The following is a 56181-nucleotide window of genomic DNA, read 5'->3' on the forward strand; positions in this document are numbered from 1 at the left end:
GCCGGTTAGGGGATTGAACGTTTTGCGGCACGCCCGACACCGGTAGCGTGGAAGCCCGTGAGCCTGGCCATGTCGGTATAGCTCGGCCCCTCCACAATGAGGACAGCTCGTGCACGTGGTGGCGAGCATATCCCGGATCTCCCCAGCTTCAGCTCCCTTGCTCCATTCATTCAGCATTTCACGAATGACGCCCCGCTGCTCCGGTGACAGCTCAATTAATTGTGCCGCTAGCGCACTGAACTCACTCTTCTTCATCGCCGCCTCCCATGTCTGCAAGTACTTGTCAGACCTGAGTTTGGGCGGGCAGTTCCACACCTAGCCGCGACATAGCCTTTTTTTTCGCCGAAAGCCCCGAAAATAGCCCAGGGCTATTTATATGATTCGTATACGTTTCGTATAAATAGCCCTGGGCGCTTTTTTTGCTATCGCGGGCGGGCGCACGATTGGGATCGCCGTGAAACGCGGCGCGGGCGGGGTGCAAGAATATCAATTCGATAACGCGATGGGAGGATTGGCGATGCGCACCACTACAGTTGTTCGGGCCGCCGCGGGCGCGCTAGGCGCGCTCTGCCTGCTGGCCCCTCATGCGGCGCGGGCCGGCATGTTCGACGCCGGCCTGCCGCCCGGCTGGTCCTGCGCCGGGGACTGCGGCACGCTCGGCCCGGACGGCGCCGTCACCGCCGCCCCGCTCGGCGGCGAGCGCTACGCGTATATCACCACGCTGGACGGCGTCGCCGGCAACGTCCTGGCCGGCGTGGAGGACCAGGAACCGGGCTATTCGGGGACCACGCTGAGGTCGCCGTCATTCAGCACCACCGCCACCGGCGGCCTGCTGGAATTCCACGTCAACTACGTCACCAGCGACGGCAGCAATTTCATGGACTACGCCTGGGTGCGGCTGCTGGACGCCAGCGGCGCCCCTCCCGGGATGCTGTTCTCGGCCCGCACCCGCGGCGACGGCCCGACGGTTCCCGGCCTCGGCATGCCCGCGCCGCAGGCCGACATCGTCCCCTTCCCCACCCCGTTCTTCGGCGGCGCGCCGGTCTGGAGTCCGCTGGCCCTGTCGTCCGGCACTTGCTACGAGGCGGGCTGCGGCTACACCGGCTGGCTGCACGTGGTCTACGCGATTCCCGGGGCGGGCGACTTCCGGCTGGAGTTCGGCGCCGTCAACTGGGTGGACAACGAGCACCACTCCGGCCTGGCCGTGGACAACGTGACGCTGGACGGCGTGACCCTGGCCGTGCCCGAGCCGTCGTCCTGGGCCATGCTGCTGGCCGGCTTGGGCGTCGTCGCCTCCGCGCTACGGCGCCGGGTCTAAAAAAGCGCGCACCCTCGCCGCGCGCCGTGATATAGTTGCTCACTCAAGTATATTTCAAGGATTAGTCATGGATGAATTAAACAACCGGCACGGCGAGGCGGCGCTGGACTTTTGCCTGCGGCTGGCGCGGGCCCAGGCGGCGATGGTGCGGCGGCTGGACGCGGCGCTGGGCGGCCACTTCGGCGTGAGCTTCGGCGACTTCATGCTGCTGCTGCACCTGGCGCGGGCGCCTGGCGGGCGGCTGCGGCGCGTGGACCTGGCCGAGCGCCAGGGGCTGACCGCGTCCGGCGTCACGCGCACCCTGCTGCCGCTGGAGAAGACGGGCCTGGTGGGCCGCCAGCCGGACCCGCGCGACGCGCGCGTCGGCTACGCCGTCATCACGCCGGCCGGCCACACGCTGCTGGACAACGCGATGGTGACGGCGCGCGAGGTGAGCGCCGAGCTGCTGCAGCACGCGGCGCCCGGGCAGCTGGACGGGCTTGCCGCCGTGCTGGGCGCCGTGGCCGGGATGAATTTGACGAATTCGTAGGGCGGACTCGCAGTCCGCCGGATGCATGCCGGCCCGCTCGCATCCGGCGGCCTATGAGGCCGCCCTACGCAAATCCCCTCAATCCGCCCTGAAGCTCTGCCCCAGCGACAGCGGCTTGTTGAGCAGGATGGTCTTGGGGTCGCGGCAGATGTAGACCAGCACCGCGATGGTGGCCAGGTAGGGCAGCATGGACAGGAACTCGGACGGCACCGCCAGCCCGAAACCCTGTCCATGGAACTGCAGCACCGTCACGCCGCCGAACAGGTAGGAGCCCAGCACCACGCCGCGCGGCTTCCACGTGGCGAACACCACCAGCGCCAGCGCGATCCAGCCGCGCCCCGCCGTCATGCCTTCGACCCACATCGGCGTCAGCGCCATCGACATGTAGGCGCCGGCCAGGCCGGCCATGGCGCCGCCGAACATCACCGCGCCGTAGCGCAGCGCGATCACGTGGAAGCCGATCGCGTGCGCGCTGTGCGGCGACTCGCCCACCGCCCGCACCAGCAGGCCCAGACGGGTGCGCGCCAGCATCCAGCCCACCGCCACCGTCAGCAGCAGCGAGGCGTAGACCATGGCGTCGAAGCGGAACAGCAGCGGCCCCACGAACGGCAGGTCCGACAGCACCGGAAAGGCCAGCTTTCGCAGCGGCGCCACGGTCTGCCCCACCAGGCCGCGCCCGATGAAGGCGGACAGGCCGACGCCGAACAGCGTCAGCGCCAGGCCGGTGGCCACCTGGTTGGTCTGCAGGGTCAGCACCAGGAAGGCGAACAGCAGCGCCATCAAGGCGCCGGCGCCCATGGCGGCGAGCAGGCCCAGGCCGCCGTTGCCGCTGGCCAGCGTGACGGAAAAGCCCATCACGGCGCCCACCAGCATCATGCCCTCCAGGCCCAGATTGAGCACGCCGGCGCGCTCGGCCACCAGTTCGCCGGTGGCGGCCAGCACCAGCGGCGTGGCCGCGCCGGCGGTGCTGGCGAGGAAGGCGATCAACAGTTCGGGATTCATGACGCGGCTCCTTGTGGCGGCACCGGCGTGGCGCGCACGCGCGGCTTGAAGCGGTAGTGGATGAACAGGTCCGCCGCCAGCAGGTAGAACAGCAGCAGGCCCTGGAACAGGCCGGTGATGGCGTTGGGCAGCTGCAGCTCGATCTGCGCGGTCTCGCCGCCGATGTAGAGCAGCGACATCAGCAGGGACGCCAGCAGCACGCCCAGCGGATGCAGCCGCCCCACGTAGGCGACGATGATGGCGGCGAAGCCGTAGCCGGGCGACACCGACGGCTGCAGCTGGCCGATCGGCCCCGCCACCTCGCCCAGGCCCGCCAGGCCGGCCAGCGCGCCGCTGATCAGGAAGGCAGCCCACACGTTGCGCCGCTCGCTGAAGCCGGCGTAGGCGGCCGCCATCGGCGCCATGCCGCTGACCCGCATGCGGTAGCCGGCGAAGGTGCGGCTGCAGAAGAACCACGCGCCCGCCACCACCGCCAACGACAGGATGAAGGCGGCGTTCACGCGCAGGCCCTCCCACAGCAGCGGCAGCAGCGCCGCGTCGTGGAACATCTTCGATTGCGGGAAGTTGAAGCCGGCCGGGTCGCGCAGCGGGCCGTGCACCAGGTAGCTCAGGAACAGGTAGGCCACGTACACCAGCATCAGGCTGACCAGGATCTCGCTGGTGTTGAAGCGGGTGCGCAACAGCGCGGGGATCGCGGCCCAGGCCATGCCGCCCAGCGCGCCGGCCAGCATCATCAGCGGCAGCAGCCAGGCCGCCTCCACGCCGTCGAAGCGCAGCGCCACCCAGCCCGCCGCGATGGCGCCCATGGTGAGCTGGCCGTCGGCGCCGATGTTGGCGACGTTGGCGCGGAAACCCAGCGCCAGCCCCACGCCGCACAGGATCAGCGGCGTGGCCTTGAGCAGCAGTTCGCCCACGCCGTACAGCGTGGTGGCCGGGCTGATGAAGTAAACGTAAAACGCGTGCAGCGGCTTCTGCCCCAGGAACCAGAACAGCAGGGAACCGGTGAGCAGCATGGCCGCCGCCGCGATCAGGGGCGAGGCGAGCATCATCGCCCGCGACGGTTCGGGACGCGCTTCAAGCCGGAACATGTTCAGCTCCTTGATGGTGGTTGGCGGCAGCGCCGGCGGCATGCTCGAAGTCTCCGCTCATCCACACGCCGATCTGGTTGACGCTGGTGTCGGCCACGCGCACCGCGCGCGACAGGCGGCCTTTGGCCAGCACGGCGATCCGGTCGCACATCATGAACAGTTCCTCGATCTCCTCGGACAGCACCAGCACCGCCACGCCCTGGTCGCGCATGTCGATGATGGCCTGGCGTATCAGCATGGCGGCGCCGATGTCGACGCCCCAGGTGGGCTGGGCCAGCACCAGCACCTTCGGCGCCAGCGCGATCTCGCGGCCGACGATGAACTTTTGCAGGTTGCCGCCCGAGAGGCTGCTGGCGGCCGACTTCTCGCCGCCGCACTTGACGTTGAAGCGCGCGATGACGCCGCGCGCGAAGTCGCGTATCGGCCCGCGCTGGATCAGGCCCCGCTTCACCATGCCGGTGGCGCCGGCCGGCATGTAGCCGGTCAGCAGCGCGTTGTCGGCCAGCGACAGCTCGGGCACGGCGCCCCGCCCCAGGCGCTCCTCGGGCACGAAGCACATGCCCAGCTCGCGCCGCTGCGCGGGATTGAGCGTGCCGGCCGCCTGGCCCAGCAACTGCAAGGCCTGCGGCGTGGACAACGGCAGTTCGCCCGATATGGCCTTCAGCAGCTCCTGCTGGCCGTTGCCGGACACGCCGGCGATGCCGACGATCTCGCCGGCGCGCAGCTGCAGGCTGACGTCCTTGAGCACCGTGCCGAAGGGGTCGATGGTGGCCAGGTTCAGCTTGTCCACCGCCATGCGCACCTCGCCCGGCTCGCGCGGCGCCAGGCGGCACACCGGCAGGTCGCGCCCTATCATCAACTCCGCCAGCGAGTGCGCGGTCTCCTCGCGCGGCACGGCGGTGCCGGACACGCGGCCGCCGCGCAGCACGGTGGCCTTGTCGCACAGGGCCTGGATCTCGTCGAGCTTGTGGCTGATGTACAGGATGCTGCAACCCTCGGCCGCCAGCCGGCGCAGCGACTCGAACAGCTTGAGCACCGCGTCCGGCGTCAGCACCGAGGTCGGCTCGTCCATGATCAGCAGGCGCGGCGACTGCAGCAGGCAGCGCACGATCTCCACGCGCTGCCGCTCGCCCACCGACATGCTGTGCACCAGCCGCTCAGGGTCCAGCGGCAGCCCGTATTCCTCGGACACCTTGCGGATGCGCGGCGCCAGTTGCGCCGGCGAGGCCTTGTCGTCCAGCGCCAGCGCGATGTTCTCGGCCACGGTGAGCGTGTCGAACAGCGCGAAGTGCTGGAACACCATGCCGATGCCCAGCTTGCGCGCGGCCGACGGCGACGCGATGCGCACCGGATCGCCCTCCCACAGGATCTCGCCGGCGTCGGGATGGGTGACGCCGTAGATGATCTTCATCAGCGTGCTCTTGCCGGCGCCGTTCTCGCCCAGCACCGCGTGTATCTCGCCCGGCATCACGGTGAGGTCCACGCCGTCGTTGGCGACCACGGAGGGGTAGATTTTGGAAATGCCCTTGAGTTTCAGGCGCGGTTCGACGTTCATTTGGATGCGACTCCTTGCCACGGTTGTATACAAACACCATCACGCAATTTGTGTGCCCGGGTTTCCAGCCCGGCGCGCGCCGGCCGCCGGAACAAGGCCTTCCCGCCTGCCCTTGTTTGGAGCGTCCCGCACCAGGAAGCGTCGCGCTTTCACCACGATTGAACATAACTGTATACAAAATTGCGTTCAGTTGCGCATTATTTCGTACACAATGTGAGCACGGTTTTTGCAAGTGTCTGTTTTCACCACAGGAGAACCAGCAGCATGAGCAAGCAGCGTCCCGACCATCCCGCACCCGCCAGGCGCAAGCCCGCCGTCCGCCCATCTTCCGCCCCGGCGGCGGTGGCCGGCGCGCCCGCGAAGCGCGGCACCACGGCGGTCGACCTGCGCATCTACCGCGCCGTGTTCAATGCCGTCATGAGCCACCGCCTGCCGCCCGGCACCCACCTGGGCGAGGCGGACTTCTGCGAGCTGTACCAGGTCAGCCGCACCACCGTGCGCAAGGCCCTGCAGCGGCTCGCGCACGACCACATCATCGAACTGCGCCCCAACCGCGGCGCGGTGATCGCCTCCCCCACGCCGGACGAGGCGCGTGAAATCTTCGCCGCGCGCCGCGCCATCGAACGCGAGATCGTGCCGCTGGCCATCGCCAACGCCACGCCCGCGTCGCTGCAGCGCATCCACGCGGCGATGGCCGAGGAAAACGCGGCGCGCCAGAGCGGCGACCGCGCCAACTGGATACGCCTGGGCGGCGAGTTCCACCTGCTGCTGGCCGAGCTGGCCGGCAACCGCGTGCTGCAGCGCTTCATGGCCGAACTGGTGTCGCGCTGCTCGCTCATCATCGCCCTGTACGAAAGCCCCGGCGCCCACATGTGCGGCAACGACGAACACGCGCGCCTGGTCACGCTGATCGAGGAAGGCGAGACCGTGGAGGCGGTCGCCCTGATCGAACACCATTTGCTGGAAATCGAATCGCGCCTGCGCCTGCGCGAGACAAGAAGAAAAGTGAAACTGGCCGAGGTGCTGGACGTGGCCTGAGTGCGGGTGCGAAGAACCTGGCACTGTCCTTGCTAAAGCCGTCTTGCAGTAAGCGCGATTGAAGTAAGCGCGATCAAACCACCACCCATCCAACCTGGAGTTGAAAAACATGTTCAAGCAGACCCTCGCCCGCGGCGCAGCCCTCGCCCTACTCGCCACCGCCGCCTGCGGCGCGCAAGCCGCCGACTGGAGCGACACGTCGATCGGCTACCGCTACGGCACCAAGTTCGCCGAGCCATTCAACCCCGTGGACATCAAGAAGAACATCTTCAACCTCACCCATGCCAGCGGCTACAAGTACGGCAGCAACTTCTTCAACGCGGACATGCTCTTCTCCGACAAGAACGATCCCTCCAGCGCTGGCGCCAGCAGCGGCGCGCACGAGGTCTATGTGCTGTACCGCCACACGCTGGACCTGGGCAAGGTGAGCGGCAAGGACATCAAGTTCGCCGGCGTGCGCGGCGTGGGCCTGACCGCCGGCTTCGACATGAACACCAAGACCGACGCCGGCTACAACTCCAAGAAGCGCATGCTGGTCGTCGGTCCCACGCTGATGGTGGACGTGCCGGGCTTCCTGAACGTGAGCCTGCTGGCCCTGTGGGAAAGCAACGCGCCGTACAACACCTTCTCCAACACCCGCACGCCGCGCTACGACTACGACGTGCATCCGATGCTGAACGCGGCGTGGGCCATTCCGTTCAACGCCGGCATCCCGCTGTCGTTCGAGGGTTTCGCCAACTTCATCGCCAGCAAGGGCAAGAACGAATTCGGCGGCGACACCGCCCGCGAGACCAATATCGACATGCAGATCATGTACGACATGAGCGGCATGGTGGGGGCCGGCAAGAACACCTTCAAGGTCGGCGTCGAGTACCAGTACTGGAAGAACAAATTCGGCAACAGCGACAAGGGCAACCCGGGCGCCACCGCGAAGACGCCGATGATACGCGCCGAATACCATTTCTAAGCATATCCGCTGACCACACCTGAGAGGACGAACACAATGAACCGCCGCAAACTGCTGACCCTTGCCACCCTGGCCGCCGTCGTCGCTGTCTCCGCCTTCAGCCCCGCCTACGCGCAGGAGCCATTGAAAGTGGGCTTCGTGTACGTGGGACCGGTGGGCGACGCCGGCTGGACCTACGCGCACGACCAGGGCCGGCTGGAGATGGAGAAGAACCTGGGCGCCAAGGTCAAGACCACCTTCGTGGAAAGCGTGCCCGAGGGCGCGGACTCCGAGCGCGTGATCCGCAAGCTGGCGGCCGACGGCAACAAGCTCATTTTCACCACCTCGTTCGGCTACATGAACCCGACCGAGAAGGTGGCGAAGGCCTTCCCCAACGTGGTGTTCCAGCACGCCACCGGCTTCAAGACCGCCAAGAACCTGGGCAATTACGAGACGCGCATATATGAAGGCGCCTACCTGCTGGGCATCATCGCGGGCAAGATGACCAAGACCAAGACGCTGGGCGTGGTGGCCTCCTTCCCCATCCCCGAGGTGATCCGCAACATCAACGCCTTCACCATGGGCGCGCAGAGCCAGAACCCCGGCATCAAGACCAAGGTGATCTGGGTGAACTCCTGGTACGACCCGGCCAAGGAACGCCAGGCCGCCGAGACCTTGATCGCGCAGGGCGCCGATGTGCTGAACCAGAACACCGATTCGCCGGCCACGCTGCAGGCGGCGCAGGAAAAAGGCGTCTACGCCTTCGGCTGGGATTCGGACATGAGCAAGTTCGCGCCCAAGGCCCACCTGACGGCGGCCACCAACAACTGGGGCGGCTACTACACCGAGACCGCCAAGGCCGTCATGGCCGGCACCTGGAAGCCGGGCGAGGTGCACGGCGGCCTGAAGGAGGACATGGTCCGCATGTCGCCGCTGAACAGCGCGGTGCCGGCGGACGCCGCCAAGGCCTTCGAGGAGAAGAAGAAAGCCATCGCGGCGGGCACCTTCCATCCCTTCCAGGGCCCGGTCAAGGACCAGTCGGGCGCGGTCAAGGTGGCGGCGGGTTCGGTCATGCCGATGAAGGACCTGCTGTCGCTGAACTACTACGTGCAGGGCGTGGAAGGCTCGATTCCGAAGTAAGCGTCGCGTCGTTCCCGCAACCGCGGGAACGACTCGGCCTTACAATGTCGCATCGACACTGCAAGGCTGGACGCGCATGGAAACCAAATGGCTGGAAGACTTCATCTCCCTGGTTGAGACCAACAACTTCAGCCGCTCCGCGGCGCTGCGCCATGTGACGCAGCCGGCGTTCTCGCGCCGCATCCAGTCGCTGGAAAACTGGCTGGGCACGGACCTGATCGACCGCACCTCCTACCCCACGCGGCTGACGCCCGCCGGCGTGGTGTTCTACGAGCAGGCGCTGGAGATGCTGGGCCAGATCAACGGGGTGCGCGAACTGCTGCGCAACAAGCGCGCCGCCGCGCAGAACAGCATCGACCTGGCGGTGCCGCATACGCTGTCGCTGACCTTCATCCCGAAATGGATCACGCGGCTGGAGACCGATTTCGCCCCCATCAACAGCCGCCTGATGGCGCTCAACGTGCACGACGCGGTGCTGCAACTGGTGGACGGCGGCTGCGACCTGCTGCTGTGCTACCACCATCCGCGCCAGCCGGTGCAGCTGGACCCGGGCCGCTACGACATGCTGGTGCTGGGCCGCGAGGCGCTGCGCGCCTACGCCCGCTGCGACAAGACCAGGACGCCCGAATTCACGCTGCCCGGCACCCGCCAGCACCCCCTGCCCTTCCTCTCCTACACCAACAACGCCTACCTGGGTCGCATGGTGGACCTGATACTGGCCGATACCAAAACTCCACTCCACCTGGAAAACCACTACGAGACCGACATGGCCGAGGGCCTGAAAATGATGGCGCTGGAGGGGCGCGGCATCGCCTTCCTCCCGGAGTCCGCCGTGACCCGCGAGCTGAAGCAAAAACAGCTGGCGCCGGCCGACGGCGGCCGCCCCGACTGGGAAATCGAGATGGAGATACGCTTGTACCGCGAACGCCCGTCGCCCTCAAAACCGGGCAAGGCCATCGTCGGCAGGCTGTGGGACTACCTGGAGTCGCTGCACAAATCGTCGGCCCGCAAGCGCCGCGTGCCGGACTCCGAGCGCTAGCATTTTCGCCAAACATCGGATACCAACTCTCAAACTATACATTTTTTGCATAATCGGATGCGCATACAGCATTGGCCCGGTTGAGCCACACGCCCCTATGATTCGCTACACCAACACAGCACCACAAGTGCAGTGTCAACGAAGAACTCAGCGAAAAAACCGGAGCGAAACCATGACCATCCAGCACGCATTGCCGTCCTACCTGAACCCAGAAGACCTCGGCCCTTGGGGCCAGTACCTGCAGCAGATCGACCGCGTCACCCCGCACCTCGGCAGCCTGTCGCGCTGGGTGGAAACCCTGAAGCGCCCGAAGCGCATCCTGACCGTGGACGTGCCCATCGAGCGCGATGACGGCTCGATCGCCCACTACGAGGGCTACCGCGTGCAGCACAATATGTCGCGCGGCCCGGGCAAGGGCGGCGTGCGCTTCCACCAGGACGTGACCCTGTCCGAAGTGATGGCCCTGTCGGCCTGGATGACGGTGAAGAACGCGGCGGTGAACGTGCCTTACGGCGGCGCCAAGGGCGGCATCCGCGTCGATCCCAAGACCCTGTCCAAGAACGAGCTGCAGCGCCTGACCCGCCGCTACACCAGCGAGATCAGCCTGATTATCGGCCCCACCAAGGACATCCCGGCGCCGGACGTGAACACCAACGAACAGGTGATGGCGTGGATGATGGACTCCTACGCCATGATCGAGGGTAACCTCTCCACCGGCGTGGTGACCGGCAAACCGATCTCGCTGGGCGGCTCGCTGGGCCGCCGCGAAGCCACCGGCCGCGGCGTGTTCGTGGTGGGCCGCGAGGCGGCCGCCAAGCGCGGCGTGGCGATCCAGGGCGCGCGGGTCGCGATCCAGGGCTTCGGCAACGTCGGCGGCGTGGCCGCCACCATGTTCGCCGAGGCGGGCGCCAAGGTCATCGCGGTGCAGGACCACACCGGCACCGTGGTGCACGCCGGCGGCCTGGATGTGGCCCAGTTGCACAAGCACGTGGCCGAAACCGGCGGCGTGAAGGGCTTCCCCGGCATCGAGCAGTTCATGGACCGCGACGCTTTCTGGGGCATCGAATCGGACATCCTGATCCCGGCCGCGCTGGAACAGCAGATCACCGCCGCCAACGCGCCGCTGATCCGCACCAAGATCATCCTGGAGGGCGCCAACGGCCCGACCACGCCGGAGGCGGACGACATCCTGACCGGGCGCGACATCCTGATCGTGCCGGACGTGCTGGCCAACGCCGGCGGCGTGACCGTGTCCTACTTCGAGTGGGTGCAGGACTTCTCCAGCTTCTTCTGGAGCGAGGACGAGATCAACGCCCGCCTGACCCGCATCATGCAGGAAGCGTTCAACGCCGTGTGGAATGTAAGCATTGACAAGAAAGTAACGCTGCGCACCGCCACCTTCATCCTGGCCTGCACGCGCGTGCTGCAAGCCCGCGAAGTGCGCGGCCTGTACCCTTGATGCAAGCGCGATCAACGCGCTGAGTAAGTGAAATCCACAGGCCGCAAGGGCCCCGCGCACGCCGATATTGTTGGTAATATAAGATATAAGCCATAACCAGTCATCACCACGCCTGCCCTGGCTTATGCTCGGGCAGGCGTTTTTCGCATCCGGAAAAGGAACTCCAGCATGAGCACTTTGGAACAGAAAGCCCTCGAATACCACAGAGCCGGCGGCGCCGGCAAGATCGCCACCGCTGTCACCAAGAGCGTGGCCACCCAGGACGACCTGGCGCTGGCCTACTCGCCCGGCGTGGCCGTGCCATGCGTGGAAATACAACGCGACCCGGCGCTGGCCTACGAATACACGGCCAAGGGCAACCTGGTGGCCGTGATCACCAACGGCACCGCCGTGCTCGGACTGGGCAACATCGGCGCGCTGGCGGGCAAGCCCGTCATGGAGGGCAAGGTGGTGCTGTTCAAGAAGTTCGCCGGCATCGACTCCTTCGACATCGAGATCGACGAGACCGATCCGGACAAGCTGGTCGAGATCATCGCCTCGCTGCACCCGACCTTCGGCGGCATCAACCTGGAAGACATCAAGGCGCCGGAATGCTTCTATATCGAGCGAAAGCTGCGCGAACGCCTGTCGATCCCGGTGTTCCATGACGACCAGCACGGCACCGCCATCGTGGTCGGCTCGGGCCTGCTGAACGCGGTGGAAATGACGGGCCGCGACATCGCCGAGATCAAGATCGTCTGCTCCGGCGCCGGCGCGGCGGCCATCGCCTGCCTGGAACTGATCCTGTCACTGGGCGCGCGCCGCGAGAACATCTTCGTCTGCGACAGCAAGGGCGTGCTGACCACCGCGCGCGAGCTGGATGGCGAGAAGAAGGCATGGGCGCGCGACACCGTCGCCACCAGGCTGTCCGAAGTGATCGAAGGCGCGGACGTGTTCCTGGGCCTGTCCGGTCCCGGCCTGCTGTCGCAGGCGGACGTTAAGAAGATGGGCAAGCAGCCCATCATCTTCGCGCTGGCCAATCCCGAGCCCGAACTGCGTCCCGAACTGGTGCGCGAAGTGGCGCCGGACGCCATCATCGCCACCGGCCGTTCGGACTACCCGAACCAGATCAACAACGCGCTGTGCTTCCCCTACCTGTTCCGCGCCGCGCTGGACTCGGGCGCCACGACCATCAACCAGGAAATGAAGATCGCCTGCGTGACGGCGCTGGCCGGCATGGCGCGCAGCGACGCGCGCTTCGGCAAGGATTACGTGGTGCCGGGCCTGCTGGACCCACGCCTGCTGAGCGGCGTGACGCCGAAGATCGCGCAAGCGGCCTTCCGCAGCGGTGTGGCGCGCAAAGACCTCGACGTCGAGGAATACGCCGCGCGCCTGGTCAAGCTGGCCGAGACGCTGATCTAGTCAAAACCGGGGACAGACCACGTTTTCGGAGAAATATTTCCCGAAAAACGTGGTCTGTCCCCGGTTTTTTGGCATGGGACGCCGAACGCGGGTCTGTCCCCACAGGCCACCTACGCGCGCTTGCGCTGCGCCACCCACTCGTTCACCACCCGCTCCAGCACCGTCAACGGCAAGGCGCCGTGCATCAGCACCTCGTTGTGGAACTGCTTGAGATCGAATTTCCCGCCCAGTTCCTCGCGCGCCTGCTCGCGCAGCGCCAGTATCTTCAGCATCCCCACCTTGTACGCCAGCGCCTGCCCCGGCGCCACGAAATAGCGCTCCACCTCCGCCGTCACATCGCCCTCGCTCATGCCGGTGTTGTCCATCATGTAGGCGATGGCCTGCTCGCGGGTCCAGTGCTTGTAGTGGATGCCCGAATCGACCACCAGCCGCGTGGCCCGCATCATCTCGTCGCGCAGGCGGCCCAGGTTGTCCAGCGGCGTCTTCTCGAATCCCAGCTCGCTGGCCAGGCGCTCGGCATACAGCGCCCAGCCCTCCTGGTAGGCCGTGAACGGAATCACCTTGCGGAAGAACGGCACGCCCTGCAACTCCTGCGCGATCTGGATCTGGAAATGGTGGCCCGGTATGCCCTCGTGGTAGGCCAGCGTGCGCATGGCGAACTTCGGCGTCTCGCCCGGCGCGCGCATATTGGCGTAGAAGATGCCGGGACGCGAGCCGTCGAACGCGCCTGGCATGTAGTAGGCGCCCGGCGCCGATTCCTGCGACGCGGCGGGCACGGCCTGCACCTGCACGCCCAGCTTGGGCCGCACTTCGAACGCCGCCCCCAGCCCCTGGTTGACCTCGTCCAGTATCGACTGGTAGTGCGCCAGCATGGCCTTCCTGCCCTCTTCCGTGTTGGCGTACTGCTGCTCCGGCCGCGCCGCCAGTTGCTGCACGCGCTTGCCTATGCTGCCCTCGGCGAGGCCTTGCTCCTTCAGGATCGCGTCCATCTCGGCGCCCACGCGGGCCACCTCGGCCAGGCCCAGCCTGTGCACCTGTTGCGGCGTCATATTGGTGGTGGTGTGCATGCGCACCGCCCAGGCGTAGTACTCGTCGCCGTCCGGAAGGCTCCAGGCGCCGTTGTTTTCGGTGGCCCGCGATTGCAGCGCCGTGAAGTGGGCGATCATGTTGCGGTAGGCCGGATAGACCCTGTCGTTGAGGGCAGCGTCGGTTTTCTCCAGCAGTTTCGCGCGTGCCGCGTCGTCCAGGTCGGCCACTTTGAGCAACTTGTCGCGCATGCTGGTGTACAACGGATTGAGTTGCGTCGGCGTGGCGACGAACTCGTTCATCTGCTTCAGCACCTTCTCCACGGTGAAGCGCGGCGGCACGATGCCCTTGCTTTCGCTGACCCGCAGCGTGGCCAGCACCTGGTCGAACTTTTGCGGGAAGCGCTGCAGGCGGGTGATGTAGTTTTCCGCCTCGCCCCTGCTTTCCACCTGGTGCACCTGCACCATGAAGTCCGGCAGCGTGCTCTGGATGCCGGCCATCTGATTCACGGGGAAGGCATGGTACTGGTATGGCTCGCCGTCCGCCTGGATCTTCATGAAGTAGCGCAGCGTGTCGTAGGACAGCTTGCCGTCGCGATCCAGGCCGGAGCGGTCGTAACTGTCCAGCGTGGCCAGGTCCTCCTTCAGGCGCGCCATCTGCCTGCTGGCGTTTTCGGGCGAGGCGTCGTCCAGCTCGCCGCTGTAGAAGTCCAGCCAGCCGGGCAGGATGCGCATGGACGACAGCATTTCCGGGCTGTCCAGCGCGAACACGGCGAACACGCGGGTGTAGAACCAGTCCAGCCGCATCGGCTTGAAGTGGGAGGTGTGGGTGATCAGCGCCACCGCCACCAGCAACAACGCCATCAGCGCCGTCAACAGCCATATCGCCACGCGTTTCATGTATGCCGCTCCAGAATACTCAAAGTGGAGAGCATTATAATTTAGACATGCAGCCTTGCGTGTCGGGTGATTACCACGCGCAGGTGCGCAGCCCGGCGAAGGCGTCGTCCCTGGCCGGCAAATGGAATTGACGGAACTTGGCCGACCCGAGCCGCGACGGCGTGGCGAACGAGGCGCCGCGCAGCACCTGGTTCGTGGCGAAATGCGGCGCTGAGTATTCCCGGTATGGCCCCGGCTCGAAGCCAGGATACGGCTCGAACGGCGTCGCCGTCCATTCCCACAAATTCCCCCAGCGGAACGCGGCGTGCCCGGAAAGCGCCGCGTACTCCCATTCGGCCTCGGTCGGCAAGCGGCGCTGCGCCCAGGCGCAATAGGCCTGCGCCTCGTACAGGCTGACATGGCGCACCGGCTCGTGCGCGGCCAGCGTGCACAGGCGCCCGAAGCGCATCGCACGCCACTGCCCCGCGTCGCGCTGCCAGTAGCGCGGCGCCACCCGCTCCTGCCGCATCAGCCAGTCGCGCCCGGAAGGGCTCCAGAACTGCGCGCGCTGATAGCCGCCGTCGGCCACGAAGTCGCCGAACTGCGCGTTGCTCACCAGCGCCGCGTCCATGCGGAACGGCGGCACGTGGCAGGGGAAGGCCTCCAGCTCGTTGTCGAACACGAAACCGCCCTCGCGCGCGCTGCCCAGCTGCAGCGTGCCGCCCGGGAAGGCGATCTCGGACGGCTGCAACCATGCCGGCTCGTCGTGCGTCAGCGCCGCCGGCGCGGACAGGCCCAGCGACTGCAGCGCCGACAGCATGGCCTCGCCCCGCATGTCCTCGTGCGCCAGCGCCAGCCGGTAGGGGTAGAGCGACGCGTCGTCCGCGTCCGCGCGGGACAGCTTGTCCAGCACGCGGTCCAGCACCTCGTGGCAATAGGTTTTCAGCGCGCCGGGGCTGGGCAGGTCCAGGTTCCAGCGCATCTGGTGCGGCACGGTGTTGGCGTCGAACCAGTCGTCGCCCTTGCTCAGCATGGAGGTGCGCAGGGCGTCGGCCGGATGGCTGGACTCGGCCTCGCGCAGCACGAACCACTCCGCGAACCAGGCGATGCGTCCCAGTTCCCACAAGGGCGGGTTCAGCGTGCGCAACTGCGGCACGCGCTGCGCCGCGTCCAGTCCCTCGGCGGCGTAGCGGTCGAACAGCGCAAGCGTATAATCCCGCGCATGCCGCAAGCCGTCAGCCAGCTGGTCCGGCCGGGCGTTGCGGAACGACGCGACCATCGCCCCCTTGTTTGAACCCGTACTTGAACTCGTATTTGAACTCATAACCCGATTGTAACCGGAACAAAATCCCATGAGCACCAACGAACCGATCAAACTCACCTCCTTCTCGCACGGCGGCGGTTGCGGCTGCAAGATAGCGCCCGGCGTGCTGTCCGAGATCCTGAAGAACTCGCACGGCTTCCCGGTGCCGAAGGAACTGCTGGTCGGCATCGAGACCGCCGACGACGCCGCCGTCTACCAGCTCAACGACGAGCAGGCGCTGATCGCCACCACAGACTTCTTCATGCCCATCGTCGACGACCCGTACGACTTCGGCCGCATCGCCGCCACCAACGCGATTTCGGACGTGTACGCGATGGGCGGCACACCCATCATGGCACTGGCCCTGGTCGGCATGCCGATCAACAAGCTGCCGCTGGAGACCATCGGCCAGATCATCAAGGGCGGCGAGGCGATCTGCGCCGAGGCCGGCATCCCGATCGCGGGCGGGCACACCATCGATTCCGTGGAGCCCATCTACGGCCTGGTGGTCATGGGCCTGGTGCACCCGTCCAAGGTGAAGCGCAACTCGGCCGCCCGGCCGGGCGACGTGCTGGTGCTGGGCAAGCCGCTGGGCGTGGGCGTGCTATCGGCCGCGCTGAAGAAGGGCGCGCTGGACGCGGACGGCTACGCCGCCATGATCGCCAACACCACCAAGTTGAACAAGCCGGGCAAGGCGCTGGCCGACATGGCCGGCGTGCACGCGATGACCGACGTGACGGGCTTCGGCCTGCTGGGCCACCTGCTGGAACTGGCGCGCGGCGCCGGGCTGGCGGCGAAACTGGAGATGGCGAAAATCCCCCTGTTGCCCGGCGTTGAAAAGCTGGCGGCGGACGGCTATTTCACCGGCGCCTCCGGCCGCAACTGGGACGCCTACGGCAAGGACGTGGACCTGGACGCGGGCATCCAGCCCGCGCAGCACGCGCTGCTGACGGACCCGCAAACCTCCGGCGGCCTGCTGGTGGCCTGCGATCCCGCCAGCGTGGACGAGGTGCTGGCGCTGTTCGCGCGCGAAGGCTTCGAGTCGGCCGCCGTCATCGGCGCCATGGCAGCCGGCGCGCCGCGCGTCGGCGTCGCGCTCTGAACGGAGGCTTGCCCATGATGACACGCACGCTCCTCGCCGCGGGCGCCGCCCTGCTCTGCTCCACTGTGGCGCAAGCCAGCCAGGACGCGTACGCGCGCGCGCAGGTCATGGTCGATGTGGGAGGACGCAAGCTCAATATGTACTGCATGGGCAGCGGCTCGCCCACCGTGATTTTCGAGGCCGGCGGCGGACGCGCGGGCTGGGACTGGGCCGCCGTGCAGCCCGAGGTGGCCAAGCGCACCCGCGCCTGCGTCTACGACCGCGCCGGCATGGGCTTCAGCGAGCCGCTCACCCGCCCCGCCACCTCCGGCAACGCGGCCAAGGACCTGAACTTCCTGCTCAAGAACGCGCGCCTGCAGCCTCCCTACGTCCTGGTCGGCAATTCCTACGGCGGCATGGTGGCGCAGCAGTACGCCTACCGCAACCGCGCCAACGTGGCGGGCCTGGTGCTGCTGGACGCGCAGCACGAGGACGCGCAGAGGCGCCTGGACGCGCTGACCGGCGGCCGCATGTCGCAGATGGACGCCGCCAATGCGGACATGGTCCGCAACTGCCTGGCGGGCGCCGAAAAAGGCTTCGAAGCCGGTTCGGAACTGGAAAAAACGTGCGCGCTGGGCGGCCGGGAGAACGCGGAGCCGAAGGTGGCCTCGGCGCAAGCGGCCATGCAGCGCAAGCCATCCTACTGGCGCGCCCACGCCTCGGAAATCGAGAATGTATACAGCGCCAGCTCCGACCAGCTGCGCGCCGCCCGCAAGCCCTTCGGCGACCTGCCGCTGGTGTCGCTGACGCGCGGCGTCAGCCCCTACCTGATCCCCGGCCAGCCGCAAAGCGACACCAACAAGGCCGTCGAGGCCGAGAACAAGGCGATGCAGGACGAGGTGACCGCCCTGTCCACGCGCGGCGTGAACCGCGTGGTGCCCGACGCGCCCCACGCCATCCACCTCGGCAAACCGGAAGCGGTGGTCGCGGCGGTGATGGAGGTGCTGGACATGCTGAAGTAACAACACAACGCCGGCGCGCCTTCGAGCGCGGTGACGGATCTCACGCGCAGCGCCGGCAAATCTTCCGCGCCGCACAAATGAGCTTGACAAGGCTCAAGCTCATCCCGTACATTTAAGCCATGTTCCCGCATCCGCACCTATCCACCTTCCTGTCGCCGGCTCCTAGCGCCCTATCGCTAGCGTCGCGCCTACTAGCACGCGCCTAAGAAGTACCTTCTTAGCACCGCGTCTCAGTCGTACCCTCGCGCCGGCCACAAGCCGCGCCAGTCTCCCAAACCAGGAAAGTTTGCACCGATGTCCACCACGGCTATTTTCACGCACCGCAGCGCCTCCGCACACGTCGTCCCCGTGCGCCCGCTGCCGCTATCGCTACCGACCGGTTGCCGGGTCTAGCGTCTCGTGGCCCACCCGGCAGCCCGCGCCACATCGAATGCGCCTACCAGGCTTTCCAAATTCAGAAGACTCAGGAGTACCCCATGATGTTGCAAAACCCAGCAGCGAAATACCGCGCCTTCCCGCCCGTCCAGTTGAAGGACCGCACCTGGCCGGACGCCGTCATCAGCCATCCGCCGATCTGGATGAGCACCGACCTGCGCGACGGCAACCAGGCGCTGATCGAGCCGATGAGCCCAGAGAAGAAGCTGCGCTTCTTCCAGAAGCTGGTTGAAATCGGCGTCAAGGAAATCGAGGTGGGCTTCCCCTCCGCTTCCCAGACCGACTTCGACTTCGTGCGCCAGCTGATCGAAGAGAAGCACATTCCGGACGACGTCACCATCATCGTGCTGACCCAGGCCCGCGAGGAACTGATACGCCGCACCGTGGCCGCCGCCGCCGGCGCCAAGCGCGCCATCGTCCACATGTACAACTCGGTGGCGCCGGTGTTCCGCAAGGTCGTGTTCAACATGTCGCGCGAGGAGATCGTCAACATCGCCACCTCCGGCACCCGCCTGGTGAAGGAACTGGTGGCCCAGCATCCGGAAACCGACTGGGGCTACGAGTACTCGCCGGAGTCCTTCTCCACCACCGAACTCGATTTCTCCAAGCAGATCTGCGACGCCGTGTCGGCCGTGTGGCAGCCCACGCCCGAGAAGCGCATGATCTTCAACCTGCCTTCGACCGTCGAGTGCAGCACCCCCAACGTCTACGCCGACCAGATCGAATGGATGTCGCGCCACCTCGAGCGCCGCGATTCGCTGATCATCAGCGTGCACCCGCACAATGACCGCGGCACCGCCGTGGCCTCCGCCGAACTGGCCGTGATGGCCGGCGCCGACCGCGTCGAGGGCTGCCTGTTCGGCAACGGCGAACGCACCGGCAACGTGGACCTGGTGACGCTCGCGCTCAACCTGTACACCCAGGGCGTGCACCCCGGCCTGGACTTCTCGGACATCGACTCCGTGCGCAAGCTGGTGGAGGAATGCAACCAGTTGCCGGTGCACCCGCGCCACCCCTACGTGGGCGACCTGGTGTTCACCGCCTTCTCCGGTTCGCACCAGGACGCGATCAAGAAGGGCTTCGCCCAGCAGCAGCCGGACGCGCAGTGGGAAATCCCCTACTTGCCGATCGACCCGCAGGACCTGGGCCGCAGCTACGACGCCGTGATCCGCGTGAACAGCCAGTCCGGCAAGGGCGGCATGGCCTACTTGCTGGAGCAGGATTACGGCCTGGTGTTGCCGCGCCGCCTGCAGATCGAGTTCAGCCGCGCGGTGCAGGCGGTGGCCGACCAGACCGGCCTGGAGATCACCTCCGGCGGCATCCACGAGATCTTCAACAGCGAATACCTGGCCCAGACCTCGCCGTACGCCTACAACGCGCACAAGCTGGTGGAAGACACCAGCAGCGACGAGACGGTGCAGATCGACATCGCCCTCACCCACCGCGGCGCCCCGATGGCGCTGCAGGGCGGCGGCAACGGCCCGATCGACGCCTTCGTCGACGCGCTCGGCCTGGACATCAAGCTGATGGACTACCACGAGCACTCGATCGGCTCCGGCGCGAACGCCAAGGCGGCCTGCTACGTCGAGCTGCGCCTGGACAACGGCCCGACGCTGTTCGGCGCCGGCATCGACAGCAACATCGTCACCGCCTCGTTCAAGGCCGTGCTGAGCGCGGTGAACCGCCAGCTCAGGAACAAGGAGACGGCGGCCTCCGGCGCCAGCACCGCGGAGGCTTGATCCTCCCTCCCTCTTTGGAGGGAGATTGATAAAACTCAGCAACATGAGGGCGCCCACGAGGCGCCCTCTTGCTATACTCGATCGTGCACTGCACCAATTGGGAGATGGCAATGAAACTGTCGAACCTGAATATTGGCACCCGTCTGGGCCTGGGTTTTGGCATCGTCCTGCTGCTCATGGCGGCGCTGATAGGCGTGGGCCTGCAGCGGCTCGCCAGCATCGGTTCGTTGAGCGCCACCATGGTGGACAAGGACTGGGCGAAGGCCGACGCCGCCGCCATCATCTCCGCCACCACGCGCGCCAACTCGGCGCTGGTGCTGGAACTGTTCATCACCACCGACAAGGCGGCCGAGGCGGAGATCCACCGCCAGATCGACGCCAACAAGAAAACCATCGGCGACGCGCTGGAGCGGCTGGACAAGCTGGTCTACCTCCCCGAGGGCAAGGCCATGCTGGCCGCGATCCGCGCGCAGCGCGCGCTGTACGTGGCGTCGTTCGGCAAGGTGGGCAAGCTGGTTGCCGAGGGCGGCCGGGAAGAGGCGGCGCGGCTGATGCGCGCCGAAACGCTGCCGACGCTGGCCGGCCTGCAGGCCGCCGTCAAGGAATTGTCGGACCTGCAGCGCGCCATCGTCGGCCAGCACGGAGAGGAAGTGAAAAGCGACATTGCGCTGGCGCGCAACATGATGGCCACGCTGGGCGCGGTCGCGCTGCTGCTAGGCGTGGCCTTCGCGTGGTGGGTCACCAAATCCATCACCTCCCCCATCGCCTATGCGCTGCGCGTGGCGCGCGCCGTCGCAGCGGGCGACCTTACCACCCAGATCAAGTCCGAGACGCGCTGCGAGGCCGGCCAGTTGCTGCATGCCTTGAAGGACATGAACGACAGCCTGGCCCGCATCGTCGGCCAGGTGCGGCACGGCACCGGCGAGATCGCCAGCGCCTCGGGACAGATCGCCAGCGGCAATATGGATTTGTCCTCGCGCACCGAGGCGCAGGCCAGCGCGCTGGAGCAGACCGCGTCGTCGATGACGGAGCTGACCTCCACGGTGCGCAACAACAGCGACAACGCGCGGCAGGCCAACCAGCTGGCGCAGTCCGCGTCGGCGGTGGCGCAGCGCGGGGGCGAGGTGGTGGCGCAGGTGGTCGACACCATGGGCTCCATCAACGATTCCTCGCGCAAGATCGTCGACATCATCGCGGTGATCGACGGCATTGCCTTCCAGACCAACATCCTGGCCCTGAACGCGGCGGTGGAGGCCGCGCGCGCCGGCGAACAGGGGCGCGGCTTCGCGGTGGTGGCATCCGAGGTGCGCAACCTGGCGCAGCGTTCGGCCAGCGCCGCCAGGGAGATCAAGACCCTGATCGCGGATTCGGTGGACAAGGTGGACGCCGGCGCGAAGCTGGTCGAGCAGGCCGGCAGCACGATGGGCGAGGTGGTCGCCAGCGTCAAGCGCGTGAGCGACATCGTGGCCGAGATCACGCTGGCCAACCACGAGCAGTCCGACGGCATAGAGCAGATCAACGTCGCCATCACGCAGATGGACAATGTGACGCAGCAGAACGCCGCCCTGGTGGAGCAGGCCGCGGCGGCCGCGGCGGCGATGCAGGACCAGGCCGGCGCGCTGGAACAGGTGGTGCAACAGTTCAGGATAGGCGGCGAGCACGCGCCGCGCGCCCTGGCGCGCCTGGCCCGCGGCGCCTAAACCGGGGACAGACCTTACGCGCCACAAGTCCCGCCAATGGCATGGGACGCGGAACGCGGGTCTGTCCCCTCGGCACGCGCCGCCGAATCAGCGCGCCAGCCGGATCCCGGTGAACTGCCAGCGCGCGCCGGCCGGGAAGAAGTTGCGGTAGCTGGCCCGCGCGTGCCCGGCCGGCGTCGCGCTCGACGATCCCCGCAGCACATACTGGTTCAACATGAACTTGCCGTTGTACTCGCCCAGCGCGCCGGGCGCGGTGCGGTATCCCGGATACGGGGCGTAGCTGCTGCTGGTCCATTGCCAGCACGCGCCGTGCAGCTCCCGCAAGGCGCCGCCCTCGCGCTGCGCCGCGTACTCCCATTCCGCCTCGGTGGGCAGGCGCGCGCCCAGCCAGTGCGCGTAGGCGTCCGCCTCGAACAGCGACAGGTGCGCGGCCGGCGCGTTCGGGTCCAGCGGCAGCCGCCCGTGCAGCGTGAATTCGGTCCACGCGCCGTCCTCCACGCGCCGCCAGTACATCGGCATCTCCAGGCCCTGGTTGCAGACCCAGTCCCAACCCTCGGCCAGCCACAGCGACGGATCGCGGTAACCGCCGGCCTCGATGAAGGCCAGGTATTCGCCATTGCTCACCAGCCGCGAGGCCAGCGAGAACGGCGCCACGTACTGGCGGTGGCGCGGCAGTTCATTGTCGAAGCAGAAGCCGTCGCCGTCGTAGCCGATGTCGGCCAGGCCGCCGTCGAACGCCACCCATTCCAGCGGCGCGGCCGGCGCGGGCGCCGGGCCGGCGTCCGTCGTGTACTCGGGCTGCAGCAGGTTCTGCGCCAGCAGGTGCTTCACGTCCGTCAGCATCAGTTCCTGGTGCTGCTGCTCGTGCTCCAGCCCCAGCGTGGCCAGCGTCTCGAGCTGCGCGCGCGCGGACGTGTCCAGGCCCGCCGCGAACAGCCGCGCGATGCGCGCGTCCACGTCGGCGCGGTAGGCGCGCACCTGCGCCATCGCGGGGCGCGTCAGCAGGCCCCGCCGCGGGCGCGGATGCTTTTCGCCGATGCCGTTGTAATAGGAATTGAACAGGATGCGGAAGGCCGGATGGAAGGGCTGGAAGCCCTGCTCCATGCGCTCCAGGATGAAGGTCTCGAAGAACCACGTGGTGTGCGCCAGGTGCCATTTGATGGGGCTCGCGTCCGGCATCGACTGCGCGCCGCAGTCCTCGTCCGACAGCGGCGCGGCCAGCGCCAGCGAGCGCTGGCGCACCGCGTGGTAGCGGGCGATCCACCACGCCGGGTCGTTCATGTGCATAAGGCGATCCTCACAGCGTGATCCTCACGGCGCGCTCCTCAAACGCCCATGGCCCGCGCGTGGAACACGGCGAACCATTCGGCGTCGTCGGTCCAGTTGTGGGTGGCGGCGAAGCCGGCCTCCTGCAACAGGTCGATGAAGCCGCGGCGGGTGTACTTGTAGCTGTCCTCGGTGTGGATGCGCTCGCCGCGCGCGAAATGGCGCTCGACCCGGCGCTCGTGGTGGCGCTCGCCCTCCGGCCACGTCACCACCAGCGCCTCGCGCGCCTCCAGGTGCATCTCCACGCGGCTTTCCTCGGCGTTGAAGAAGGCGCGGTGCTGCCACTGGCTGACCTCGAAGTCCGAGCCGATCAGGTGATTGAGGTGGCGCAGCATGTTCAGGTTGAAGGCCGCCGTCACGCCGATGGCGTCGTCGTAGGCGGCGTCGAGCACGGCGCCGTCCTTGATCAGGTCCACGCCGATCAAGAGGCCGCCGTCGCCCTGCTCGTTCGCGCGCAGGCGGCGCAGGAAGGCGATGGCCTCGTGCGGCGCGAAATTGCCGATCGACGAGCCGGGATAGAAGAACACGCGGCGCTCGGCGCGCACGCTGGAGGGCAGCTCGAAGCTGCTGGAAAAGTCCAGGCCCAGCGCCGTCATTTCGATCTCCGGGAAGCGCTGGCGCAGGCGCAGCACGGCCTCGTTGAGGAAGTCGCGCGAGATGTCGACCGGCACGTATTGGCCCGGGCGCAACAGCGGGAACAGGCTGGCGGCCTTGGCGCAGTTGCCCGCGCCCAGGTCGATCAGGGTGGCGCCGGTGCCCACCGCGTGGGCGATGCCGGCGCCGTGGCGTTCGAAGATGGCGGCCTCGGTCCGGGTGGGGTAGTATTCGGGCAATTCGCAGATGGCTTCGAACAGCTTGGAGCCGAGACCGTCGTACAGGTACTTGGGCGAGGTGGCGGCGCGCGGCGCCAGCAATCCCGCGCTGATTTCGGCGATGGCGGCGTGGCTGCCGTGGGGGGTGTTGACGGGCCGGCTGCTAAGCTCTGGCGAAATCACGTGGATCGCCGCGGTACGGGACATAGGCATAGATGTGCTCAGTCTGTGTGCTTGTTGTCGGGCACCGGCAGCTTCGGCCGATGGCGGTTTTGCTATGATAGCGGATTATTAAAACTTCGTTGCCACGGTCGGTTCAGCCGTGTGCGTCCACCTTCGTCGTTTCATCCATGCATTCCTTACAAGAAAAGACCACACCATGAAAATCTCCGCCCCGCTCTCCGTCAAAACCCTGCTGGCCGCCGGCCTGCTGTTCGCCGCCGGCCACGCCGCCGCCCAGCAGGTGCTGCGCGTGTCCGCCATCCCCGACGAGGCGCCGACCGAACTGCAGCGCAAGTTCAAGCCGCTGGGCGAGTACCTGGAGAAGAAGCTGAACATGAAGGTCGAGTTCACGCCGGTGACCGACTACGCCGCCTCCGTCGAGGGCCTGGTGGGCAACAAGCTGGACATGGTCTGGTTCGGCGGCTTCACCTTCGTGCAGGCCAACCACCGCAGCAAGGGCCAGGTGGTGCCGCTGGTGCAGCGCGCCGAGGACGAGAAGTTCCGCTCGGTGTTCATCACCACCAGCAAGGACATCAACAAGCTGGACGACCTGAAGGGCAAGACGCTGAGCTTCGGGTCCGAGTCCTCCACCTCCGGCCATCTGATGCCGCGCTCCTTCCTGCTGGCCGCCAAGATCAATCCGGACACCGACCTGAAACGCATCGCCTTCTCCGGCGCGCACGACGCCACCGTGGCGGCGGTGTCCGGCGGCAAGGTGGACGCGGGCGCGCTGAACATCTCCGTGTGGGAAAAACTGGTGGGCGAGAAGAAGGTCGACACCGGCGCCGTGCGCGTGTTCCACACCACCCCCGGCTACTACGATTACAACTGGACCGTGCGCGCCGACATGCCGGCCGAAACCAAGAAGAAGATCACCGAGGCCTTCCTGGCGCTGGACATCAAGAACCCGCAGGACAAGGTGATCCTGGACCTGCAGCGCGCGTCGAAATTCATCCCCACCAAGGCCGAGAACTACACCTCGATCGAAGCGGCGGCGCGCAACGCGGGCCTGCTGAAGTAAGCGCCCATGCCCGACCTGCTTTATCAGTTGCGCGGCCTGACCGTGCGGCACCTCGCCGCCGGCCGCGCGCCCGCGCTGCAGGACATCAGCCTGGACATCGCCGCCGGCGAGCAGCTGGCCCTGATCGGCCCCTCCGGCGCCGGCAAGACCACGCTGCTGGCCACCCTGGCCTGCGCGCACCGGCCGGCCGAGGGCGGCTTCCAGGCCTTCGGCGCCGATCCCTGGGCGCTGGACAACGGCGCCCGCCACCGCCTGCGCGCGCGCCTGTTCCTGGCGCCACAGACCCCGCCCCTGCCGCCGCGCCAGCGCGTGGTGACGGCGGTGCTGGCCGCGCGCCTGCCGCAATGGAGCTTGTGGCGCGCGCTGGTGTCGCTGGTGAAGCCGGTCGATCCGGAGGCGGCCTACCGCGCGCTGTCCCGCTTCAACCTGGGCGACAAGCTGTATAGCCGCGTGGACCGCCTGTCCGGCGGCGAGCGCCAGCGCTGTGGCCTGGCGCGGCTGATGCTGTCCGGCGCGCAGGCGCTGCTGGTGGACGAGCCGCTGTCCGCGCTCGACCCGGCGCTGTCGCAACTGACGCTGGCCACCCTGCAGCAGGAGGCCTCCGAGCGGGGCGCCGCGCTGGTGTGCAGCCTGCACCAGGTGGACCTGGCGCTGGCCCACTTCAAGCGCATCGTCGCGCTCAAGCACGGCCGCCTGGTGTTCGACCTGCCGCGCGACCAGGTCACGCCGGCCATGATCGCCGAACTCTATATGGGCGAACAGCCGCCCGCCAACGCGCCCCTGGCGGACCAGGAACCGGAGCCCGCGAAGCTGGCGACCGGCGGCTGCCTGTGAGCATGCGCACAGTCCCCGCCGTCCCCTACGATGAACGCCACCCCGATCCCGCCTGGCGCGGCCGGGTGACGACGACCGTGCTCGCCCTCGTCGTGCTGTGGCCGATGGTGGTGGCGAGCGAATTCAAGCCCTTCCAGCTGCTGGACTGGCAAAGCCTGGCGGCCACCGGCCGCTTCCTGGCCGCCTTCGTGCCGCCCGCGCACTCGCCCGAATTCCTCGACATGCTGCTGCGCGAGACGTGGCAGACCGTGGCAATCGCCACCGCCGGCCTCACGCTGGCCCTGCTGGGCGCCATCCCCGCCACGCTGCTGGTGACCGAGCGCCTGTCCATCTCCCGCCTGGGCACGGGCCGCATGGCCCTGCCCTCGCGCCTGCTGCGCCAGGCGGTGCGCTGGCTGCTGGTGCTGCTGCGCAGCGTGCCGGAGCTGGTGTGGGCGCTGCTGTTCGTGCGCATCGTCGGCCTCGGGCCGACGGCCGGCGTGCTGGCCATCGCCCTCACCTACTGCGGCATGCTGGGCAAGGTGTACGCCGAGATCCTGGAATCGTCCGAGTCGCACGCCAGCCAGGCGATATTGAACAACGGCGGCGGCAGGCTGGCCGCGCTGCTGTATGGCGCGCTGCCGGAGGCCGCCTCCGAACTGGTGTCCTACACGGTCTACCGCTGGGAATGCGCGATCCGCGGCTCGGTGGTGATGGGCTTTGTGGGCGCCGGCGGCCTGGGGCAGCGCATGGACGAATCGATGAAGATGATGTCCGGCGGCGAGGTGTCGTCCATGCTGCTGGTGTTCGTGCTGCTGGTGGCGGCCGCCGACGTGGTGTCGAAGTGGCTGCGCGGGAGGCTGGGATGAACCGGGCCGCGACGAAGGCCATGCCCGCCCCGCCGCCGCGCTCCTGGTCCGGCTGGCTGATGGCGCTGGCCCTGGCCGCGCTGGTGGCGGCCAGTTTCGCCACCCTGCCCCTGAAATGGCGCGACTTCGCCAGCGCCGACGCGGTGCGCAGCATGGCCGAATTCCTGGGCGGCTTCGCGCCGCCCGAACTGGGAACGAACTTCCTGCTCAAGACCGCCAACGCCACCCTGGAAACGCTGGCCATGTCCGCCTTGGGCACGCTGCTGGCGGTGGCCGCCGGCCTGGCGCTGGCCCTGCCGGGCGCGGGCCGCTTCGGCCGTCCCGCGCGCGCGCTGGTGCGGGTGGCGCTGAACGTGCTACGCTCCGTGCCGGAACTGGTGTGGGCCTCCATCCTGATGATCGCCGCCGGCCTGGGCCCGTTCGCCGGCACCATGGCGCTGGCGGTGCACACGGCCGGCGTCCTGGGAAGGCTGTTCGCGGACGCGCTGGAAAACGCCGCCCCGCATCCCGAGCAAAGCCTGCGGGCGAACGGCGCGGCGCCGATGGCGGCCTTCTTCTACGCCACGCTGCCGCAAACCCTGCCGCAGATGCTGTCGTACACGCTGTACCGCTGGGAAAACAACATCCGCGCCGCCGCCATCCTCGGCGTGGTGGGCGCGGGCGGCCTGGGACAGATGCTCAAATACCATCTGTCGCTGTTCCAGATGGAGGCCGCGGCCACCGTCATCGTCGCCATGCTGCTGCTGGTGGCGCTGGTGGACGCCGTCAGCTTCGCCACCCGCCGCGCCCTGACCCGATAGACCAACAAGCAAGGCAACCATGCTCGAACTACGCAAGCTGTCCAAAACCTACGGCGGCCAGCAGGTGCTGGCCGGCCTGGACTGGGTGTTCAAGCCCGGCGAATTCGTCGCCATCATGGGCGAATCGGGGGTCGGCAAGTCCACGCTGCTGAACCTGATCGCGGGGCTGGACCGGCCCGATCCCACGCCGCACGCCCCCATCGTGCTCGATGGCGTGGCCATGTCCGCGCTGGACGACGACGCCGCCACCAGGCTGCGGCGCGAGAAAATGGGCTTCGTGTTCCAGGCCTTCCACGTGCTGCCGCACCTGACGCTGGAACAGAACGTGGCGCTGCCGCTGCTCCTGAACCGCATGGCGCTGCACCGCGCGCGGGAGATGCTGGCCGCGGTGGGCCTGGGGGGACGGGGCGGCGACTACCCGCACCAGTTGTCAGGCGGCGAGATGCAGCGCGTGGCCATCGCCCGCGCCCTGGTGCACAAGCCCGCCCTGGTGCTGGCCGACGAACCCACCGGCAATCTCGATCCGGACACCGCGCACGGCATCCTGATGTTGCTGCGCAACGAAATAAAGGCGAGCGGCGCCTGCACAATTATGGTCACGCACTCTCATGCCGCGGCGGAAATGGCCGATAACACCCTTGTACTGACAAGGTCGGGACTACATATTGGCCAGGGCGTCAACCGGTTCGCGCAAGAAAACGCATAATTTTTTTGTCAAAGCCTACCATTTATTTTAAGTTGCAGTATCATACATATAACTTGCTTGGTTATTAATAGATGAGTTGAATCCGCCAATGTTGACGCCTTTGCTTTTGGCGGCGAAACACAAGCCAGGAGACGCCAGCCTATCCACGTTTTTTGACTAAGGAGGAAAACATGAGCGTGCGGCAAAAGAAACTGGAACTGATTGAAGCGATGAATCGAGCCAGAGCTTTAGAGCCTTCCAGCTTCGTACCCAACAAGTTGCTCGATACGCTGATAGAAAAAATGCACTTGAAGAACGACGCGGAACTGTGTCGTGTGCTGGAGGTCCAACCTCCCATTATCAGCAAAATACGCCACCGGAAATTGGCTGTAGGTGCCACCATCCTGTTGCGCATGCACGAAAAATCGGAACTCAGTATCCGGGAACTGAAAGACCTGTCGACTGCCTCCATGCACTGAATGGCATGACCGTTCATGCAATGCCAGGCGCCGGCATCGCAGTCCACCGGCGCCATTAACAGCCCAACCCCCGCTGTTATCCCCTCACGCCCCATCCCCCGTTTTCTTTCCATCCGTCTTCGCCGGCTCGAGCCGCGCGCGCAGGCGTTGCAGCGCATGGACGAATCCGTCCGGACGATCGAACGCGCGCGCCAGCACCAGCGCGCCCTGGATGCCGCCCACCACCTCCTCCGCCAGCGCGGCGGCCGCGTCGCCGTTGTGCCCCAGGCGCACCAGCGCGCCGGCCAGCGCGTCTATCCACGCGCCGAAGTAATCGCGCACGCGCTCGGCGTAGCGGTCGCGCTCATTGCCCAGCGCGAACACGCCCACCAGGCACACCTTGCGGCCGGAAAGGAAGTAGCGCCGCACCTCGTCGAACATGCCGTCCACGCCGGCCACCGGGTCCGCGCCTTCGCGCAGCGGCTCGAACACGTGCACGCGGAACCAGTCGTCGATTTCCGCCAGCACGGCTTCCGCCATCTCCTCCTTCCCTCCGGGGAAGAAGTTGTAGATGCTGCCCTTGCCTAGTTTCGTGCCTTCGCTGATGCGGGCCAGGCTGGCCCCCTCGAAGCCGTACACGCGGAAGACCTCGGCCAGCATGGGCACCACGTCCCTCCGTTCGGCGATGGTGCGCGCCATCCCGGCTCCCCTCAGAAACCCAGCGCGGTCAGGCCGGGGTGGTCGTCCGGACGCGGACCGCTGGCGTCCCAAAGCAGTTTGCGCTCGCTTTCCCGTATCGGCGTCTCATTGATGCTGGCGTGGCGGTGGTGCATCAGGCCGTGTTCGTCGAATTCCCAGTTCTCGTTGCCGTAGGCGCGGTACCACTGGCCGGAATCGTCGTGGTATTCGTAGGCGAAGCGCACGGCGATGCGCGCGCCGTCGAAGGCCCACAACTCCTTGACCAGGCGGTAATCGAGTTCGCGCGTCCACTTGCGTTTCAGCAGCGCGACGATGGCTTCGCGCCCCTGGACGAACTCGCCCCGGTTGCGCCACCAGCTGTCCTCGGTGTAGGCCAGCGAGACCTTCTCGGGGTCGCGGGTGTTCCAGCCGTTTTCGGCCAGGCGTATTTTCTGGATCGCGCTCTCGCGGGTGAACGGCGGCAGCGGCGGGCGGGCGGAGGCTTGCGGCATGATGGACCTTTCAAATGTACCGATCGGAACACAATGTACCGATCAGTACAAATACTATAGTCCCGCCCGGCGCCGGGCGCAAGGATTTTTTCCTACTGGCCGTCGACGCCGTAGTGGCGCGCGTAGCGGGCGTCCAGGTTCGCCAGCGGCATCAGCAGGAACAGGTCGGCGCTTTCGAAATCGGGATCCCAGGCCGGTTCGCCGCAGATCCAGGCGCCGGAGCGCATATAGCCTTTCAGCAGCGGCGGCACTTGCATGGTCTGCGCGGGCTCGAGTTTGGTGTAGGGGAATGGCAGGTGCGGGGTGACGCGGTATTCCACCGGCGCCATGTGCTTGACCGACAGCGCGTTGTAGACCGCCACGGCGTTGTGGCCGCCGTCCGCCAGGCTGATGCTGGCGCAGCCGGCCAGGAAGTCGCAGCGCTCGCGGCGCATGTATTCGGCCAGGCCGGACCATAGCAGCAGGATCACCGCGCCGCCGCGGTAATCCGGGTGGATGCAGGCGCGGCCCGCCTCCACGATACGGTTGCGCACGTTGTTCAGGCGGCTCAGGTCGAATTCGTTCTCGGAGTAGACGCGGCCCAGCTTGTGGGCGCGCGCGGCGCTCAGCAGGCGGTAGGTGCCCACCACTTTCAGGGTGTTGGAATCGCGCACGATCAGGTGATCGCAGTGCTCGTCGAATTCGTCGCTGTCCAGGCCATCGTCGCTGGCCAGCGCCGTCAGTCCCATCGTCTCGATAAACACCTTGTAGCGCAGGCGCTGGACTTCGCGCAACTCCTCCGGGGTGCTGGCCATGCTGAGCACCAGCTTGCCGGAGGATGCGCGGACGTCTGCCTGTATCAGATGCTGTTGCATGCTTTATCCTTGTGAGTTGAGACAAGGCAAGCGTAGCGTCCGATTACTTCAAGAAAATGACACCGGGATGTCAGTTTTATTACATTAGCTTTTCTTCGGGCGGCCCGTTTTCAGTTGCGGCAGCGAGGCCAGCACGCCTTTCAGGGTCGGCATGTCGACCTTGCTGATCAGGGCGACGCCCACGCGCAGCAGTTCGCTTTTCTTGATTTCAAAGCCGGCTTTCAGCGCGGCTTTTTTCACCAGGCCCAGCACCGCGTATTCGGCTTCCGGCATCGTGAAGCTGTCGCGCACCAGTTTTTCCTTGCGCGCCTTGTCCTTCGACAGGGCGTCAGGCTTGGCGGCGCGCGCCTTGGCCGGGGCCTTGGCTTCGGCCTTGGGCGCGGATGGCTTCACGGCCGCCTTGGCGGTGGTCTTTGCGGCGGGTTTTGGCGCGGCGGCTTTAGAGGCGGCTTTAGGGGCGGCGCTCGTGACGGTCTTCGTTACGGCCTTGGCGGCGGCTTTAGGGTTGGCCTTGGCGTCGGATTTGACGGCCTTGGATGCCTTCGGCGCGGCTTTGCCAGCCTTGGCGGCGGCCTTGGTATCGGCCTTGGCGCTGGCTTTGTCCGCGGCCTTGCCGGCGGCTTTGCCCGCGGTTTTGTCAGCCGCGCCGGTGGTGGATTTCGCGGCGGCTTTCGCGGCCGGTTTGGCGGCGGCGCTCACCGGTGCCTTGGCTTCGGCTTTGACGGCGGCTTTGCCCGCGACGGCTTTCGGGGCGGCCTTGGCCGCTGGCTTGGCATCGGCGGCGGCGGGAGCGGCGGCGCTGTCAGCAGCCTTGGCCGCCTTGGCGGCGGGGGCGGCATCCGCGGTCTTCGCGGCGGGCGCCGCCTTCGCCTTCGCCGCCCCCTTGACGGACGAGCGCGAAGCCGGCTTCACCGCGGCGGTCTTCTCCGCTGGCGCTTCGGGCGCGGCCTTGGCGACGGCTGGCTTGGTGTCGGTTTCAGCGGTGCTGGATGGGGCGGTGGCGCCGTTGGCGGATCCTGGTTTGTTCATGTGAACTCCTGATTATTGAATAATATAAACAGTATATACTATTCTTCGCCATCGCCAAACTCGCGTGCGATTTCGGCGAAACGCCCTTCTATCTCCAGGAACGCGTCCAGGATATCGGGATCGAAATGGGTGCCCCGCCCGTCACGCATGACGGCCAGCGCGTCGGCGTGGCTGAAGGGCGGCTTGTAGACGCGCCTGGAGATCAGCGCGTCATACACGTCGGCCACCGCCATCAGGCGCGCCGACAGCGGAATCGCGTCGCCGGCCAGCTGGTCCGGATAGCCGCTGCCGTCCCACTTCTCCTGGTGCGAATGGGCGATCTCGCGCGCGTAGGTGAGGAAGCCGTTGCTGCCGCCTATGTATTCCTCCACCTGCCGTATGGTGTCCCGGCCGTACACGGCGTGGCGCTTCATCACCTCGAATTCGCTCGCGTCCAGCTTGCCCGGCTTGTGCAGGATGCTGTCCGGGATGCCGACCTTGCCGATGTCGTGCAACGGCGCGGACTTGTACAGCAGCGTGATGTTCTCGTCCGTCAGTTCGGCCGCGAAGCGCGGGTGGTTCTGCAACCGCCTGGCCAGCGCCGCCACGTAGTTCTGCGTGCGGCGGATATGGTTGCCCGTCTCGTGGTCGCGCGTCTCGGCCATGGTGGCCATGGCCATGATGGTGGCGTCCTGCATCAGCGACAGCTGGCCGGTGCGCTCCCGCACCAGCGTCTCCAGGCCACGGTTCTCGGCCCTCAGCGCCTGGCGCGCGTCCTTCAGCTGCAAGTGCGTGGCCACGCGCGCGAACAGGATGGGCGGGCTGATGGGCTTGGTCAGGTAATCGACCGCGCCGGCGCGCAAGCCCATGGCCTCGTCCTCCGGCTGGCTCTTGGCGGTCAGGAAGATCACCGGCACCTCGCTGGTGCGCGGGTCGCGCTTGAGCTGGCGGCAGGTTTCGTAGCCGTCCAGGCCGGGCATCATCACGTCCAGCAGGATCAGGTCCACCTCCGAGCTGCCGACGATCTGCAGCGCGGTGGCGCCGTTGGTGGCCACCTTGGTCTGGTACTTCTCCTTCAGGAGGCTGGACAGCAGCGTGATGTTGTCCGGCGTGTCGTCGACGATCAGGATGGTGGGGCGGGCTTGTGTCTTGGCTTTCATACGGGGTCCAGTTCCTGTGCGGCGGCGGCCAGCATGGCGCGGGCCGCCTCGAATTCATATTGCGCCATGTGGGCGGCCAGGCGCTCGAGCGCGGCCGGCGCCAGCAGCGTGGCGAGCGCGGTGCGCGCGCCGTCGAAATAGTCGTTGCTGTCGCCGCTGAAATCGGCGAGCAGCGATTGTAGCCGGGCCAGCGCCTCCGCGGGGGTGGCGTTGGCCGCCGCGTCCGCGCCCGTCTCGGCGGCGTGGCGGCCGGCGCCGGGCACGCGGGCGGTGAGGAAGTAGTCGTCGAGCCCCGCCATGGTCTCGTCCAGCGCCGTCTCCAGCGCCGCCAGCAGCGGCGGCCAGCCGGCGGCCAGCGGGGGCGTCGCGGCGGCCCGCGCCAGCGCCGCCTCCAGTTCGTGGGCGGCCTGCTCGACGGCGGTGGCGCCGATGTTGCCGGCCACGCCGCGCAGCGTGTGGGCGCGCATGCCGGCCGGCCCGGCCGGCGCGCCGCCGTCCATCCGCTCCAGCTCCGCGCGCAGTTCCGCGGCGGCGGCGCGCTGGGTCTGGCGGAAGCGGTCCAGTAACTGCAGGTACAGCGGCGCGTTGCCGGCCACGTGGCGCAGGCCGCGCATGGCGTCCAGGCCCGCCACTTGCGGCAACTCGGGGCCGCGGCGCGCCTCCAGCACCGCCGGCGGCGTGGGCGGCAGCACCGGCGCCGGCGGCAGCCGGGTCTGGCCCAGCCAGCGCGACAGCACGGCGTACAGCCGCTCCGGGTCGATCGGCTTGGTGATGTAGTCCTGCATGCCCTCGGCCAGGCAGCGCTCGCGGATGTCGGCCAGCGCGTGCGCCGTCATGGCGATCACGGGCAGCGCGTCGAAGCGCGGATCCCGGCGCAGCAGGCGGGTGGCCTCGTGGCCGTCCAGCCGCGGCATCTCCAGGTCCATCAGCACCAGGCCGTAGGCGCCCGGCCCCTTCTCCTGCAGGCGGGCCAGCGCCTGCTGCCCGTTGCCGGCGATGTCCACGCAGATGCCCAGCGTGGCCATCAGCTCCGCCGCGATCTCCTGGTTGAGCGGATGGTCCTCGACCAGCAGCACGCTGGCCGCGTAGTGCTGGCCCGGCACGTCCTCGCGCGGCTGCGCGGCAAGCTCCCGCGCTTGCGCGCGCGGCGCCACCAGCGCCACCAGCGTGTCCACCAGCGCCGACTGGGCGATGGGCTTGAACAGGAAGCCGATCACGCCCGCCGCCTCGGCGTCGCGTTGCACCTCCTCGCGGCCGAAGGCGGTCAGCAGCACCGTGCCGGGGCGCGCGCGCAGCGTCTCGCTGGTCCGCAGCCGGCGCGCCAGCGCGATGCCGTCCATGCCCGGCATCTGCCAGTCGCTCAGCACCAGCCGGTAAGGGTCGCCCGCCGCGTCGGCCTCCTCGATGGCCGTCAGCGCCCGCGCGCCGTCGGTGGCGGTGTCGGCCCGCACCGGCAACTGGCCCATGGCCTCGGCCAGGATCGCCAGCGCGGCCGGGCTGTCGTCCACCAGCAGCACGCGCGCGCCGTCCAGCGCGGCCGGCGCCACCGGCACCCGGTCCGGCTGGCCGGAGAGGGCGAATTCCAGGTCGAATTCGAAGGTCGAGCCGCGGTCGGGGACGCTCTCCACCCGTATCAGGCCGCCCATCAGCCGCACCAGCTGCTGCGAGATCGACAGGCCCAGGCCCGTGCCGCCGTACTGGCGCGTGGTGGAGCCGTTGGCCTGGCTGAAGGCGCGGAACAGCTTGGCCATCTGCTCTTGCGTCATGCCGATGCCGGTGTCGCGCACGGCGAAGCGCAGCGCGACCTTGCCGGGGGCGCGGTCCGGCAGGCGCGCGCAGGAAAGCTCCAGCTCGCCGCCGGGCGTGAACTTGACGGCGTTGTTGACCAGGTTGATCAGCACCTGCCCCAGCCGCAGCGGATCGCCCACCAGGTGGCGCGGTATCGCCGGCGGCACGTTGAACAGGTATTCGAGCTGCTTGTCGGCGGCGCGCTGGCCGGTCACGCTGGCCACGTTGGCCAGCACGTCGTCCAGGAAGAACGGCACTTCCTCCACGTCCAGCCGCCCCGCCTCGATCTTCGAGAAATCCAGGATGTCGTTGATGATGCCCAGCAGCGACAGCGCGGCGCGGTGGATCTTGCTCACGTAGTCGTGCTGCTTGGCCGTCAGCTCGGTGCGCAGCGCCAGGTAGGCCATGCCGATGACGGCGCTCATCGGCGTGCGGATCTCGTGGCTCATATTGGCCAGGAACTCGGACTTGGCGACGTTGGCCGCCTCCGCCATCACGTTGGCCTGCACCAGCTTCTGTTCGCGCTCGCGGCGCTCGCTGATGTCGCGGATGAAGCCGCAAAATTCAAAGCTCTCCTCCCCCTCCAGCTTGATGCGGGTGATCGCCAGGTCGATCGGGAACTCGTGGCCGTCGCGGTGCAGCGCGTGCAGCTCCACGCGCCGGTCCAGCACCGAGCCGTGGCCGCTGGCGATGTAGCGCCGCATGCCCTCGCGGTGCGCGTCCCGGTAGCGCGGCGGGATGATGGTGCTCTCCAGCCGCCGCCCCAGCGCCTCCTCGCGGCGCCAGCCGAAGATGGTCTCGGCCTGGCTGTTCCAGCCGACGATGCGGCCGCCGGTGTCCATGCGCACCACCGCGTCCAGCGCCGTGTCGACGATGGCCTGCAGCTTCCGCTGGCTGTCGCGCGCCACCTGCGCGGTCTGCGTCAGTTCGGCGGTGCGCTCGCCGATCCTGCGCTCCAGGTCGCGGTTCAATTCGCGCAGTTCGCTCTCCACCTGGCGCAGCCGCGTCAACGTGTCGCGGAAGCTGGCCACCGCGTCCGACAGCTTGCCGATCTGGTCCGGCCGGCCCCGCCCGGACAGCACGATCTCGGTGCGCTCCGTCTCGCCCCAGGTCAGCAGCTCCAGCGCGTGCTGCACCTCGGAGAACTGGCGCGCCACCTTGCGCCCCACCAGGAAGATGGACACCACGATGGCCAGCGCCAGCAACAGGTTGGCGACGATGGTGTGCGTGATCTGGCGGCGCAGCTCCTGGTCCACCTCGTAGCGCGACAGGGCCATGTCCAGCGCGCCCACGGGGTAGGCGCGCTTGCCGTCCTGGTAGCTGATGTCGCGCCGCACCACGATGGCCGAGGCGGGGTCGATGCGCTCGGCCGCGAAACCGGCCAGCTCCTCGCCGCCCGGCGCCTGCACGCGCAGCATCAGCACCTCGCGCGTGGCCTGCATGGCCTCCACCGCGCTGGTGACGGCGGCGCCGTTGATGTCGAACAGCGGCCGGGCCAGCGCCTGCGCCATCACCGTGGCCAGGCGCTCGGCGCGTTCGTGCAGCTGGGCCTCGGCCTCGGCGCGCAGGGTGCGCGCGGCGTAGGTGGTGTAGACGGCGGTCGACAGCGCCACCGCGAGGAAGATGCCGGCGGCCAGCCGCAGCAGGATGTCCTCCCGCCAGGCCTGGAGCAGGCGCGCGCGCATCAGCGCTCCGCGTCCGCCAGCGCGGCCCGTTCCAGCTTCCTGTACGCCGGGCTGTTGCGGGCCTGCTCCATCGCCGTCCAGATGCGCTGGGCCAGTTGCGGGCGCCTGGCCACCATGTCGTGCGACAGCACCAGGAAGTACGGTTTCTCGATCAGCGGCAGCGGCAGCACCTCCAACTGCGGCGCCATCGGGCTGTTCATCACGCTCTGGGCGTCGCTGCCGCCCAGCGCGGCGGCGGCCAGGCGCCCGGCGATCAGCTTGCGCGCCAGTTCGTCGGCGCGCTGGCTGCCCTCGTCCACTTGCACGCCCAGGCCGCGCAGCACCTCGCCCACCGAATAGCCCAGCTGGAAGCCCACCGGGCCGTCGACGTTGCGCAGCGCCTTGCCGTCCCACTCCACCTTGCTGCCCTTGCGGCGCAACAGCACGTAGCGGTCGATGTGCATGCGCTTGGACGGGTCGGCCTGCTCGCCGCCCGGATACGCGCCCAGCGCGCGCCGGTCCGCCTTGTAGCTGACGGCGAAGGCGCCGTCATAGGCGTTGGCCTGCAACTGCTGCAGGCAGCGCTTCCACGGGATGCTCTGGAAATCGAAATGGATGCCGAGCCGCTGCTCGGTCATTTTCAGCAGCTCGAAATTGAGGCCGCCGCCCTGCTGGGTGCGCCAGGGCGGCACGTCCTGCCGCTCGAAGCACAGGGTCACCGTCTCGGCCGGGGCGGCCGCGGCGCCGAACGAGGCTGCGGCCGCCAGGGCGATTGCTGCGCGCGCGCGGACGCGGTAGCGGCTCATAGGAACACCTTTTTCTGCGAATCTTGACGAATTGCCTATAGTAACTAAATTTACAAGAAAAAAGGTTGTTTCGACAATGAAAATTGCTCAGGCGGTCGCTCAGGCGATCGCCTTGATGCTGAAATCGACCCCCAACTCGTCCCACTGTTCCTGCTCCTTCTCCATCCAGTAGGACACGGTCGGATGGTCGGCCACCCATTCGCGCTTGATCTCCAGCTCGATGCGGTTCTTCATGCGCAGCTTGAGCTCCCGGAAATCGAGCTCGATGCGGGCGTGCATGAACAGCAGGGCCAGGCGCAGCGCCACCACCGCCTTGGCGAAGTCGGGATCGGTCAGCGCCTCGCCCACCTTGCGCAGATTGCCCTTCTGCGCCACGATCAGGCGCCCCATGGCCTTCTGCTCGCGCGCCGTGAAGCCCGGCAGGTCGGCGTTCTCCACCATGTAGCCGGCGTGCTTGTGGTAGCCCGTCTGCGACACCGCCACCCCCACCTCGTGCAGCAGCGCGCTCCAGTACAGCAGGCGCGGATAGGCGTCGGTGGCGGGCTTCATCTGCGCGTACAGCGCGCTGGCGTATTCGGCCACGCGGTCGGCGCGGCCCTCGTCGACGTGGAACTTGCGCAGGAAGGCGCGCACCGATTCCTCGCGCCGATCGCGCTTGGTCGAACGCAGGTACAGGTCCCACATCACGCCCACCCGCAGTCCGGCCTCGATCGGCTGCAGCGCCGCTATGCCCAGTTCGTGCACCAGCGCGATCAGCACCGCCAGGCCGCCGATGATGGTGCCGGCGCGGTCCGGCCGCAGGCCCGTCATCTCGATCTTGTTCACGTGGCCGAAGGCGATGAAGCGCTGCTTGAGCGCCTCCAGGCTGGCCGCCGACATGTCGCCCTTGCCCACCTTGTTCTTCTCGATGATCTCGGCGATGGCCCGTATCGTGCCGGACGAACCGTAGGCCTGGGTCCAGTACTGCGGATGGTAGGGCGGCGCCGCGTCCTCGAAATGGCTGCGCGCCGACAGCACGGCCGCCTCGAACGAGGGCGCGTCGACCCGCCCGCCGATGAAGAAGGCCAGGCTTTGCTTGACGCTGCCGATGCTGAAGGACTCGACCCGCTCGATGTCGGCGCCGCGCCCCAGTATCAGCTCGGTGGAGCCGCCGCCGATGTCGATCACCAGGCGGCGCTCGCCCGGCAGCGCCAGCGCGTTGGACACGCCCATGTAGATCAGGCGCCCCTCCTCCTCGCCGGAAATGACCTCGATGGGATGGCCCAGCGCGCGCTCGGCGGCGGGCAGGAAGGCCGGCGCGTTCTTCGCCAGGCGCAGGGTGGACGTGGCCACCACGCGCACCGCCTCCAGCTCGTAGCCGGCCAGCACCATGCGGAAATTCTTCAGGCAGGACAGCGCGGCCTGCATCGCCGCCTCGGTCAGGTTGCCGGCGGCGTCCAGGCCGGCCGCGAGGCGTATCGGTTCGCGCGCCGACTTCAGCACGCGGATCGCGTCGCCATCGTGCTGGCCGATGGCCAAGCGAAAACTGTTGGAGCCCAGGTCTACTGCTGCGTACATGCTCACCTCTCGGAGTGGGTTCCATCCGACGCTCACCACGCATCGGTTTATACTGTTTATACGGAAAGCCTATCACACTAAGGGGTGATTATGACGCGGTCATGACAGCGCGCCAACGGCGCGCCGCGACGCCGCGCCTATAGCGGTTCCACTTCCGCGAACGTGGCGTCGGGCGCCTCCACCACGCGGTTGGCGCCGGCCAGCATGGCCGCCTGCAGCGCGCCGTCGACGCGCTTGAACAGGGTGACGGTGCTGTCGTCGGCGCGGATCACGGTCACGCCCATGCTGGCGGTCAGGCTGATGATGGCCTTCTCGGCCCGCACCTGCATCGCCTCGATGGCGGCGCGAATGCGCTCGGCCACCATGGCGGCGTCGGCCTGCGAGGTGCGCGGCAGCTGGATGGCGAATTCGGCGCCGCCCAGGCGGCCCATCAGATCGCTGTCGCGCAGTTGTTTTTTGCACACATCGACCATGGCCCGCAGCACCGTGTCGCCCACCTGGTGGCCGTAGCTGTCGTTGACGCGCTTGAACTGGTCCAGGTTGAGGATGATCATCGCGGTCGGCATGCCGGGACGGCGCGCCAGCGCCATCCACGGCGCCAGCGCCTGGTAGAAGCCGCGCCGGTTCGGCACGTCCGTCAGCGCATCGACCACCTCCAGCCGCGCCAGTTCGGACTGCAGCTTCTCGCGCGACAGCAGCAGGAAGCCGAAGGCGTTGGTCAGCATCATCAGGTACAGCGCGCCGAAGCCCACGCCCTGCAGCATGACGGCGCTGACCCAGGACCAGCCCTCGGGCAACAGCGCCGCCAGCAGGCCGCGCCCGGCCACCACCACGCTCAGGGCCACCATGGTCACCACCAGGTAGCGGCGCAGCATGGTGCCGGAGCGCCAGGCCAGCGCCAGCGCGCCGACGCCGGCCAGGAAGAAGCCGCTGACGATGAGGAAGCCGGCGGCGGCGCGCGCGCCCGGCTCCACGTCCAGCACGTGGCAACCCAGGTAGACGAAGGAGGCGCCGGCCAGCGCGGGCAGCAGCAGGCGGCGCCAGCCGGGGCGGCCGGCCGCCTCCCACAGCGCGCCGGCGTCCAGCGCCATGCCGGCGAACAGCAGCACGTTGGCCAGCGGCCCGGTCAGCACGTCCGGCAGAACGCCGCGGAAGTACAGCAGGAACCAGGCCGCGGCCTGCGCCTGCTTGGCCACCGCCCAGGTGGAGATGGTGAGCGACTTCCGGCTCTCGTACTCGAAGAAGAACAGCGCGGCGCACAGGCTCAGGTTGCCCAGCGCCAGCGCCAGTACCAGGGTTTTAATATCCATGTCGGTGGGATGCGAAACGGCCGCCACGGCGGCGCGTGCGCGCCGGCCCGGTGGCGGCCGTCGGGCTTAGACCTCGTGTTCGACGTTGGTGCTGCCGTCGCCGATCTTGCTGGCCCAGGCCTTGGCGAAGAATTCCTTCTCGTCCTCGGTGGGGGCGTCGTGCCAGAACACGATCAGCGTGCCCTTGTGGTCGTGGATCTGCGTGAACTTCTCGATGAAACTCGATTTGCCGGCCAGGTCGGCCAGCGCCGCCACGTAGCCGTACACGCGGCCCAGGCGCTCGATGCGGTCCGGCTCGGTGAAGCTGTTGGTGGCGGTAATCGTCGGGTGATCTAAAAACATGGTGTACTCTCTCCACGGTGGCAGCTGCCCATGTCGGCAATGTACCTATAATTATTGTGCATGTAAACGTCCATGCTCTCGGCTACAATCCCGAGCTTAGCAGATCTTCACTCTTGACAACAAGTTAGCCCGCCGTGGACACCGCCCTGCAGAACCGCCCCGCCACGCCCCTGGTGCGCACCCGGGGCGGCCTGCGCACGCTCGAGTTCGAGCCCGGCATGGTGCAAAGCGAGATGAGCGTGGCCGACCCGCGGCGCCTGGTGCTGGGCTACGCGCGCGCCATGATGTGCTTCACCCTGTTCCATCCCCGCCCCGCGCACATCGTGATGGTGGGCCTGGGCGGCGGCTCGCTGGCCAAGTTCTGCTACCACTACCTGCCCGGCTGCCGGATCACTGTGCTGGAGCTGCGCGCGGACGTGATCGCGCTGCGCGAACAATTCGCCATCCCTGCCGACGACGAGCGCTTCCGCATCGTCCACACCGACGCCGCGCTCCACATGCCACTGCTGAGGAACAGCGCCGACGTCGTGCTGGTGGACGGCTTCGACCACCAGGGCCTGCCGCCGGAACTGGGCACGACGCGCTTTTACGCCGATTGCCGGCGCGCGCTGCGCCCGGGCGGCGTGCTGGCGGCCAACATCTTCAGCTACGATCCGCGCTACGCGGCCATGCTGCGCCGGCTGCGCCAGTGCTACGCGCGGCGGGTGGGCCAGTTCCATGGCATCGCCGGCAACAACCGCATCGTCTTCGCGCTCAAGGAGCCCGGCGAGCCGGGCGCCCTGCGCCGCCTGCAGCGCGCCGCCCGCCGCCGGGGGCCGTTCTGGGGCCTGGTCCACCGCCTGATGGCGCGCTGGGTGGTGTTCCGGCTGCGCTGGGGCCAGCGCGGTTGAGTGTCATTGTCATATTATCAAATGGTAATTATTGTTGTGTTTTAGAATTATTTTTTGCCAAACGTCAACAAAACTCCCCGAACTGTGACACACTACCGGCTGGCCCCGCCCCCGCCAATTCTTTATCGTTTACAGGAAGACCATGACCACTCGCCGCCCATCCAAGCTCGCCCTCGCGGCGGCCTGCACCCTGGGCGCGGGTTTGGCTGTCACCGCGCTGCTGTTCAGCGCCGTCGGCCGGCTGGAGCACAGCGCCGCGCGGCTGGCCTTCGAGCAGCGCGCGGACCAGCGCACCGCCGCCCTGCAGAGCGGCCTGGACGACGCGGTCGAGGTGCTGGCCGTCACCAGCCAGCTGTTCCAGACCGTGGCCCCGGTCACCCGCGGCCAGTTCCATGACTTCACCCGGCCGCTGCTGGCGCGCCATCCCTTCATCCAGGCCTTCAACTACCACCGCATGCTCGCCCACGCCGAACGCGGCCCGTACGAGGCGCGCATGCGGCGCGAATTCCCCGGCTTCCAGATCATGGGCATCGAGGACGGCCGGCTGGCGCCCGCGCCGGACAAGCCCTGGTACAACGTGGTCGACTACCTGGAGCCCCTGGCCGGCAACGAGCGCGCCTTCGGCCTCGATGCCAGCTACCACCCGCAGATCCGCCAGGCCATCGAGTCCATGCTGGCCGACGGCCGCCCCGCCGCCACCGGCCTGATCAAGCTGGCCCAGTCCATCGGCAACGAGTCCGGCATGGTGATGCTGATGCCGGTCTACCGTCCCGGCATGCCGACCGCCACCAGCGCGCAGCGCCACGCCGCCTGGCTGGGCGACGTGGCCACCGTGATCCGCGCCACCACGCTGGTGCGCAAGATCCTGGAGGGCGACGGCCTGCTGCGCGATCCGCAACTGGCGCTGCAGGTGTCGGTGGGCGCGCCCGGCGCCGCCTCCAGCGTGGTGTTCAGCCAGGGCGACATGGCGCAGGGGACGGCATCCGCGTCCGCCACCGCCTTCGCCCGCCTGCCCGGCTGGCTGGAGTGGATGGACTGGACCCACCGCGGCGAATACCGCCGCGGCTTCACGGTGCTGGGCAAAAACTGGGAGGTGCGCCTGGCCGCCCTGCCCCGGCCTTTCGTCGAGCAGCATCTGGGCTCGCTGTCCACGCTGGTGGGCGGCATCCTGTTCAGCGTGCTGATGGCGGCCTTCGTGCACACCCTGGTGCTGCGCTCGCGCCGGGTGCAGATGCTGGTCGACGCGCGCACCGCCGACCTGCAGCGCAGCAACGAGCGCCTGAACGCGGACGTCGCCTCGCGCAAGCGCACCGAGCGCGCGCTGCAGGAAAGCGAGCAGCGCTTCCGCCGCCTGCTGGCCCTGTCCTCGGACTGGTACTGGGAGCAGGACGTGCACTACTGCTTCACCAGCATCACCGGCGGCTTCTTCGACAAGGGCCACATCAGCCCGGAGCGCTTCATCGGCAAGACGCGCTGGGACAACGCGCCCGAGATGCTGACCACGCGCTGGGGCCGCGAGCACATCGCCAAGCTGGAGGCGCGCCTGCCCTTCTCCCACCTGGAATACGCGATCACCGGCGACGACGGCGTGCTGCGCTGGTTCAGCACCAGCGGCGAACCGGTGTACGACGCCACCGGCGACTTCCGCGGCTACCGCGGCACCGGCAACGAGATCACCGAGCGCAAGCTGTCCGAGCAGCGCATCCAGCACATCGCCCACCACGACGTGCTGACCGGACTGCCGAACCGCGTGCTGCTGCAGGACCGCCTGGCCCAGGCCATCGCCTACGCCAACCGCAGCGGCCACCCGATGTGGGTGCTGCTGATCGACCTGGACCGCTTCAAGTTCGTCAACGACAGCCTGGGCCACAAGGCCGGCGACATCCTGCTCAAGGCGGTGGCGGCGCGCCTGCAGTCCAGCGTGCGCGAGAGCGACACGGTGGCGCGCCTGTCCGGCGACGAATTCGTCGCCATCCTCAGCGAATATCCGGACGCCCAGCTGTCGCCGGACATCGTGCAGCGCGTGATGAACGCGGTGGCGCAGCCGGTGATCCTGGAGGGCAAGGAGTTCTTCGTCACCTGCAGCATCGGCGTGGCGGCCTACGACGGCACCGTGGGCAACCAGGCCCACCACCTGATCGAGCACGCCGACATCGCCATGTACGCGGCCAAGAAGCAGGGCCGCAACGGCTTCCGCTTCTACCAGCCGGTGATGAACGAGGAGGCGCTGGAACGGCTGCGCATCGAGGGCGCGCTGCGCAAGGCGCTGGAGCGCGGCGAGTTCGTGCTGCACTACCAGCCGCAGGTGGACCTGGGCGACGGCGCCATCACCGGCGCCGAGGCGCTGCTGCGCTGGCAGCACCCGGAGCTGGGCGTGGTGGCGCCGGCCCGCTTCATCGGCCTGGCCGAGGAGACCGGCCTGATCGTGCCGATCGGCGTGTGGGCGCTGCGCACCGCCTGCGCCCAGGCCAGGGTGTGGCACGACGCGCGCGTGGCCGACGGCCAGGCGCCGCTGCGGATGGCGGTGAACCTGTCGGCGCGCCAGTTCAGCCAGCCGGACCTGGCCCAGTGCATCGCCGACGTGCTGGAGGAGACCGGCCTGCCGCCGGCCTGCCTGGAGCTGGAACTGACCGAGAGCGTGTTCATGGACGACGTGACGCAGGCCGTCGGCCTGCTGCACGAGTTGAAGGCGCTGGGCGTGACCCTGGCTATCGACGATTTCGGCACCGGCTATTCCAGCCTGTCCTACCTGCGCAGCTTCCCGATCGACGTGCTGAAGATCGACCGCTCCTTCGTCAACGACCTCGCCACCGACACCGACGACGAGGCCATCGTGGTGTCCATCATCGCCCTGGCCCACAACCTGAAGTTGCGCGTGGTCGCGGAAGGGGTAGAATCGCGGGAGCAACTGGAGTATTTGCGGCGCCACGATTGCGACCAGATCCAGGGCTATTACTTCAGCCGCCCGGTGGGCCCGCTCCAGTTCGAACAGATGCTACGTGATAACAAACACCTGGGCCGGGCCGATATCGCCGCGCCGGCCCGGGTGGAAGCCGAGACAGGAACCTGACGATGAGCCAGACCAAGAACAACACCGCCACGCGCCCGCAGCACGTGCGCTCCGACATGAAGACCCGCGAAGTGGTGGACCAGGCGATCGCCGCCGTGCCGGCCATCGGCCTGCGCCAGGCGGCCGAATTCCTGTCCGCGATGAACGTGCCGCCGTCGGTGGCGATCAGGACCCTGGTCTATCCCCACCGCCGGCGCACTTGAAACCAACGGCGGATGCCGGGGTCGGACCCGGCGGGTCCGACCCCGGGGTTCGCCCGGGTTTTTCTTATTTGCGCTTGACCGACACCTGCTGCCGCGCCGCCTTGCGCAGCTTGGCCTGCTCGAAGCGCGCCTTTTGCTCCTCCGTCTCCGGATTGAGCGGCGGCACCGCCACCGGCTTGCGGTCCTTGTCCACCGCCACCATGGTGAAGTAGCAGCTGTTCGCGTGGCGCACCAGGCGCTGCTGGATATTCTCCGTCACCACCCTGATCCCCACCTCCATCGACGTGGTGCCCGTGTAGTTGATCGACGCCAGGAAGGTCACCAGCTCGCCCACGTGGATGGGCTGCAGGAACATCACCTGGTCGACCGACAAGGTGACCACGTAGCTGCCCGAATACCGGCTGGCGCAGGCGTAGGCCACGCTGTCCAGGTACTTCAATATCGTGCCGCCGTGCACATTGCCGGAAAAATTGGCCATGTCGGGCGTCATCAAGACCGTCATCGTCAGCTCGTGGGCCGACCAATGCATTGCGCTATCCATGGGGATGCCTTGGGGGGAGTTAGAAACCTTGGGATTCGATGTCGGCCAGCGATTCGCGGCCCTTGTCGGTGATGTCGTAGCCGCCCTCGCGCGCCACGATGTGGGCCTTCTTGCCGAGGAAGCCGGCCACGTCGGCGTCGAGCTTGACGTCGCCGTCGGCCGACGCGGACACGGCGCGCAGGCCCAGGATGCAGCGGCGCAGGAACAGCGCCTGCTGGCCCTTTTCCGTGATGGTGATCTGCCCGTTGCGGGCCACGCTGAACATCTTGATGCCGGCCAGGCGCTTGGTGTTGCGGCCCACGCAGGCGCTGACCCGGTCGGCCTTGACGCCGCGGCGCACTTCTTCCAGCGCGTCGTATTCGTCCGCGGAGAGTTTTTCGTTCTTCATTGCTTATCCATAAGAAACCATTTCGGCCCTCATGGTACGCGCCCGGCAGCGCCAGGGCAAGGCTATGACAGTCCGGCCACTCCCGCGGGAGCGGTCAGTGCGTGCTCAGCCAGAACACGGCGGCGCCGGCGATGGCGCCCAGCAGCAGCAGGAAATGCATGCGCTTGGTGCTGGGACGGCGACCGAGGTAGATTTTATTGTGTAAGGAATTGCCCATGGCGGCCTCCGGATCAATGAAACTAAAGTCGATGATTCATTATATGAATACTTTGGTGACACCCATGTGACGGCTGGCACAAAGTTCCATATTTGTAGCTGAAGAGCAACGCAGTTGATTTCCGTACAACCCTTCGTGCGGTTCAAGCCGCGCGCCGCCGGCGCGGCCGCCCTGCTAGCATGGCCGATCCAACTTCAGGAGACGGCCATGGAACACCAGCAAAAACCGGCGGATGAAAAAGCGCAAGGCGGCAAGCACATGATGGACGAGCCGGACATCGGCAGCGGCGAGAAGACGCCCGGCGAACGCGAGACCGAGGAGCAGATCAAGCAAGTGCCGCAACGCGCGCCGGCCGACGGCTCGCGGCCCAAGCCCAACCACTAGCGGCCAGGCCCGCAAGACTCTCAGCCTCTCAGCCTCTCAGGCCTTCATCGGCGGCGGCGGCGTGGTGGGCTCCTCGATCGGCGGCGTTTCCGGGATCGGGTTGTTGTCCGGCGGCGGGTCCTTTTCCGGCTCCGGCGGCGGAATGTCCGGCTCCGGGGTGATATGAGCGTGGATGCGGGCGTGGATGACGGGTGTGCTCATGGCGGTCTCCTTGTGTCTTGCCCGTTAGACTAGCCGCAAGCGCCACGGCACGGCGCACCCTTGCCAACTGCGCTATCATCGGTTTCCGCCCTTCAGCCGGATAGGAGACTTGCCATGAGTACCGCTGTGCATGCTGCCCCGCCCGACGCCAGGCTCGCCCTGGCCCATACCTTCCTGTTGCTTCCCGCCGACCGTCCCGAACGCTACACCGAGGCCTGCGCATCGGGCGCCGACGCCATCATCATCGACCTGGAGAACACGGTGGCCCCGTCCGCCAAGGCGGCGGCGCGCGCCGCGCTGTCGGACTGGCTGGACAGCCCCGCCGGCCGCGCGCCCCACATCCCCGTGCTGGTGCGGGTGAACTGCGTGAATTCGGGCTGCTTCGGCGACGACCTCACGCTGTGCCACCGGCCGGGCATCGCCGGCATCGTGCTGCCCAGGGCCGAGCGGGTCGACGACGTGGCCAGCGCCTCGTCCACCGCGCCGCTGTTCCCGGTGATCGAAACCGCGCTGGGCTTTTCCCGCATGGCCGACATCGCCACCGCGCCGCGGGTGCAGCGGCTGTTGTTCGGCGCCACGGGCTTCAGGGCCGACCTGGGCATCGGCGGCGGCCGCGAGGAGCTGCTGTATTTCCGCTCGCAGATCGTGCTGGCCTCGCGCTTGGCCGGGCTGCACAAGCCGGTCGACGGCGTCACGGCGGGCCACGAGGACGAGGTGCAGGCCGACGCGCGCCACGTCCACCGGCTGGGTTTCGGCGGCAAGCTGTGCGCGCACGCGGCCGAACTGGCGCCGGTGGGCCGCGCCTTCGCGCCCGCTACGGACGCCAGGTGAACGTGGCGACGCTGGCGGCCGGCAGCGTGTAGCCGTAGCCGCGCCCGGCCGCGCGCACCTGGAAGCGGCGCGGCTCCTGGGCCGAATTGACCACCAGCAGCGCCAGCGTGCCGTCCGGGTTCTCGAACGCGGCGTTGTCCACGCCGTCCCGGCCGGCGCTGGAGGCGACGCGCCACGCGCCCGGCAGCACGGAGCGGCTGGCATGCGCCAGCGCGTAGTACTCGGCGTTGCGCACCACGGCGCCATCCTCCGTCACGGTGACCACGCCCCGGCAACCGCGGCAGCCGCCCGTGCGCGGCCCGCCCAGCCCGTCCTGCGCCAGATTGCCCAGCACCACGCCCTTGGCCCAGTTGCGCGCCGCGCCCACCATCAGCGTGCGCGAGAAGTGCAGCAGGTTGTCGCTCCAGCCGGGCGCCCACTGGCCGCCCGAGCATTCGGTGACGTACACCTCCTTCTCCGGCCGCGCGTCCCGCACCGCGCCTTGCGCGCCGACCTCGCCGCCGTAGCAATGCCAGGCCACGCCCGCCACGTAGGGGCCGGCGGCCTTGTCGGCCAGCACCTTCAACGGCGATTGCGGCTCGTCCCAGTTGCCGTCCCATTCGAGGATGCGGGGCCCGTCGTCCTCCAGCAGCGGCCCCAGGTGCTTGCCGATCAGCTGCGCGCGCGCGGCCGCGTCCAGCCGCATGCCGGGCGCGCCCTCCGGCTCCGCGTGCGGCTCGTTCTGCACGGTCAGCGCGTAGATCGGCACGCCCTCCTCCAGCAACACGTCGACGTAGCGCTTCAGGTAGCGCGCGTAGGCGCCGTAGGCCTCGGGCCGCAGCGTGCCCTTGACCAGCGCGCCGCCGCTCTTCATCCAGCCGGGCGCGCTGGCCGGCGAGGCCACCAGCTCCAGGTCCGGGTTCAGCGCCAGCGCGTCCTGCGCCAGCGGCAGCACCAGCGCGCGGTCGGCGTCGACGGAGAACTGGGTCAGGCCGGGATCCTCCTCGCCCGCCGGCAAGTCGTTGTAGCTGTACTGACTGCGCGCGAATTCCGAGGAACCCAGGTAAAGGCGCGCGAAACTCAGGCCGATGCCGCGCTCGCGGCCGAACAGCTCGGCGAGCAGGGCGCCGCGCTGTTCGGGCGTGAGCCGCTGCCGCAGCACCCAGGCCGAAGCCTCGCTGAGGGCCGCGCCGAAACCCACCATTTTCTGGTGGCGCGACGCGGGATCGATGTCGATGGTGTGTGGCGGAGCGGGTAGCGGGCCGGCCGTCTCCACTCCCTGAGACCAAGGCGTGCGGGGAGGCGGCGCCGCGCCCAGCGCGATGTCCGGCTGGCGCGCGAACAGGCGCGACTGGTCGCCGGTGGTCAGCCAGATGGCGACCTTGCCGTCGCCGGGCGCCCCTTCGGGCCGGCCCGCGCTTTGCTTCGCCATGGCGCCTGTGGCGGAGGCCGTGGCGACCGCCGCCGGGGCCTCCGGGGCCTTTCTCGCGCCGCTCGCGCAGCCGACCAGCGCGGCCGCCAGCAACGCGCAGCGGAGCGCCATGCCCAGGGCACGCATGCGCCGCCGGCCGCCGGCGAGCGGCACGCGCCCCGCGTCCCATTCCCCGGCGGGGGCGCCCGCCCGGCATCGCGCCGGATCCGCCATCGCACTCACAGTTGCAGCATCCCTTCGCGGCTGCCGGCCAGGATGGCGAGGATCTGGTCGAAGCCGACCGGTTTCACCAGGTGCCCGGCGAAACCGGCGTCGAACGCCATCTGCCTGTCCTTTTGCTGGCCCCAGCCCGTGACGGCCACCATCACCGTGTCGCGCATGCGGGGCAGGCGCTTGAGGGCACGCGCCAGGTCGTAGCCGTTCATGCCGGGCAGGCCGATGTCCAGGAAGGCGTAATCGGCGGTGAAGCCGTCGGCGACGGCCAGCGCCTGCTTGCCGTCGTGGCACACCTCCACCGTGTGGCCGGCCGCGCGCAGCAGCGCGCCTATGCTGTCGACGAAGTCGACGTTGTCGTCCGCCAGCAGCACGCGGTGGCGCGCGCCGGACGCGCCGGCGGCCGGCGCCACCGCCTCGTCGTCCGCCGGCGGCGCCAGCAGCGGCAGCAGCACCGTCAGCTCGGTGCCCCTGCCGATGCCGTCGCTGTGGGCGGTGATGGTGCCGCCGTGCAGTTCCGCCAGCTTCCTGGCCAGCGACAGGCCCACCCCCAGGCCCGCCGTGCTGCGCTCCAGCGAGGTGTCGGCCTGCACGAACATGTCGAAGATCTGGCCCAGCATGTGCGGCGCCACGCCGATGCCGTTGTCGCGCACGCGGATGCGCAGCAGCGAATGATGGGCGCTGTCGTCCACGTCCGCCGTCAGTTCCAGGCGGCCGCCGCGGTTGGTGTACTTGGCCGCGTTGTTGAGCAGGTTGGACAGCACCTGCGCCAGCCGGGTGGCGTCCCCCAGCACATACACGGGCTCGGCCGGCAGCGCCACGTGCAGCGCGTGGCGCTGCGCCTCCACGAGCGGGCGCACCAGTTCCAGCGCGTCGCCCACCACGGCCTGCAGCGCCACCGGCTCGCGCTTGATGGTGAGCTTGCCGGTGTTGATGCGCGAGACGTCCAGCAGGTCGTCCACCAGCCGCACCATCTGCTTCAGTTGCCGCTCCATGATGGCGCGCGCGCGCTCGCCGGCCACCTTGTCGTCGGCGTTCACGCGCAGTATGTCCAGCCCGGTGCGGATCGGCGCCAGCGGATTGCGCAGCTCGTGCGCCAGCGTGGCCAGGAACTCGTCCTTGCGCCGGTCCGCCAGCAGCAGCGCGCGCTCGGCGCCCTGGCGCACCGTCATCTCGTGCTCCAGCGTGCGGTTGGCCTCCTGCAGCGCGTGGGCGCGCCGCCCCACCTCGGCCAGCATGTCGTTGAAGGCGTCGACCAGAGTGCCGATCTCGCCGCTGGCCGCGCCCGGCACGCGCAGGCTGAAGTCGCGCCTTTGCATCACCTCGCGCGCCACGCCGGTGACGGCGGCCAGCGGCCGCGTGATGCCCTTTTGCAGCCGGTGCGCCACCAGCGCCGCCAGCAGCAGGCTGAGCACCATCACGCCGCCCAGGATGGCGGCGTAGCTGCGCACGCGGTCGAGCAGCCGGTAATGCGCGCTGAGGTAGACGGTGCCGATGGTCTCGCCGTTCTCCACGATGGGGTGGTTCACCACCAGCCGGCCGCCCTCGATCGCGTAGCCGGTCCGGCCCGGCTTGTCCGGGAACACCGGCGTCTCCTGCACCGACTGGGCGTAGGCGGCGAACAGCGTGCCGTTGGCGGAGTAGATGGCGCCGGCCTGGATTTGCGGCCGCACGCGCAGCATGGCCAGGTTCTGGCGCGCCGCGGCCTGGTCGTTGAAACTGAGGGCCGGGCTGCTGACCACGGCGACAATCTGGGCCTGGGTGGTCATGTCGTCCACCCAGTACTGCTGGAAGGAGTCCAGGTCGTACAGCAGCATGCCGCCGGAGGCCGCCAGCAGGGCCGCGAAGGTGGTGGCCAGCGCCATCGCCACCAGCTTGCCCCGCACGGTGCGGGGCTTGAGGCGACCCAGCATTACGGGGCGCCCTTTTGGACGTGGTAGGCCACCGACAACAGCCGCGAGCTCAGTTTCAGGCCGCTCTTCTCGGCCGCCGGCAGCGACACCTCGAAGCGCACGCGGTCCTCCACCAGGCGGAAATTGATCACGCTGCCCTGCTGCAGGCCGTTGTCGGTCTCGGTGACGGTGAGCACGCCGTTCTGCTGCGCCGCGCGCAGCACCTGGCCGCCGCGGGCTGCCTCGCTGCCGACGAACAGCATCTGCAGGCCGGCCGGCGGGTCGCCCTCGCGCAGCGCGCGCACCACCACCGCGCGGTTGTTGACGGCGCGGCCTGCGGTGATGCGGGTCAGCTCGGCGGCGATGTCGTCCGCGCCCAGCACGCCCACCACCAGCGGGCCGGCGGCGCCCGCCTCGTGCTGCGGGTACTCGACATAGCCGAGGAACTTGTACAGGAAGGCCGCCTTCACGCCGCGCTCCACGTTGGGCGCGGCCGCCGGCGGGTCGGCCCCGACCGCCAGGCACGACAAGGTCAGCAACAGCAGCGCCAGCAGCGCCAGTCCGTTCAGCCATTGGGCGGCGGCGCGCCAGCGCTGGGCGGCCGGCGGCCCGTCCGGCGGCGCGTGGCGGGCGGTGCTGTACGTCAGGCCGGCGTCGCCGGCGGGGCTTAGTATCGCCATGTCAGCTTCAACAGTGCCGTGCGTTCAAAAACGCTGCGTCCGAGCAATCCGCCGAATTCCGGATGTTTGCTGTGCAGCAAATTCTGGCCGATCAGCGCCAGCTCGATGTGCTCCCGCGGCTTCCACAGCCATTGCAGGTCCATCTCATAATACGATGGCACGGCCGGATTGGGCAGTTTGCCGTTGTAGCGCAGCGTGGCGTCGAGCTGCTGGGTGTCGGAAAAATCATACGACGAGCGCAGCAGCCAGTGCAGCTTGGGATCGTTGGTGCCGAACGCGGTGCCGATCGCGGCGTCCCTGCTGCCCTGGTCCACGCTGAAGCCGATGTCCTGCGCGACCATGCCGCCGCTCAGGCGCCAGTCCCGGCCGGCCTGCCAGCGGCCCCACAGCTCCAGGCCGCGCGTGATGGCGTTGCCGCCGTTGCGGTGCGCGAAGCCGAACACCGGCACCGGCTCCTGGGTGCGCAGCTTGTCGTAGCGGCCGTAGAACAGCGTGGCCGAGTAGCTCAGGCTGGCGGTGGGCTGGTCCCGGTAGCCCAGCTCGGCGACGTTGGCCACCTCGGAGACGAAATCCTGCCCGCCTCCCAGCAGGAAATACGGCTTGCCGGCGATCATGATGGGCTTGGCGGGCGCGTACAGGTCGCGGTCGATGCGCGAGGGCGCGCGCACCGTGCGCGCCAGGCTGGCCCAGACCAGCCGCTGCGGCCCCGGATTCCACGCCAGGCGCAGGCTGGGCAGGTACTCGGCGCCCGTGTAGCTGTTGCTTTCGACCTTGAGGCCGGCCGTCGCGCGCACGCCCTCGGCCAGCGTGATCTCGTCCTGCGCGAAGACGTTCCCCCAGTGCATGTCGAGCTTGCTGGGCAGGAAGGCGAAGCCGCCGCTGGTCACCTGGTCCCACGAATGGCGGTAGCCGCCGCCCCACACCACCGCGTGCCGCGCGCCCAGCCGCACCGAGTGCTGGGCCTCGAGTTCGGCCGTGTTGAGGCGGTCGATGAAGTTGGCCGGCTGGTTGCGCTCGGTGTGGTCCAGCACCAGTTGCAGGCGCAGGTCCGAATCGTCGGCCAGCTTGCGCGTGTAGCGGCCGACCAGGTTGGCGCCGGAGATGACGATGTCGCGCGTGTTGATCTGGGCCATCCTGCCCTGGTAGGCGTCGCCGCTGACGGTCAGGCCGCCGTCGAGCAGGTCCGTGTCGGCGCGGAAGCCGGCCTGGCGCCGCTGCATGCCGAAGCGGGTGTTGACGCCGGCCGCGGTGTAGGTGTCGTCGACCTGCATGTAGCGCGCGTACAGGCGGTAGTGGCCGCCGTTCGGCAGCCCGGCGCCGAAGCGCGCGGTGCCGTCCTTTTCGTTGGCGCCGGCCACCACGCTGGCCAGCGCGCCCGCCGTGTCCTTGGCGGACTTGGTGATCACGTTGATGACGCCGTTGACGGCGTTGACGCCCCACATGGTGGCGCCCGGCCCGCTGATGACCTCGATGCGCTCGATGTCCTCCATCACCAGGTCGTGCGCGTCCCAGTACACGCCGGAGAACAGCGGCGAATAGGTGGTGCGGCCGTCGATCAGCACCAGCAGCTTGTTCTGGAACACGGTGCCGAAGCCGCGCGCGGTGATGGCGTAGTTGCGCGCGTCCACCCTGGCCACTTGCAGGTTGGGCGCCAGCCGCAAGGCCTCGGGCAGCGAGCGCACGCCGCCGCGCCGGATCTCGCCGGCGCTGATGATGTAGATGGAGGCGGCGGCGTTGCCCAGCCTTTCCTCCTGCCGGGACACCGAGGTGATGACGATATTGCTGAGCTGTTCGATGGAGAGGTCGGCCAGGTCGCCGTCCGCGACCGTCGCGGCGCCGGCGGGCCCAAGCGCCAGCAAGGTGGATACGGCCAGGGTGCAAGCGAGTCTTATTTGCATAGTCCGTCTCGGAGGCTATTGTCTGAAGGAATTATAAACATTTCCCCCCTGGCGGGCCCGCACAATTTGCCCCGTTCGCCCCTGTCCCGGACAAAAAGGACCAGCCGCGCAACAGATCGGCCAGTCCTCCCCCGCCGCCGGCTCAGCGCTCCGGGGCGCGCTCCCGCAGCGAATGGATGTAGGCGCTCAGTTCCCAGATCTCACGCGGGGAAAACGCCTCCTTCCACGGCGGCATTTGCAGCGCGCCGCGCGTCTTGCCGTTGCTGATGGTGTCGAACAGGTATTGCGGCGCCAGGTCGCCGCGGCCCTGCAGCGGCGCGCCCTTGCCGCCCGAGCCGGCGTTGCCGTGGCAATACACGCAATTCTGGTTGAAGCGCTTTTGCCCGGCCGCGATGGTGGCCGGCGCGTCGAGGTCGGCCGGCGGCGTAGCCCAGGCGAGGCCGGACAACAGGAGCAGGATGGGCGTGAGGGTGTTGTGCATGGCGGCCTCCGGGCTCAGTCGAGGGCGAACACGACCATGGCCGCGCCGCCGGTCAGGTCCTTGATCGCGGGGAAGGCGCTGGCCATGAAGCCCGGCGCCAGAGAGCCCCAGCCGCTCGGCACCGCGATGTACTGCTTGCCGTCGACGGCGTAGCTGATGATGCCGGCGCGGATGCCGGAACCGGTCTGGAACTTCCACAGCTCCTTGCCGTCGTCGGCGTCGTAGGCGTGCACGTAGCCGAACGGGTCCCCGTTGAAGACCAGGCCGCCGCCCGTGGCCAGCACGCCGCCCAGGCCGGGAATCGCGTAGTTCACGCTCCATTTCAGCTTGCCAGTCAGCGGGTCGCGCGCGTCCAGCCGTCCCTCGGCCGGCCGGTCCGGCGGCGCCACGGCCTCCAGCTTGTCCACGCCCAGGTACAGGCTGGCGATGCCCATGCCCTTGGTCTCCTGTTTGGCCGGCACCACCTTCTGGCACACCTCCATCGCGTTGGTGTACCACAGCTTCGTTTTGGGACTGTAGGCGCCCGGGTTCCAGCTGCGCGTGCCCAGCAGGTAGGGACACAGCAGGGTCTCCTGGCCGGCCGGCATGGCCTTGCGACCGATCAGTTCGCCCGTTTTCGGATCGATGGTCTTGACGAAGTTGTAGGTCTGGCTCAGCGGCCACACGTTCTCCAGCTTGCCGTCCGCCTTGTCCATCACGAACACGAAGCCGCTCTTGTTCAGGTGGACGATGACGTCCTTGCCGTCCTTCTTGACGATCAGCGCCTCGTAGGCCGCGTCGTAGTCGAAGGTGTCGTGCGGGATCTCCTGGCGGTGCCATTTCAGCTTGCCCGTTTTCGGCTCCAGCGCCAGCAGGCTGGCCGTGTACAAGTTGTCGCCCTTGCGCGCGTCGCCGTAGAAGTCCGGCGCGGCGTTGCTGGTGCCGATGAACACCGAGTCCGAGGCCGCGTCGTAGGTGCCGGGCAGCCAGGCGCCTCCGCCGCCGACCTGGCCGGTGCCGTCCGGCCAGCTCTTCGGATCGTCCTTGATGGTGTCGAAGGTCCACATCCTCTCGCCGGTGCGGGCGTTGACGGCGTAGATCTTGCCGCGCTGCGGCTGGTCGCCGCCGGTGCTGCCGCCGATCAGCACGTCGCCGGCCAGGATGGGCGAGGACGAGAACAGGCAGCCGAAGCAGGTTTTCAGGTCGGTCAGCTGGGTGGACCAGGCCTCCTTGCCGGTCTTCTCGTCGATGGCCACGAAACGCCCGTCCAGCGTGCCCAGGTAGATGTGGCCGTGGCCCATGGTCAGGCTGCGGCTCAAGGTGGCGTAGAAGCTCTGGCTGGCGATGGCGGCCAGCTTGGGCTGGTAGTGCCACAGGGTCTGGCCGGTGGCCGCGTTGAGCGCGAACACGTTGTTGTTGGGGGCGACGTAGTACATCACGCCGTCCTTGACCAGCGGCGTGGAGATCAGGCCGGCCGTGATGTCGCCCGGCTGGTGGATCCAGGCCGCCTTCAGGCCCTTGACGTTGTCCTTGTTGATCTGCTCCAGCGGCGAATAGCGCCAGCCGTTGGAGCTGCGGTGGTACTGGGTCCAGTTGTTCGGATCGGACTCGCCGCCGGCGCCCGGCATGGCCGGGGCCACGGCGTGCGCCGGCGTGGCGGCGCCCAGCATGGCGGAAACGACGGCGGCGCCGGTGGCGGCGCAAGTGGCGGCATAGGCGGCCGCGATGGCGGCGGCGCGGCGGCGTGGTGCGGAATTGCTCATGGTGTTCTCCTGTATGGGCGGCGGGCGGCTTACCACATGAAACGGGCGCCGGCGGTGGCGTAGTCCGTGTCGGTGCGGTGCTGGAAGACGGGGTTGTGGCTGAAGCGGGAATTGGCCAGCTCGCCGTACACGGTCAGGTAGCGGTTGACGGCGTAGTAGGCGCCGGCGATGTGCGACTGCGCCAGGTGGCCCTGGCTGGCGGCCGTGTCGTCGATGCGCGTGCGGCCGTAGCTGTAGCGCAGCGACAGCGCCGCCGTCGGGCGGTACACGATCTGGCCGAACACGCCGCGGCTTTTGCGTTCGCGGCCGTCCACGTCCAGCGCGTCCAGGTCCTGCATCAGCACCGAGCCCAGGCCCTTGCCGCCGAAGCCGGACAAGTGCAGGTTGAACGGCCCGACGTCCGCCGTGGCGCCGGCGGACACGCCGCGCGTGCTCACGGTGTCGTCGGCGCAGGCCAGGCCCGCCGCGGTCAGGCAATGGCTGGCGCGCTGCCAGGTGAAGTCGCCGTAGACCTTGAGCTTGAAGCCGCCGTCCTGGTGGCGGAAGTAGGCGCCGCCCTCGACGCGCGGCGAATTGGTGCGGTCCGCGCCGGAGCCGGCGAACACGTTGCGCACCTGGCTCGGGTCGTACACGCCCACGGAGAAGGTCAGCGGCGCGGACTGCGGCGAGTTGTAGCGCAGGCCGGCGTTGAAGTTGGTGTACATATAGCCGGCGTTGAAGGTGGCGGCCAGCGCGTTGGTGGTGTTGACGTTGTC

51 protein-coding genes and 1 pseudogene (1 of these 52 only partly in view) are annotated in these 56181 nt (G+C 68.2%); 23 read left to right on the top strand and 29 right to left on the bottom strand.

Going from position 1 to position 56181, the window contains the following annotated elements:
• A pseudogene (locus BM436_RS38110) lies at positions 1-114 on the bottom strand (transposase); the annotation flags it as partial.
• Positions 115-517: 403 nt separating this feature from the next.
• On the opposite strand from BM436_RS38110, the gene BM436_RS38115 reads away from it, so the two are divergent.
• Positions 518-1318: an NF038132 family protein gene (locus tag BM436_RS38115; RefSeq protein ID WP_143133372.1), complete on the top strand. Its 801-nt coding sequence runs from the start codon at positions 518-520 to the stop codon at positions 1316-1318.
• 67 nt (positions 1319-1385) lie between these two features.
• The gene (locus tag BM436_RS30010) at positions 1386-1847 is read left to right on the top strand and encodes a MarR family winged helix-turn-helix transcriptional regulator (RefSeq protein ID WP_093559730.1); all 462 of its coding nucleotides are present in this window, start codon (positions 1386-1388) and stop codon (positions 1845-1847) included.
• A gap of 78 nt (positions 1848-1925) precedes the next feature.
• Here BM436_RS30010 and BM436_RS30015 read toward each other — a convergent pair whose 3' ends face one another.
• The 3 genes from BM436_RS30015 to BM436_RS30025 are packed head-to-tail and all read right to left on the bottom strand — an operon-like array spanning position 1926 to position 5492.
• The gene (locus tag BM436_RS30015) at positions 1926-2849 is read right to left on the bottom strand and encodes an ABC transporter permease (RefSeq protein WP_093559732.1); all 924 of its coding nucleotides are present in this window, start codon (positions 2847-2849) and stop codon (positions 1926-1928) included.
• Complete coding sequence (locus tag BM436_RS30020; RefSeq protein WP_093559825.1) at positions 2846-3937, bottom strand: ABC transporter permease; 1092 nt, start codon at positions 3935-3937, stop codon at positions 2846-2848. The genes BM436_RS30015 and BM436_RS30020 overlap by 4 nt, the downstream gene beginning before the upstream one ends.
• Complete coding sequence (locus BM436_RS30025; protein ID WP_093559734.1) at positions 3924-5492, bottom strand: ABC transporter ATP-binding protein; 1569 nt, start codon at positions 5490-5492, stop codon at positions 3924-3926. Before BM436_RS30025 ends, BM436_RS30020 begins: the two co-directional genes overlap by 14 nt.
• 264 nt (positions 5493-5756) lie before the next feature.
• Between BM436_RS30025 and BM436_RS30030 the strand changes: the two genes are divergently transcribed.
• The 6 genes from BM436_RS30030 to BM436_RS30055 all read left to right on the top strand — a co-directional run bounded on the left by BM436_RS30030 (position 5757) and on the right by BM436_RS30055 (position 12515).
• A complete protein-coding gene (locus BM436_RS30030) occupies positions 5757-6530 on the top strand; it encodes a GntR family transcriptional regulator (protein WP_093559736.1) in 774 nt (257 codons plus the stop codon).
• 109 nt (positions 6531-6639) lie between these two features.
• Entirely contained in the window at positions 6640-7497 is an 858-nt protein-coding gene (locus BM436_RS30035) for an outer envelope protein (protein ID WP_093559827.1), read from the top strand.
• Between the two features lie 36 nt (positions 7498-7533).
• Positions 7534-8616 carry a BMP family ABC transporter substrate-binding protein gene (locus BM436_RS30040; RefSeq protein WP_093559738.1) on the top strand — a complete coding sequence of 361 codons (1083 nt, stop codon included), beginning with the start codon at positions 7534-7536 and terminating at the stop codon, positions 8614-8616.
• Between the two features lie 76 nt (positions 8617-8692).
• On the top strand, positions 8693-9655 hold the full coding sequence (locus BM436_RS30045) for a LysR family transcriptional regulator (protein WP_093559740.1): 963 nt from the start codon (positions 8693-8695) through the stop codon (positions 9653-9655).
• Between the two features lie 172 nt (positions 9656-9827).
• Positions 9828-11114: a Glu/Leu/Phe/Val family dehydrogenase gene (locus tag BM436_RS30050; protein WP_093559742.1), complete on the top strand. Its 1287-nt coding sequence runs from the start codon at positions 9828-9830 to the stop codon at positions 11112-11114.
• A 168-nt stretch (positions 11115-11282) separates the two neighbouring features.
• A complete protein-coding gene (locus tag BM436_RS30055) occupies positions 11283-12515 on the top strand; it encodes a malic enzyme-like NAD(P)-binding protein (RefSeq protein WP_093559744.1) in 1233 nt (410 codons plus the stop codon).
• Positions 12516-12625: 110 nt separating this feature from the next.
• On the opposite strand, the gene BM436_RS30060 is transcribed toward BM436_RS30055, so the two are convergent.
• Complete coding sequence (locus tag BM436_RS30060; RefSeq protein ID WP_093559746.1) at positions 12626-14440, bottom strand: DUF885 domain-containing protein; 1815 nt, start codon at positions 14438-14440, stop codon at positions 12626-12628.
• A 70-nt stretch (positions 14441-14510) separates the two neighbouring features.
• Complete coding sequence (gene senA / locus BM436_RS30065) at positions 14511-15698, bottom strand: selenoneine synthase SenA (RefSeq protein ID WP_177307630.1); 1188 nt, start codon at positions 15696-15698, stop codon at positions 14511-14513.
• Positions 15699-15771: 73 nt separating this feature from the next.
• Here senA and selD point away from each other — a divergent pair, with 73 nt between their 5' ends.
• From selD to BM436_RS30085, 4 genes are all read left to right on the top strand, one after another.
• A complete protein-coding gene (selD, locus tag BM436_RS30070; RefSeq protein WP_093559748.1) occupies positions 15772-16824 on the top strand; it encodes a selenide, water dikinase SelD in 1053 nt (350 codons plus the stop codon).
• A gap of 14 nt (positions 16825-16838) precedes the next feature.
• Entirely contained in the window at positions 16839-17825 is a 987-nt protein-coding gene (locus BM436_RS30075) for an alpha/beta fold hydrolase (protein ID WP_093559750.1), read from the top strand.
• 476 nt (positions 17826-18301) lie between these two features.
• A complete protein-coding gene (leuA, locus tag BM436_RS30080; protein WP_093559752.1) occupies positions 18302-19999 on the top strand; it encodes a 2-isopropylmalate synthase in 1698 nt (565 codons plus the stop codon).
• Between the two features lie 110 nt (positions 20000-20109).
• A complete protein-coding gene (locus tag BM436_RS30085) occupies positions 20110-21699 on the top strand; it encodes a methyl-accepting chemotaxis protein (protein WP_093559754.1) in 1590 nt (529 codons plus the stop codon).
• Between the two features lie 87 nt (positions 21700-21786).
• On the opposite strand, the gene egtB is transcribed toward BM436_RS30085, so the two are convergent.
• Positions 21787-22986 carry an ergothioneine biosynthesis protein EgtB gene (gene egtB, locus BM436_RS30090; protein WP_093559756.1) on the bottom strand — a complete coding sequence of 400 codons (1200 nt, stop codon included), beginning with the start codon at positions 22984-22986 and terminating at the stop codon, positions 21787-21789.
• A gap of 38 nt (positions 22987-23024) precedes the next feature.
• The gene (egtD, locus tag BM436_RS30095; RefSeq protein ID WP_093559758.1) at positions 23025-24050 is read right to left on the bottom strand and encodes an L-histidine N(alpha)-methyltransferase; all 1026 of its coding nucleotides are present in this window, start codon (positions 24048-24050) and stop codon (positions 23025-23027) included.
• Positions 24051-24216: 166 nt separating this feature from the next.
• Between egtD and BM436_RS30100 the strand changes: the two genes are divergently transcribed.
• The 6 genes from BM436_RS30100 to BM436_RS30125 all read left to right on the top strand — a co-directional run bounded on the left by BM436_RS30100 (position 24217) and on the right by BM436_RS30125 (position 28726).
• Positions 24217-25080 carry a putative selenate ABC transporter substrate-binding protein gene (locus tag BM436_RS30100; RefSeq protein ID WP_093559760.1) on the top strand — a complete coding sequence of 288 codons (864 nt, stop codon included), beginning with the start codon at positions 24217-24219 and terminating at the stop codon, positions 25078-25080.
• Positions 25081-25086: 6 nt separating this feature from the next.
• Positions 25087-25914: a phosphonate ABC transporter ATP-binding protein gene (locus BM436_RS30105; RefSeq protein ID WP_093559762.1), complete on the top strand. Its 828-nt coding sequence runs from the start codon at positions 25087-25089 to the stop codon at positions 25912-25914.
• 2 nt (positions 25915-25916) lie between these two features.
• Positions 25917-26762: a PhnE/PtxC family ABC transporter permease gene (locus tag BM436_RS30110; protein WP_093559764.1), complete on the top strand. Its 846-nt coding sequence runs from the start codon at positions 25917-25919 to the stop codon at positions 26760-26762.
• Complete coding sequence (gene phnE, locus BM436_RS30115; protein ID WP_093559766.1) at positions 26759-27562, top strand: phosphonate ABC transporter, permease protein PhnE; 804 nt, start codon at positions 26759-26761, stop codon at positions 27560-27562. Before BM436_RS30110 ends, phnE begins: the two co-directional genes overlap by 4 nt.
• Positions 27563-27581: 19 nt before the next feature.
• Complete coding sequence (locus BM436_RS30120; protein WP_093559768.1) at positions 27582-28268, top strand: ABC transporter ATP-binding protein; 687 nt, start codon at positions 27582-27584, stop codon at positions 28266-28268.
• Between the two features lie 170 nt (positions 28269-28438).
• The gene (locus tag BM436_RS30125) at positions 28439-28726 is read left to right on the top strand and encodes a hypothetical protein (protein ID WP_056404796.1); all 288 of its coding nucleotides are present in this window, start codon (positions 28439-28441) and stop codon (positions 28724-28726) included.
• An 84-nt stretch (positions 28727-28810) separates the two neighbouring features.
• Here BM436_RS30125 and BM436_RS30130 read toward each other — a convergent pair whose 3' ends face one another.
• From BM436_RS30130 to BM436_RS30175, 10 genes are all read right to left on the bottom strand, one after another.
• Positions 28811-29404 carry a TetR/AcrR family transcriptional regulator gene (locus tag BM436_RS30130; protein ID WP_093559770.1) on the bottom strand — a complete coding sequence of 198 codons (594 nt, stop codon included), beginning with the start codon at positions 29402-29404 and terminating at the stop codon, positions 28811-28813.
• Between the two features lie 11 nt (positions 29405-29415).
• The gene (locus BM436_RS30135) at positions 29416-29895 is read right to left on the bottom strand and encodes a nuclear transport factor 2 family protein (RefSeq protein WP_093559772.1); all 480 of its coding nucleotides are present in this window, start codon (positions 29893-29895) and stop codon (positions 29416-29418) included.
• 92 nt (positions 29896-29987) lie between these two features.
• Entirely contained in the window at positions 29988-30749 is a 762-nt protein-coding gene (locus BM436_RS30140) for a GNAT family N-acetyltransferase (protein WP_093559774.1), read from the bottom strand.
• 84 nt (positions 30750-30833) lie between these two features.
• On the bottom strand, positions 30834-31778 hold the full coding sequence (locus BM436_RS30145; protein WP_229490872.1) for a hypothetical protein: 945 nt from the start codon (positions 31776-31778) through the stop codon (positions 30834-30836).
• Between the two features lie 38 nt (positions 31779-31816).
• The gene (locus BM436_RS30150) at positions 31817-32917 is read right to left on the bottom strand and encodes a response regulator (RefSeq protein ID WP_093559776.1); all 1101 of its coding nucleotides are present in this window, start codon (positions 32915-32917) and stop codon (positions 31817-31819) included.
• A complete protein-coding gene (locus BM436_RS30155) occupies positions 32914-36390 on the bottom strand; it encodes a response regulator (RefSeq protein WP_093559778.1) in 3477 nt (1158 codons plus the stop codon). Before BM436_RS30155 ends, BM436_RS30150 begins: the two co-directional genes overlap by 4 nt.
• Positions 36390-37175 (bottom strand): substrate-binding periplasmic protein, encoded by a 786-nt coding sequence (locus BM436_RS30160; protein WP_093559780.1) that lies wholly within the window; start codon positions 37173-37175, stop codon positions 36390-36392. Before BM436_RS30160 ends, BM436_RS30155 begins: the two co-directional genes overlap by 1 nt.
• Positions 37176-37274: 99 nt before the next feature.
• Positions 37275-38732 (bottom strand): Ppx/GppA phosphatase family protein, encoded by a 1458-nt coding sequence (locus BM436_RS30165; RefSeq protein WP_093559782.1) that lies wholly within the window; start codon positions 38730-38732, stop codon positions 37275-37277.
• Positions 38733-38869: 137 nt separating this feature from the next.
• Positions 38870-40042, bottom strand: coding sequence for a GGDEF domain-containing protein (locus BM436_RS30170; RefSeq protein WP_093559833.1), 1173 nt, complete (start codon positions 40040-40042; stop codon positions 38870-38872).
• Between the two features lie 66 nt (positions 40043-40108).
• A complete protein-coding gene (locus BM436_RS30175) occupies positions 40109-40384 on the bottom strand; it encodes a hypothetical protein (RefSeq protein ID WP_093559784.1) in 276 nt (91 codons plus the stop codon).
• Between the two features lie 134 nt (positions 40385-40518).
• On the opposite strand from BM436_RS30175, the gene BM436_RS30180 reads away from it, so the two are divergent.
• From BM436_RS30180 to BM436_RS30190, 3 genes are all read left to right on the top strand, one after another.
• Positions 40519-41274 carry a methyltransferase domain-containing protein gene (locus tag BM436_RS30180; protein ID WP_307666571.1) on the top strand — a complete coding sequence of 252 codons (756 nt, stop codon included), beginning with the start codon at positions 40519-40521 and terminating at the stop codon, positions 41272-41274.
• A 142-nt stretch (positions 41275-41416) separates the two neighbouring features.
• Positions 41417-44344: a bifunctional diguanylate cyclase/phosphodiesterase gene (locus tag BM436_RS30185; protein WP_093559786.1), complete on the top strand. Its 2928-nt coding sequence runs from the start codon at positions 41417-41419 to the stop codon at positions 44342-44344.
• Positions 44345-44346: 2 nt separating this feature from the next.
• Entirely contained in the window at positions 44347-44547 is a 201-nt protein-coding gene (locus BM436_RS30190) for a hypothetical protein (protein ID WP_093559788.1), read from the top strand.
• Positions 44548-44611: 64 nt separating this feature from the next.
• On the opposite strand, the gene BM436_RS30195 is transcribed toward BM436_RS30190, so the two are convergent.
• The 3 genes from BM436_RS30195 to BM436_RS38360 all read right to left on the bottom strand — a co-directional run bounded on the left by BM436_RS30195 (position 44612) and on the right by BM436_RS38360 (position 45693).
• The gene (locus BM436_RS30195) at positions 44612-45076 is read right to left on the bottom strand and encodes an acyl-CoA thioesterase (protein WP_093559789.1); all 465 of its coding nucleotides are present in this window, start codon (positions 45074-45076) and stop codon (positions 44612-44614) included.
• A gap of 31 nt (positions 45077-45107) precedes the next feature.
• Entirely contained in the window at positions 45108-45476 is a 369-nt protein-coding gene (locus BM436_RS30200; protein WP_093559791.1) for a hypothetical protein, read from the bottom strand.
• 94 nt (positions 45477-45570) lie between these two features.
• On the bottom strand, positions 45571-45693 hold the full coding sequence (locus BM436_RS38360) for a hypothetical protein (protein ID WP_259741447.1): 123 nt from the start codon (positions 45691-45693) through the stop codon (positions 45571-45573).
• Positions 45694-45900: 207 nt separating this feature from the next.
• On the opposite strand from BM436_RS38360, the gene BM436_RS37310 reads away from it, so the two are divergent.
• Positions 45901-46077 carry a hypothetical protein gene (locus BM436_RS37310; protein ID WP_177307632.1) on the top strand — a complete coding sequence of 59 codons (177 nt, stop codon included), beginning with the start codon at positions 45901-45903 and terminating at the stop codon, positions 46075-46077.
• Positions 46078-46113: 36 nt separating this feature from the next.
• On the opposite strand, the gene BM436_RS37315 is transcribed toward BM436_RS37310, so the two are convergent.
• Positions 46114-46278, bottom strand: coding sequence for a hypothetical protein (locus BM436_RS37315; protein WP_177307634.1), 165 nt, complete (start codon positions 46276-46278; stop codon positions 46114-46116).
• Between the two features lie 114 nt (positions 46279-46392).
• Between BM436_RS37315 and BM436_RS30205 the strand changes: the two genes are divergently transcribed.
• Positions 46393-47109 carry an HpcH/HpaI aldolase/citrate lyase family protein gene (locus BM436_RS30205; RefSeq protein ID WP_093559793.1) on the top strand — a complete coding sequence of 239 codons (717 nt, stop codon included), beginning with the start codon at positions 46393-46395 and terminating at the stop codon, positions 47107-47109.
• On the opposite strand, the gene BM436_RS30210 is transcribed toward BM436_RS30205, so the two are convergent.
• The 7 genes from BM436_RS30210 to BM436_RS37320 form a co-directional block, all read right to left on the bottom strand.
• Positions 47093-48646, bottom strand: coding sequence for a glycoside hydrolase family 30 protein (locus tag BM436_RS30210; protein WP_229490874.1), 1554 nt, complete (start codon positions 48644-48646; stop codon positions 47093-47095). The two genes, BM436_RS30205 and BM436_RS30210, sit on opposite strands and share 17 nt — an antisense overlap.
• A gap of 92 nt (positions 48647-48738) precedes the next feature.
• Positions 48739-50646 carry a sensor histidine kinase, YfiR-like protein-associated gene (locus tag BM436_RS30215; protein ID WP_093559795.1) on the bottom strand — a complete coding sequence of 636 codons (1908 nt, stop codon included), beginning with the start codon at positions 50644-50646 and terminating at the stop codon, positions 48739-48741.
• Positions 50646-51305 carry a TOL_0243 family YfiR-like periplasmic protein gene (locus BM436_RS30220; RefSeq protein WP_093559797.1) on the bottom strand — a complete coding sequence of 220 codons (660 nt, stop codon included), beginning with the start codon at positions 51303-51305 and terminating at the stop codon, positions 50646-50648. The genes BM436_RS30215 and BM436_RS30220 overlap by 1 nt, the downstream gene beginning before the upstream one ends.
• Positions 51293-53203 carry a TOL_0244 family TonB-dependent receptor gene (locus tag BM436_RS30225; protein WP_093559799.1) on the bottom strand — a complete coding sequence of 637 codons (1911 nt, stop codon included), beginning with the start codon at positions 53201-53203 and terminating at the stop codon, positions 51293-51295. Before BM436_RS30225 ends, BM436_RS30220 begins: the two co-directional genes overlap by 13 nt.
• A gap of 142 nt (positions 53204-53345) precedes the next feature.
• The gene (locus tag BM436_RS30230) at positions 53346-53684 is read right to left on the bottom strand and encodes a c-type cytochrome (RefSeq protein ID WP_093559800.1); all 339 of its coding nucleotides are present in this window, start codon (positions 53682-53684) and stop codon (positions 53346-53348) included.
• Between the two features lie 14 nt (positions 53685-53698).
• Positions 53699-55426, bottom strand: a complete 1728-nt coding sequence (locus BM436_RS30235) for a pyrroloquinoline quinone-dependent dehydrogenase (RefSeq protein WP_093559802.1) — start codon at positions 55424-55426, stop codon at positions 53699-53701.
• A gap of 29 nt (positions 55427-55455) precedes the next feature.
• On the bottom strand, positions 55456-56181 hold the 3' portion of the coding sequence (locus tag BM436_RS37320) for a porin family protein (protein WP_093559804.1). It continues 474 nt past the right edge of the window; only the last 726 of its 1200 coding nucleotides appear in the window; the start codon falls outside the window, past its right edge; it ends in the stop codon at positions 55456-55458.

This window comes from Pseudoduganella namucuonensis (assembly GCF_900116645.1).
GTDB lineage: Bacteria > Pseudomonadota > Gammaproteobacteria > Burkholderiales > Burkholderiaceae_D > Rugamonas > Rugamonas namucuonensis.

Excerpts from the sequence above, each read along its gene's own strand:
- BM436_RS30190 (WP_093559788.1), top strand. The coding sequence starts at position 44,347 with ATGAGCCAGACCAAGAACAACACCGCCACGCGCCCGCAGCACGTGCGC.
- BM436_RS30105 (WP_093559762.1), top strand. The coding sequence starts at position 25,087 with ATGCCCGACCTGCTTTATCAGTTGCGCGGCCTGACCGTGCGGCACCTC.
- leuA (WP_093559752.1), top strand. The coding sequence starts at position 18,302 with ATGATGTTGCAAAACCCAGCAGCGAAATACCGCGCCTTCCCGCCCGTC.
- BM436_RS30210 (WP_229490874.1), bottom strand. The coding sequence starts at position 48,646 with ATGCGTGCCCTGGGCATGGCGCTCCGCTGCGCGTTGCTGGCGGCCGCG.
- BM436_RS37310 (WP_177307632.1), top strand. The coding sequence starts at position 45,901 with ATGGAACACCAGCAAAAACCGGCGGATGAAAAAGCGCAAGGCGGCAAG.
- BM436_RS30155 (WP_093559778.1), bottom strand. The coding sequence starts at position 36,390 with ATGCGCGCGCGCCTGCTCCAGGCCTGGCGGGAGGACATCCTGCTGCGG.
- BM436_RS30055 (WP_093559744.1), top strand. The coding sequence starts at position 11,283 with ATGAGCACTTTGGAACAGAAAGCCCTCGAATACCACAGAGCCGGCGGC.
- BM436_RS30025 (WP_093559734.1), bottom strand. The coding sequence starts at position 5,492 with ATGAACGTCGAACCGCGCCTGAAACTCAAGGGCATTTCCAAAATCTAC.
- BM436_RS30170 (WP_093559833.1), bottom strand. The coding sequence starts at position 40,042 with ATGGATATTAAAACCCTGGTACTGGCGCTGGCGCTGGGCAACCTGAGC.
- BM436_RS30040 (WP_093559738.1), top strand. The coding sequence starts at position 7,534 with ATGAACCGCCGCAAACTGCTGACCCTTGCCACCCTGGCCGCCGTCGTC.
- BM436_RS30185 (WP_093559786.1), top strand. The coding sequence starts at position 41,417 with ATGACCACTCGCCGCCCATCCAAGCTCGCCCTCGCGGCGGCCTGCACC.
- BM436_RS30110 (WP_093559764.1), top strand. The coding sequence starts at position 25,917 with ATGCGCACAGTCCCCGCCGTCCCCTACGATGAACGCCACCCCGATCCC.
- BM436_RS30175 (WP_093559784.1), bottom strand. The coding sequence starts at position 40,384 with ATGTTTTTAGATCACCCGACGATTACCGCCACCAACAGCTTCACCGAG.
- senA (WP_177307630.1), bottom strand. The coding sequence starts at position 15,698 with ATGGTCGCGTCGTTCCGCAACGCCCGGCCGGACCAGCTGGCTGACGGC.
- BM436_RS30035 (WP_093559827.1), top strand. The coding sequence starts at position 6,640 with ATGTTCAAGCAGACCCTCGCCCGCGGCGCAGCCCTCGCCCTACTCGCC.
- BM436_RS30060 (WP_093559746.1), bottom strand. The coding sequence starts at position 14,440 with ATGAAACGCGTGGCGATATGGCTGTTGACGGCGCTGATGGCGTTGTTG.
- BM436_RS30215 (WP_093559795.1), bottom strand. The coding sequence starts at position 50,646 with ATGCTGGGTCGCCTCAAGCCCCGCACCGTGCGGGGCAAGCTGGTGGCG.
- BM436_RS30130 (WP_093559770.1), bottom strand. The coding sequence starts at position 29,404 with ATGGCGCGCACCATCGCCGAACGGAGGGACGTGGTGCCCATGCTGGCC.
- BM436_RS30200 (WP_093559791.1), bottom strand. The coding sequence starts at position 45,476 with ATGAAGAACGAAAAACTCTCCGCGGACGAATACGACGCGCTGGAAGAA.
- BM436_RS38360 (WP_259741447.1), bottom strand. The coding sequence starts at position 45,693 with ATGGGCAATTCCTTACACAATAAAATCTACCTCGGTCGCCGTCCCAGC.
- BM436_RS30120 (WP_093559768.1), top strand. The coding sequence starts at position 27,582 with ATGCTCGAACTACGCAAGCTGTCCAAAACCTACGGCGGCCAGCAGGTG.
- BM436_RS30150 (WP_093559776.1), bottom strand. The coding sequence starts at position 32,917 with ATGAAAGCCAAGACACAAGCCCGCCCCACCATCCTGATCGTCGACGAC.
- BM436_RS30045 (WP_093559740.1), top strand. The coding sequence starts at position 8,693 with ATGGAAACCAAATGGCTGGAAGACTTCATCTCCCTGGTTGAGACCAAC.
- BM436_RS30135 (WP_093559772.1), bottom strand. The coding sequence starts at position 29,895 with ATGCCGCAAGCCTCCGCCCGCCCGCCGCTGCCGCCGTTCACCCGCGAG.
- BM436_RS30100 (WP_093559760.1), top strand. The coding sequence starts at position 24,217 with ATGAAAATCTCCGCCCCGCTCTCCGTCAAAACCCTGCTGGCCGCCGGC.
- phnE (WP_093559766.1), top strand. The coding sequence starts at position 26,759 with ATGAACCGGGCCGCGACGAAGGCCATGCCCGCCCCGCCGCCGCGCTCC.
- BM436_RS30195 (WP_093559789.1), bottom strand. The coding sequence starts at position 45,076 with ATGCATTGGTCGGCCCACGAGCTGACGATGACGGTCTTGATGACGCCC.
- BM436_RS30230 (WP_093559800.1), bottom strand. The coding sequence starts at position 53,684 with ATGCACAACACCCTCACGCCCATCCTGCTCCTGTTGTCCGGCCTCGCC.
- BM436_RS30085 (WP_093559754.1), top strand. The coding sequence starts at position 20,110 with ATGAAACTGTCGAACCTGAATATTGGCACCCGTCTGGGCCTGGGTTTT.
- BM436_RS38115 (WP_143133372.1), top strand. The coding sequence starts at position 518 with ATGCGCACCACTACAGTTGTTCGGGCCGCCGCGGGCGCGCTAGGCGCG.
- BM436_RS30225 (WP_093559799.1), bottom strand. The coding sequence starts at position 53,203 with ATGCAAATAAGACTCGCTTGCACCCTGGCCGTATCCACCTTGCTGGCG.
- BM436_RS30165 (WP_093559782.1), bottom strand. The coding sequence starts at position 38,732 with ATGTACGCAGCAGTAGACCTGGGCTCCAACAGTTTTCGCTTGGCCATC.
- BM436_RS30140 (WP_093559774.1), bottom strand. The coding sequence starts at position 30,749 with ATGCAACAGCATCTGATACAGGCAGACGTCCGCGCATCCTCCGGCAAG.
- BM436_RS30145 (WP_229490872.1), bottom strand. The coding sequence starts at position 31,778 with ATGAACAAACCAGGATCCGCCAACGGCGCCACCGCCCCATCCAGCACC.
- BM436_RS30050 (WP_093559742.1), top strand. The coding sequence starts at position 9,828 with ATGACCATCCAGCACGCATTGCCGTCCTACCTGAACCCAGAAGACCTC.
- egtD (WP_093559758.1), bottom strand. The coding sequence starts at position 24,050 with ATGCCTATGTCCCGTACCGCGGCGATCCACGTGATTTCGCCAGAGCTT.
- egtB (WP_093559756.1), bottom strand. The coding sequence starts at position 22,986 with ATGCACATGAACGACCCGGCGTGGTGGATCGCCCGCTACCACGCGGTG.
- BM436_RS30030 (WP_093559736.1), top strand. The coding sequence starts at position 5,757 with ATGAGCAAGCAGCGTCCCGACCATCCCGCACCCGCCAGGCGCAAGCCC.
- BM436_RS30125 (WP_056404796.1), top strand. The coding sequence starts at position 28,439 with ATGAGCGTGCGGCAAAAGAAACTGGAACTGATTGAAGCGATGAATCGA.
- BM436_RS37315 (WP_177307634.1), bottom strand. The coding sequence starts at position 46,278 with ATGAGCACACCCGTCATCCACGCCCGCATCCACGCTCATATCACCCCG.
- BM436_RS30010 (WP_093559730.1), top strand. The coding sequence starts at position 1,386 with ATGGATGAATTAAACAACCGGCACGGCGAGGCGGCGCTGGACTTTTGC.
- BM436_RS30220 (WP_093559797.1), bottom strand. The coding sequence starts at position 51,305 with ATGGCGATACTAAGCCCCGCCGGCGACGCCGGCCTGACGTACAGCACC.
- BM436_RS30015 (WP_093559732.1), bottom strand. The coding sequence starts at position 2,849 with ATGAATCCCGAACTGTTGATCGCCTTCCTCGCCAGCACCGCCGGCGCG.
- BM436_RS30075 (WP_093559750.1), top strand. The coding sequence starts at position 16,839 with ATGATGACACGCACGCTCCTCGCCGCGGGCGCCGCCCTGCTCTGCTCC.
- BM436_RS30020 (WP_093559825.1), bottom strand. The coding sequence starts at position 3,937 with ATGTTCCGGCTTGAAGCGCGTCCCGAACCGTCGCGGGCGATGATGCTC.
- BM436_RS30205 (WP_093559793.1), top strand. The coding sequence starts at position 46,393 with ATGAGTACCGCTGTGCATGCTGCCCCGCCCGACGCCAGGCTCGCCCTG.
- selD (WP_093559748.1), top strand. The coding sequence starts at position 15,772 with ATGAGCACCAACGAACCGATCAAACTCACCTCCTTCTCGCACGGCGGC.
- BM436_RS30235 (WP_093559802.1), bottom strand. The coding sequence starts at position 55,426 with ATGAGCAATTCCGCACCACGCCGCCGCGCCGCCGCCATCGCGGCCGCC.
- BM436_RS30160 (WP_093559780.1), bottom strand. The coding sequence starts at position 37,175 with ATGAGCCGCTACCGCGTCCGCGCGCGCGCAGCAATCGCCCTGGCGGCC.